The following is a 54381-nucleotide window of genomic DNA, read 5'->3' on the forward strand; positions in this document are numbered from 1 at the left end:
GCCCGTCTCGACGATGTCGGCGGTCCGTTCGGGGTTGTTCTGGATGAACTCCGTCGCGCGGACGTGCTGTTCGAGGAACTGGGTGGCCACGGTCGAGTCGCGGACGTCGTCGCTCATCAGCGTCACCGCGGCCGGCTGGCCGGGCATGACGTCGCCAGCGAGCCTGAACACCTGGACCGGCGCGTCGGCCGCTTCGGCCCGGGTCGGGACCGGTTCCATGATGGAGGACCCGTCGATCTCGCCGTTGGCGATGGCCTGGAAGACGGCGTTGGCCCCGTTGATCTCGACGATGTCGACCTGCGAGGTGTCGACCTCCGCTTGCTGGAGCCAGTAGCGCAGCAACACGTCGGGGACCGACCCCTGCGGGAAGGTCCCGAAACGGAACTTCCGGCCCTTCTCCTCGCGCCAGACCGAGAACGCGTCGGCCCCGTGGTCCTCCCACAGCGCCTGGAGGTCCTCGTGGGCCATGATTGCCATCGGTTCCTTGATGTTGGCCGCCGTGACCTTCGCCGGGATGCCCCGGTCGATGACGATCATCGAGGGGACGATGCCGAACATCGCCACGTCGAGTTCGCCGCCGCCGTAGGCCTGGACGATGGCCGGGCCGTCGGTGAACTCGCGGGCGTCGATGGTCGCGTCGACGTCGTCGAAGTACCCCTCCTGGTCCATCACGAAGTACTGGAGGTCCGGGAAGATGGGCATGTACGCGAGGGTCACCTCGTCGCTCCCGCCCAGCCCGAGACATCCGGTGAGACCCACCGTCGCGGTGGTACCGGCACCGGCCAGAAACGCGCGCCTCGAGACGCTTGCTGTGTTGTCTGCCATTGACTGGAGCTAGCGGTGGCGCCGTTTATCCGGACGGTCGGGGGCAAGGACTTCGACAATCGGGAACGACGCGGGGAGGGTGAACTGGTGGGTAATCCCCCCGTTCCGGCCACTCGAGGGCGTCTCGGCTCGAGCGGGCCGTCCCAGGTAGTGGACCTATTTGCCGGTAAACGCCACAATTCAAGTCAGAGGACCGACGAGATGCCGGTTTCAGGTTACGTCGAGGTTACCGGCCGTGACGGCGATTGCCGCCGTCACTCCTCGAGGGTCGTCGTGGTTCGCACGTCGGCCGCGGACCGGCCGACCTCGACGGTGTAGGTCCCCGGGTCGACGGTCCACCCGTCGTCGGGGTCGTACCGGGACCTGGAGAGGTCGGCGAGGTCGACGGCGACGGTCCGTGACTCGCCCGCGTCAAGTTCGACGGCGGCGGCCCCGGCGAACTCGCGGACCGGCCGGTCGACGCCCTCGACCTGTGGTGGACGGACGTAGGTCTGGACGACCTCCCGCCCGCGGCGGTCAGAGACGTTCTCGACGGTGACCGAGACCGTCTCGCCGTCGACCGACGCCGGGCCGTACTCGAAGGTCGCGTAGGAGTGGCCGTGACCGAACGGGTAGGTGGGCTCGGCGTCGGTGGCGTCGAAGTGGCGGTAGCCGACGAAGACGCCCTCGTCGTAGGTGGCCACGCCGTCGACGCCGGGGAACCGCCGTTCCTCGCTCGTGGGGTAGGCCGCCTCGGGGGCGAAGGTGACCGGGAGGCGCCCGCCGGGGTCGCTGTCGCCGTAGAGCACCGACGCGACGGCGTCGCCGTCGGCCTGTCCGGGGTACCAGGCCTCGAGGACGGCGGCGACGTCCTCGCGCCAGGGCGTCTCGACGGGACCGCCCGAGCGCGCGACGACGACGGTCCGGTCGTTCGCGGCGGCGACGGCCTCGACCAGTTCGTCCTGGCGGCCGGGGAGCGAAAGCGAGTCGCGGTCCCGCGCCTCCGTTGTCGTGTCCCGGACGAACACCACCGCGGCGTCGGCGGCCTCGGCGGCGGCGACGGCGTTCTCCAGCGACGGCTCCGTGTCCGGCGCCTCCGTCTCGGGTTCCTCGCGCCCGCCCTCGACGAACGGCAGGAGGTCGAACAGCGAGACGTCCTCGATCTCGGGGACGCCGCGGGCGACGGTCACCTCGCCGTCCGCCCGGGCCCGGACGCCCTCGACGGGGGTCACCGAGTGGAACGGCGTGGTCTCGGAGGACCCGCCGCCGCCGACCTTCGCCTCGTAGACGTGCGGGCCGACGACGGCGACGTCGGCCCCGTCGTCGAGCGGCAGGACGCCGTCGTTCTCGAGCAGGACCGTCCCGCGGGTTGCGACGCGCTTCGCGAGGTCGCGGTGTCGCTGGCTGTCGAGTTCCCCCTCGCCGCGCTCGCCGTCGAGGTGACCGGTCCGCGAGAACTGTCCGAGGACCCGCCGGACCATGTCGTCGAGACGCTCGGCGGGCACCTCGCCGGCCTCGATGGCCGCCGCCAGCGGGTCGCCGAACAGGCCGGCGTGGGTGGCGTCCGGGATGCCGTCGGGCCACTCGACGTCCGCGAGGTCCTCGTCGGGCGCGGCCGGGACGCCGGGCATCTCCATGTCGAGGCCCGCGTTCGCCGCGCCGACGGTGGTCTCCAGGCCGTACCAGTCCGAGACGACGTAGCCCGAAAAGTCCCACTCGCCTTTGAGCACGTCGCCCACGAGGCGCCCGTGGTCGCTCATGTGGGTCCCGTTGACCCGGTTGTAGGCGGTCATCACCGACCCCGCGCCGGCCTCGACGGCCGCCCGGAACGGCGGGAGGTAGAGTTCGCGCAGCGTCCGTTCGTCGACATCGGCGCTGACGGTCGTCCGGTGGGTCTCCTGGTTGTTGGCGACGTAGTGTTTCACGGTCGCGACAACGTCCTCGGACTCGATGCCCGAGACGAGCGACGAACCCACCGAACTCGCCAGCACGGGGTCCTCCGAGAGGTACTCGAAGTTCCGGCCACAGTGGGGCACCCGGACGACGTTCACGCCGGGCGCGAGCAGCGCGTCCTGGTCCAGCGCCGTCGCCTCGCGCGCCATCGCGGCGCCCTGCTCGCGAGCCAGGCCGGGATCGAACGTCGCTGCCGTCGCCAGCGAGGCCGGGAAGGCCGTCGCTCGCTTTCCTTCGGCGCGGATGCCCAGTGGTCCGTCGACGAGCCGGATGGGCGGAATCCCGAGCCGGTCGACGCCCGGCAGGTAGCCCGTCGCGGTGCCATCGGGGTCGACGGCCCCGTGGACGAGCGAGCGTTTCTCCGCGGGGGTGAGCGCCTGCACGGGGGCCTCGACCCCGTCCGTGTCAGTCATATCTCGACCGCCGACCCGCGCGGATATAGGCGTTGGGTACGCGTCGTTTATCCCCCCGCCCCACGACGGTATCGTATGACCGACGCCGGCACCATCCACCCGGAGACGACCGTCGGCCGGGTCGCACTCACCGTCGCCGACCTGGACGGGGTCGCCACCTTCTACGAGACGGTCGTCGGCCTCGTCGTCCACGACCGGACCGACGCGCGGGTCGTCCTCGGCGACGGGACGACGCCGCTGCTCGAACTCGTGGCCGCCCCGGACCGGCCCGAACGGGGCCGCGACGAGGCCGGCCTGTTCCACGTCGCCGTCCGCGTCCCCACGCGAGCGGCGCTCGGCGCGGCACTGGAGCGCGTCGAAGCCGGCGCGCGCCTCGACGGGGCGTCCGACCACCACGTCAGCGAGGCACTCTACCTCTCGGACCCGGAGGGCAACGGCGTCGAGATATACCGCGACCGGCCGCGTGACGAGTGGCCCGAGCGCCCCGACGGCCGGGTCCAGATGGACACGCTCCCCCTGTCGCTGGACGGGCTGCGCGCCGAGAGCGACGGCGGCGGCCGGGCCCCCGTGGGGACCGACGTCGGTCACGTCCATCTCGAGGTGACTGACCTCGAGGCTGCGCGCTCGTTCTACGTCGACACGCTCGGGCTGTCCCTCCGGCAGGAGATGCAGGGAGCGCTGTTCGTCGCCGCCGGCGACTACCACCACCACCTGGGCCTGAACTCCTGGCGACGACGGACCGCGCCACAGCGCGGGCGGGGGCTGGCGTGGTTCGAGCTCCGCGTTCCCGACGCGGCGGCCCTCACGGCGGTCAGGGAGCGACTCGAAGCGGCGGGCCTGGCGGTGGCAGATCGAGACGACGGCATCGCCGTGACGGCCCCGGACGCCGTCTCGCTTCGCCTCCGGGCGGTCGAGTGACCCACTCCCCTGGCACGGACCAGAGGAAACGACTCAAGAGCGTCGGGCCGGTACGGACGGTATGACCGCAACTGACAGCGACGTGTCCCCGGAGGCGAACTGAATGTCGGGTCCGCATCAGGATCAGCCCCTCGTCACGGCGGGGACGCCGCTGGCGGACGCCCGCGCCGCCGCGATTCTGGTCCACGGACGGGGCGCGACGGCCCGCAGCATCGTCCAGATGGGCACGGAGGTCCACCAGGACGGCCTGGCGTTGCTCGCCCCGCAGGCGGCCCGGAACACGTGGTATCCCCAGTCGTTCCTGGCGCCCGTCGAGCAGAACGAACCGGGCCGCTCGTCCGGCCTGCAGGCGATTCGGGACGCCCTCGAGGACGTCGAGGCGGCTGGCATCGACCCCGAGCGGGTGATGCTGCTCGGGTTCTCCCAGGGCGCCTGTCTCGCCAGCGAGTTCGTCGCGCGCAACCCGCGCCGCTACGGCGCGCTCGTGGTGCTGAGCGGTGGCCTCATCGGCGAGTCGGTCGACCCCGACGACTACGAGGGCGACCTCGAGGGGACGCCGGTGTTCGTCGGGTGTAGCGACGTCGACCCCCACATCCCGCTCGAGCGGGTGCAGGTAACGACCGAGGTGTTCGAGCGACTGGGCGTCGACGTCGACGAGCGCATCTACGAGGGAATGGGCCACGGCATCAATGAGGACGAGCTTGAGTACGTCGCGGAACTCGTCGTCGACCTGGTGGGCGGGGAGTGAGGCGCCGGGAACGGTCCACCCCGTCGACGTCACGGCAGGGGACCGGCCTGCCGTAGTAGTATATAACTGTTGGGGCGGTCGTGTGTGGGTACCGGCCCCTCACCGCGAGGTTTTGTCGCTGGCACGACCAGTAGGTGTATGGACACGAAACGCCGGACCTTCCTGCGCGCGCTCGGTGCCGCAGGCGTGGCCGGCCTCGCCGGCTGTACCGGAACCGGGGGCTCGGGGGGGCCCGCGGCCACCGAGACCGAGGGCGGCGGGACGGCAACGACGAGTGCCGGTGAGGCGACGACGATCAGCGCGGACGATGCCCGGCCGCCGACGGTCGACCGGCGCCTGTTCCTGGGCCACGACGTCGAGACGATTCGAAGCGAGATCACGAGCGGCGGCGTCCCGAAAGACGGCATCCCGGCCATCGACGACCCGCAGTTCGGGCCCGCCGAGGAGGCGGCGCTGGACCCGGGCGACCCGGTATTCGGGGCCGTCCGCGACGGCGAGGCGAAGGCCTACCCCCAGTCGATACTCGTCTGGCACGAGATCGTCAACGACGTGCTCGGCGGGGACCCGGTGGCGGTCACCTACTGTCCGCTGACCGGCACCGCCCAGGGCTTCGAGCGGGGACCGGTCGAGTTCGGGACGTCGGGCGACCTTGTCAACTCCAACCTGGTGATGTACGACCGCGGGACGGACAGCCGGTGGCCCCAGGTGACCGGCACCGCCGTCGAGGGCCCGCTGGTGGGCCAGTCGCTCCGGGAGTTCCGGGTCGTCTGGACCACCTGGGAGCACTGGCGGGCGGTCTACCCCGACACGGTGGTCCTGACCGACGAGACTGGCTTTTCGCGGCGCTACGGGTCGGACCCCTACGGCCAGTACAACCCGGAGCGGGGCTACTACGCCAACGACCGGACCATCTTCTCGCCGCTGGTGAGCGACGACCGAAATCGACCGAAGGACGTCGTCATCGGCACCCGGACGACGGAGGGCGCACTCTCGTTCGACAAGAAGTCGCTGCTGGACGAGCGCGTATTGGGCGGGGCCATCGGCGAGACGGAGTACGTCGCTGTCGCCGACCCGGCCCTCGAGACGGGCTACGTCTACGAGACCAGCGACGGCCTGACGGTCGCGGCCGCCGGCGACGGCTACCGCGTCGACGGCGAGACCTACGCCGCCGCCGAACTCCCGCTCGACCGGACGCTCGCGTTCGACGGCATGTGGTTCGCGTGGGCGGGCTTCTACCCGGAGAGCTTCCCTATGTCGAATGAGAGGTCCAAAGAGGGCCCGACCGTCGCCGACCGCACTGCGCGACTGCTGGGCAACACCGTCGTCGCCATCCGGGGCGCGCTGTCGCGCCGCGACGGACGGGGCGCGTTCCTCCTCGCCGCGGCGGTCTACGTGGTGGTCTACCTGTACGGCCTCTCGCACCCTGGGTACCGGCCCGTGGGGCTTCGAGCTCTCGGTCGTCGAGAACCCGCTGACGCGGGCGTTCCGCCCGGTCGGCCCCTTCCAGTGGGAGCCCGTCGGCCTGCTCGTCGTCGGCCCGGTCGAACTGCTCGTCGCGCCGCTGAACCTCGCGCTCGGGGGCATGCTGGCCGCCCTGGTCGGCCTGAACTTCGCCGTCTCGCTGGTCGCCTGGCGCGGACCGAAGGCCTGCCGCATCGGCCCGGGCGCTGGCGCGGCAGCCGGGATTCCGGGGCTGCTCTCGGGCGTGGTCTGCTGTGGGCCGACCATCCTGCTGATCGTCGGCGTCCAGGCGAGTGCCGGCGTCCTGACGGTGTTCCAGTGGCTCCTCCCCATCGCCGTCGTGGCCCTGCTGGGGACGCTGCTGTGGGTCGGGACGAACGTTCAACCGGAAGCCGTCTAGGCGCGTCGTCCGCGGGGTGTCACTCGACGTCCGCCAACGTGCCGAAGTCGTCGACGGGGACGACGGAGTAGTCGATGTTCAGCGTGTCTTTCGTCGCGCGGATCTTGCCCACGAACGACGAGATCTCCTCTAAGTCACCCTCGAGGACGAACAGTTCCATACAGCGGTGTTCCCCGACGTGGCTGTGGAAGTTCGAGGCGACGATGCCCTCGTGTTCGTGCCGGAGGTGCATCATCTTCTCCTCGACGCTCGTGGTCTCGTAGTCGAACAGGACGGTGACGATGCCCATCAGCTTCCGCCCCTCGAGGCGCTTGTCCTCGAACTCGCCCAGCAGGTTCCGGCTGGCCTCCCTGATGATCTCGCTGCGGCCGGTGTAGCCGTGTTCGTCGGCGAACTCGTCGATGCGCTCGAGCAACGATTCGGGCATCGAGACGCTGACAACGGTCATGTATTAACGGGAGGGGGTTGAACTATTAAGGATTATCGAACTCCGGTGGTCGCCGCGAGACGCCCCCTCGCCCTCCGGGGAAAGCTTATAATCGGATAGTCTGACCAGCTTCACAGTATGACTGCGAACGTCGTGACGGACGTCAACCGCCCGTACGTCCCGGGAGACGGGGCGAAACTGACCGCGGAGATAGAGGTCGACCCGGGCCGACGGGCGGGGCGTCCGACGCGACAGCTTGCGCTGTGTATCGACTCGAGCGGGTCGATGGCCGGCGACGACATCCAGCAGGCCCGCGACGGGGCCGAGTGGGTGTTCGGCCTGCTCGAGGACGACGACTACGTCGCCATCGTCACGTTCGACACCGAGGTCGAGACGGTGCTGGGCGCGACGCGCTGGGGCGACATCTCCCGTGACGAGGCCCTCGACCGCGTGGCGAACGTCACGGCGGGCGGCGGGACAGACATCTACCGCGGCCTGGTCGCGGCTCGCGACGCCTTGCACCACCTTCCGGCAGACGACCAGACCGCGCGGCGCATCCTCTTTCTGTCCGACGGGAAAGACCAGAGCCACGGCGAGGCCGAGTTCCAGACGCTGGCCCGTGCCATCGACGAGGACGGCATCCGCATCAGGTCGGCCGGCATCGGGTCGGACTACCGTAAAGAGACCATCCGGACGCTGGGCGAGACGGCCCGCGGCGAGTGGACCCACCTCGAGTCGGCCGGCGACATCGAGTCGTTCTTCGGCGACGCCGTCGAGGCAGCCGGGACCCTCGTCGCGCCCGACGCGTCGCTCGAACTGGACGTGGCCGACGGCGTCGAGGTCAGCGAGGTGTACCGCGCGGTGCCACAGACCCAGCAGGTCGACGTCGAGTGGGCGGGCAACGCGACGGAGATTCCGCTTCCGGACCTGCTGGAACGAGAGGCCCAGCGCGTCGTCCTGAAGATCCACGCGCCCCCTCGCGAGGTCGGACAGACGGTGACCCTCGCCGACGTGACGCTTTCGGCCCGCGGCGAGACAGCACACGGTGCCATCGAGGTGGCGTACACCGACGACCCCGAGCAACTCGCCGTCCACAACGAGGGCGTCGACATCGACCACCGACAGACGGTCATCAAGACCGAACTCGGCAAGGGCAACGTCGCCGAGGCCCAGACCCAGGTCGAGAAGATGACCAAGGTTCACGGCGCGGACACGCAGGCGGTCAAGTCCGCCGAGCGCGAGACCCGGATCGTCGCCGAGGGCGGCCGGGCCGAGGAGAGCGAGGCGACGAAGATCGTGACCGACGAGGGGCTCCAGCAGTGACCGGTCCCACCGCACGTCGACGACACCCGACGGCGGGTTCGGGCGAGTGTCGACGCCAGTGACCCATGACCTGGGAACCCGAGCCGGGCGACGTCATCGCGGACCGCTACGACCTCCAGGAGTTCCTGGGCAAGGGCGGGTTCGCGAAGGCCTACCGGGCCACGGACCGGGCGACGGGCGACAACGTCGTGCTGAAACACCCCAACTACACGGAGTCCCAGAACGACCCCGACGTCATCGAGGCGTACTTCCGGAAGGAGGCCGAGTCGCTCCTGAAGATTCGGGAGGCGGGTGGCCACGAGAACGTCATGGACCTCTACGACCAGGTGACCGAGCGCGACGTTCCCTTCCTGGTCGTCGAACTGGTCGCCGGCGGCATCGAACTCGACGAGGTCATCGACCGCCACGGCCCCATCGAGGACACCGACCAGGTCCGGCAAATCGGCATCGACCTCTCGGACGCGATGGGCTTCCTCCACGAACACGAGATCGTCTACCGCGACCTGAAACCCGAGAACGTGATGCTCACGTCAGACATCACGCCGACGCTCATCGACTTCAACACGGCGACGGGGTTCGACGCCGCTGGCGACCCGTCGACGGGCAACTCCGGGACGACCATCCTGGGGCCGTTCAAGCCCCGCGAGGTCGCCGAGGCCAGTCGGACCGACGTCCGCCAGGGGCCCTGGTCCGACGTCTACTCCATCGGGAAGATCCTCCTCTTTCTCCTGAAGGGGAGCGTCCCGAAGAAGGACGGTGTCGACCCGCGGGACTTCGGGGCCGACTGCGAGGACTACCTGGCCGAAATCGTCGAGCGGGCCACCCAGACGGACTACCGGGACCGCTACCGGAACGCGACGGTCCTGAAGGAGGTGCTCCAGACCCGCGACCCCGAACCGCCGGCGCGGGCCTCTGTCCGGTACGTCCAGGCCGACGAGCGGTTCACCGTCGAACCCGGCGACACCATCGGCCGGCAGGGGGCACGTGGCCCGTCGGCCTCCATCGCCATCGACGACCCGCAGGGCGAGTACATATCGTCGGTCCAGGTCCAGTTCGACACCGCGGACGGCGACTGGCACCTCCACGACCGGAGCCTCAACGGGACCTTCGTCCAGCAGGGACGGGGCTGGCAGCGGGTCCTCTGTGCGGCGGGGCGGGAACGCCTGCGAGACGAGGGCGAGGACCCCACCGACCGGCACGGGCGGGTCCCCCCGGAGTCGGTCCGCCTGCACGACGGCGACCTGGTGTCGCTCGTCCACCCCACCTACGGCGTCACGTTCGAGTTCCATCCGGAGACATGACCATGCGATACAGCACCAACTACGACATCGGCGAGCGGAAGCGCGGACGGGGAATCAACGAGGATAGCGTGGCTCTGACCGTCTTCGAGGAGGGGCACCGCGAGGGCTACCGCGAGGGGACCCGCGACGACGGGCGGCCGACGAACCGCTCGGCGGCGGCGTTCGTCCTCGCGGACGGGGCCGGCGGCCACGACGCGGGCGACGCGGCGTCCTACATCGCGACGACGAGCGTCGCCGAACGCCTGGCGCCGGTGGCGATACGCGCGGCCCGGCGCCACCCCGACCAGTTCGACGTGGACGTCGACCGGTCGGTTCTCCCCGACGCCCGCGGCGAGGAAGGCATCCAGGCCGCCGTCGAGGATGCCATCGTCGAGGCCCACCGGGACGTCATCCGGTACGCTGCGGCCGCCGGCACCCAGTCGTACACTACCGTCGTCGCCGGCGTCTACGCCGACGGCGCCCTCCACTACGGCTGGGTCGGCGACAGTCGGGCCTACGTCGTCAACGAGGCCCGCGAGACCATCGACCGGCTGACCCGGGACCACTCCGTGGTCCAGGACCGGGCGGACGGGGGCGAACTCGACGCCGTGGCGGCTCACGTCCACCCCGACGGCAACCAGATAACCCGCGCGCTGGGCGGGTCTGGCTACGAGGACCCCGCGGAGGCGTCTGTGGAGGTCGACACCCGGAGCGTCCGCCTGTACGCCGAAGACACCCTGGTGGTGACCAGCGACGGTCTCGTCGACGCCCAGACGGACGCCCCCGACCTGTACGACGAGTACGTCGCGTCCGGTCGGTCTGCGGCGGTCGCAGAGCGCGTCCGGGAGGCCGTCGTCACCGACGCCGAGATTCGGGACGTCGCGCTCGAGGCGACCACGCTCGACGCGGCCGCCCGCGAGTACGTCTCGCTGGCCAACGACCGGGGCGGCAAGGACAATGTCTCCGTCCTCCTGTTCGAGGACCCGGTGCTCCCGGCTACGCCCGAATCCGGCGGCCTGCCGGTCCGTGCCGTCGACTCCGACCTCGACGTCCGGGACCGGGACACCGTCGTCGTGACCGATAACTGAGGGGTATCGCGTGGGCAACTGTTTTTGCCCCCTGGGAGGTACCGACAGCCATGGCCGACACAGACGACGGAGACGCGGTCGAGTGCCCACTCTGCGGGCAGCCCTTCGACCCGACCGCCGCCGGGGGCTGGTGTACGAACCCCGACTGCGGTGAGTGGCAGTACGAGGGCGCGGCGGGCGACGGCGACGAGGCGAGTGAGGACGCCGCGCCGGCCGCCGACTCCGAGACCGGACCGACAGACGAACTGGGTACGGAGGCCGCCGACGCCGATTCCGCCGACGCCGACCCGGAGGCCGGACCCGCCGAGCCAGACCCGGCCTCCGGCGAGGCGAGCTGGGAAGACGTCGACCCCGCGCCCGAGGGAACAGCTTCGGCGCCCGAGGACGAAGACGACGAGTCCGACGTGGACGCCGCCGACGATCACGGGGACGAGACCCCGGCGACCGACGACGCGGACGCGTCGGAACCGGCCGGTGCCGAGTCCGCGTCGACGTCGGCGGAGACGGGCCCCTCGGACACGGACGACACTGGGGCGGACACCGACGCGGTCACGGCCGACACGCCCGCGACCATCGAGTGTCCCGACTGCGGGACCGAACTCGACGCGGACGCGAACTTCTGTATCGAGTGCGGTGCCGACGTCCAGGCCGTCGAACCCGGTGGGGACGACCTCACAAAGTGTCCGTCCTGTGGCACCGACCTCGAGGGCGACGAGCACTTCTGTGCGAACTGCGGCGAGGACCTCGAGGCCCACCGGGGCGGGTCCGGGGACGCCGAGGCGGACGTCGACGCCGTCGACGCACTCGCCGCGCAGTCGGCGGACGAGACGGCGGCCGTCCCGGACTCGCTCGTCCTCTCGGTGGCCGGTACCGACATCACCGTCGCGGACGGTGACAGGGTGGGCCGGGCGGTCCGGGCGGCGCTCGCCGACGCCGGCCGCCCCGAGGACGAGGCGGTCCGCATCCACCGCGAACACGTCCGGTTCGTCCGCGAGGCCGACGGGTTCTACCTCGTCGACCTGGGCGAGAACCCGACGACGCTCAACGGTCGCTCCCTGCGGAAGGGCGACCGGGAACCCGTCGGGCCCGGCGACGAGCTGGAGCTGTCCGGCGTGGCGACCATCACCATCGAGGCGCCGTGACCGGGATTTCACCCACACTTAAGCGCCCGCTGTAGAAACCACTGACCAATGTGGGGCGGCTCCCTGTCCGCTGAACTCCGCGACTCCGTCCGCCTGGTCGGCGCCGAGCGATGGTTCTTCGCCGGCGGCGTCCTGGGTACTGTCGTCTACGGCGGCTGGGTCCTCGGGACCGGAACGCTCGCCGACGCCGTCGCCCCGTCGCTCGCCGGGTCGACCCTGTTCTCGGTGGGGTCGGCCCCCGTCGATGCGCTGGCGGTGCTGGCGGCCGTCGGCTGGGTAGTCGTCCCGGCGCTCGTCGCGGCGGCGCTGCTCGACCGCGCGCTGAAGAACACGCGAGGGAATCTCGCGTCGCGCTACCGGTTCGACCACCCGAGCGCGCTGGTCGCGCCGTCCGGTCTCGTCGTGTTCGCGGTGGTGGCCGTCGGCGCCACGGCGGGGCCGTCCCCGCTGCTGGCCGCCGCCGGCGCCGTCGCCGCCGCGCACCTGTTCGTCAGGACGCTCGCCTACGGCTACCGGGTCTACACGTTCTCGGTGCCGCCGCTTCTCTCCCTGCTCTCGGTCCTCGCTGCGGCCAGTCTCGCCGTCGCGTGGCTGGTCCACGCGCCGGCGCTGGGAACGTTCACCGGGTCACTCGGGGACCGACTCGCCGCCACGGGCGTCGCGTCCGTCGCCGAGACGGTGGTCGCAGCCAGCGGCGTCGACGCCGGCACCGCTCGCTCGGCCGCCGTGATGGGACCCGCGGTGCTCGCGGCGGCCTACCTGGTGCCCCAGTCCGCCGTCGGCCTGGTCGTCGCGCTGCGCGCGCCGCTCGAGAATCCGCGACCGCGGCCGGGTCAGCGCTACCCGAGTGCGGGCCGTCGTACAGCGGCGCCATCGGCTGACGCCGGTGGCCCGGGCCGGGACGACGGGGCGGCCGAGACGGACGCGGACCCGGACGAATCCGCTCCGGCGGGAGCCGACACGGCCGACGATACCGACGACGCGCCGGCTGACTCCGACGAGTCCGGCGGGACCCGCGTGTTCACGCCGGACGAGCCGCTTCCGGAGGAGACGGCGGCGGCCGACGAGCCGACGCCCGACGGCACGACCGCAGACGAGTGGTTCGCCGACACCGCGGTGTACACCGACGACGCCGCGGGCGAGGGAACGTCCGACCGGTGCCCAGCGTGTCACGCGGACGTACCGGCCGATGGGTCGGCACGGTTCTGTCCGAACTGCGGCGAGCGCCTCGACTAGACGTCGAAGACGACGTAGGCGCGCCAGCCGTCGGCTCGGTCCTCCAGGGCCATCTCGGAGTAGGTCACCGCCTTCACCTCGCGGGCCTCGACGGCCGGCAGCGGGACGCCGCGTGCGCTCCCCTCGAGGTGCCACTCGTCGCCGTCGGCGCGCACCGTCGCCTCGTTGTCGACGGGGAGCACCGAGCGCACGTCGCGTTCGTAGATGAGCTGATCGAGGTAATCGAAGAGGAGCGCCTCGCCGGACTCCGCGGTGACCGTCACCGAGAAGCGCTCGCCCGCCGGGGGAACCTCCTCACACATCGCGGCCGCGAGGCCGTCGGCCACGGCGGCAAAGGTGGCACCGAGGCTCTCGCCGGTGGCTTCGACGGCCACGTCCGCGGTGTGCTCGCGGAGGTCGAACGGCATGGGAGACTCCTCGGCGACTACCGTCCGTCAGTACTGGACGTCGACGGTGTGGTGTTCGGGCCCCGAGTCGCTCACCGGGGCCGTCACCGTCAGGACGCCGTCCTCGTACACCGCCGAGATGTTCCCCTCCTCGATGGCCTTCGGCAGGCCGATGCTCCGGTGGACCACGCCGCTCCGGCCGGTCGCGTCGGCCTCGACGGCCTCGACGTGGAGGCGGCTGTCGTGCCATCGGACCTCGATATCGGCGGGGTCGTGGTCCGGCAGGTCGAACAGTACGACGTACGCATCGTCTTCGCGGTACAGCTCCACGCCTTTCCGGGGATGATGTGTCGTCACGTGTGTCACCTCGGGTGGCAGTTCGCCGGCCACGCTAATAACTTGTGTGCGCGCTTTTCACTGGTTGGAAACCGGGATGTCTCCCAGTTCGACTGTGTAGCCCGTCGAATCCGTCCCGCCGTCGGACGTGGCGGTGACGACGGTCACCGAGACACTGGCCGGGCGCTCGCCGGACGGGAGCATCCACGACCCGGTGACCTGGCCGGTCTCGCCGGGTTCGAGGTCCCCGGTCGTGCCCGTCCCCGCCACGGTCGCGCCGTTGTGGGCCGTGGCCGCACCGACCTGTACCTCGGCCGGCCGCTCCCCGTCGTTCGTGACGTTCAACGTCAGGAGGAACTGCCAGCCGTCGTCGGTGGTGAGCACGGACGCCCGCGAGATGTGGGCGGTGGGTTCGGCCTGTGTCAGCACCTCGTCGCCGGCGTGGGCCCCGGTCACCTCCGGGGTGGGCGTCTTGGCGCTCGCCGTCGCCGCGTCGCCGCCGTCACCGCCGGCGACGTAGTGGCTGAGCATCCCGCCGAAGGTGGCGACCTCGATGAGTATCGGGAGGCCGATGCCGATGACTATCAGGACTCGTATCAGCGTCGTCTGGTCGGGGCCGGAGACGTCGTCGAACATTGGTGAGCAGATGGGGGAAAACTGGTCGGGTCAGACCGGAATCGGCGGACTACCGGGCGCTGTGATGCCGTCGGCGAGCATGGCCGCGAGCGGCGGGCCGTAGGCGATGACGATGAGGACGAGCGCGATGGCCGTCCACAGTTTGTAGTTGTCGAGGATGCGCGGGCTGTGTTCCGGGCCGGACAGCGGGTCCGGGAACACGCTGTTGACGCGCAGGCGCCCGCCGCGGTGGGCGATCCAGGTCTCGGCCATCACGACGAGGAACAGCGCCGCGCCGACGAACAGGAGCGTCCCGCCGATGGCGATCTGCAGGCGCATCTCCCCGACCGTGCCAGCGACCCCCTCGAAGGAGAACTCGCTGTAGGTCGGCTCTGCGGTCCGGCGCGGGATGCCGGCCAGGCCAGCCCGGTGCATCGCGTTGGACATCAGCGCCATGCCGATGAACCAGATGTAGGGCTGGATGGCCGCAAGCCCCCGCCGCTGGAGCTTCTTGCCCGTGATCTGGGGCACCAGCCAGTAGCTGATGGCCATCGCCGTCAGCGCGAAGGCCGTGCCGACGGTGAGGTGGAAGTGGCCGGGCACCCACAGCGTGTTGTGGATGAGGTAGTTGATGTTCATCCCGGCGTTGATCATCCCGGAGAACCCGCCGGCGGCGAACATCAGGCCGGCCAGCGCACAGCCGGCGAAGGCCGGCTCGCCCCACGGCAGGTTGCGGAGCCAGCTGAAGTAGCCCTTCCCGCCGTTCTGTCGGGCCCCGTGTTCAAGCGAGGCGACGACGGTGAAGGCGGTCAAAAGCGAGGGCAACAGCAGGAACATCGTGTTCGTCATGGCGATGAACTTGAAGCCCTCGGGGATGCCGGGGTCGACGTACTGGTGGTGGAAGCCGACCGGGGTCGACAGCAGCAGGAACAGCACGAAGACCACGCGAGCCAGCGGGTCGCTGAACAGCCGGCCGCCGGCCAGCTTCGGCAGGATGGTGTACCACACGAGGTACGCCGGCATCAGCCAGAAGTACACGACCGGGTGACCGAAGTACCAGAACAGCGTCCGGGTCAGCAGCGGGTCGACGTTGCTGATGAGACCCAGCGACCACGGGATGAGAAAGACGACAACCTCGACGGCGACGCCGATGGTCGAGATGTACCACATCAGCATGGTCGTGATGACCATGAACGTCTTCAGCGGGATGCGCTCGCCGGCGTTCTCGGAACGCCAGTTCCACAGCGACTTGAAGTAGGCGTAGCCGGCGATCCACGAGCCGACGATGATGAGCGCGGCACCCAGGTAGAACGCCGGGTGGGCTTTCATCGGCGCGTAGAACGTGAACAGGACGTCGGCCTTCAGCGAGTGGCCGAGGATGGACGGCGCCCCGAAGAGGCCGCCCAGGATGGCCACGGCGGCCAGCACGGTGCCGACCAGCATCAGCCAGAAGGCACCCCACGCGGCCCGCTGGGGGAGCACGCGCTCGAGACTGTTGCTCACCGCCCACCCGAACAGGCCGGCGATGAAGAACGTCGTGAACACCAGCGCCAGCAGGACGCCGTGCCCGGTCAGGATGGTGTAGTAGTCCGCGGAACTGAATATCCGGAACGTACCGGTGCGGTGCAGCGCCTGGACGATGCCAAAGACGGCACCGAGCGCCAGGGCGATAAACGAGACGATGAACTGACTGCGGATGAGTTTCGAAGTCTTGGGGTACTCGTCGACGAAGACCATCAGTTGCTCACCTCCTGTGGTTCGTACTGGTCCTTCGGGACCACTTCGACGGACCCGCCCATCGTGTGGTGGGCGGCCCCGCAGTACTCGTGACATACCAGCCCGTAGGTCCCCGTCTCGTCGAAGACGGCGGTGACCTCGGCGACCTGTCCGGGGATGACCATCGTGTTGATGTTGGTCTCCGTGATGGAGAAGCCGTGGACCACGTCCGCGCTGGTGACCTTGAACGTCACGCGCGTGTCCGCGGGCACCCGGATGGGGGTGTCACCGCTGCCGGGCCGGAACTGGAACTGCTGGGCGACGACGTAGACGACGACCTGATCCTCGCTCGCCTGGACCACGCCGGGGTCGTCGAACTGTGTCCCGGTGTTGCCGTTCTGGACCGCCTGTGCACTGATCTGCCCTCCGGAGTCGTCGACCATCGAGATGCCGGCACCGACGGTGCCATAGGAGATGGTTGCTATGAAGCCGACGATGAGGAGTATCGCTGCGCCGAGCCAGACTTTCTCGAAGTTGTGAACCTGCATGTTATCACCCGATCACCGACACGCGGCCGAGGAACTCGACGAAGTACATGAACGCCCACAGGAGCGCGATGAGGACGAAGTAGAAGGCGACCAGTGCCGCCGTCCCCTTGGGGTCGTACTCGTCGTGTGGCAGCTCCACCGCCGGTTCGGTCTCTGCCGCTTCTTCGACCGGAACCGGCCCGGTCGCACGTTCCAGGTCGTCGTCGGTCCCCATCTGGGGCGGCCGTTCCCGGTAGCGGCGCCGCATCACCGCCGCGAACAGCAGCGGCGAGAAGAACGCCAGCAGGACGGACCCGCTCAGGAGCCACTGGGGCCCGGAGAGTTCGATGCTCCCGCGGCCACCGCCGCCACCTTCGCCGCCGCCCCCGCCCCCCTCGAGGGGGCCGCCGACGACGACGGCGCCTTTCATGCCCAGCGACTCGTGGGGGACACAGACGTACTGGTAGACGCCCATCTCCTCGAAGGTGTAGGAGTAGGTGGTCCCCGATTCCGCGACGGGGGACCCCGAATCGAGGGGTCCGTCGCCGTCCGAGACGACGTTGTGGCCACCCCCCTCGCCGGTCCACGTCCAGACGACTTCGGTGCCCGGCGAGACTCTGACCGCCGGCGGGTCGAAGGCGAACGCGCCGTTGTTCCCCTGGGCACCGACCGATATCTCGACGGTGTCCTGGCCGGTCCTGTCGACGGTGGTCCCGTCGAAGTTCGAGACGTCGTCGAAGAAGCCGCCGTAGTCGGGGTTGGCGGGCGGTCCCTGGGGCTGGCTACTGCCGCCACCGCCCGACCCGCCGGGACGGACGACGACGGCGCCTTTCATCCCGAGTGCCTCGTGGGGGACACAGACGTACTTGAAGATCCCCTCGGATTCGAAGGTGTAGGAGTAGGTGGTCCCCGACTCCGCGACGGGGGACCCCGAATCGAGGGGCCCGTCCCCGTCCGAGACGACGTTGTGACCGCCGCCCTTGCCGTTCCACGTCCAGACGACTTCCGTGCCCGGATTGACCATCACGGCCGGGGGGTCGAACGCGAAGTTACCGTTGTTCCCCTGGGCCCCGACGGTGATCTCGACGGTGTCCTGTCCGCGTTTGTCGACGGTTCCATCGAAGTTCGAGACGTCGTCGAACCAGCCACCGTAGTCGGGTTCTTCCTGTGCCGATGCTAGTCCTGCCGCACCGAGCGCGGTCGCGCCGGCCGCGCCTTGCATGAATTGTCTCCTTCTTAGTGACATCCACATCCCTCCACTGCAGGAGGCCGATCCGTCACTGTCGTCGCTCCAACGGTCTGTCGGCCCATATCCACCCGAACCAACGTCATCGACTAAAAAGCACCCAGTGTTTTCAGCGGATAGGAACGCCCCATCCATTTTTATAGACGGTCCGCCCAAGCGTTGTCCATGTCGATGTCGAACCCACGTATCGTGACGCTGCTTGCACTCGCCGGGCTGGCCCCGGTCGCCTACTATCTGCAGGGGACAGGCCGGACCATCGTCGCGCTCGCGCTCGTCAACGTCGTTCTCATCGCCGCGAGTCTCTACTGGATGACGGCGAAGGGCGCGTCGGAGGGTGCCCCGGCCTGAGATGGGCCCCGGGCTCCCGGTGGGGACAGGCGAGACAGCGGGCCTACTGGCCTTTGCCGGCCTCGGCCTCGTCGGCAGCGTCCACTGTCTCGGGATGTGCGGGCCGCTGGTCACCACCTACGCCGACAGACTCGACGACGGCGGCCCGGTCTCGACGCACGAGATCCGACAGCAGGCGCTTTTCAACGTCGGCCGCACGCTGAGTTACACCGCCGTCGGCGCGCTGCTCGGGGCGCTCGGGGCCGTCCTCTACGACATCGCCGGCCTCGCACAGATCGGTACTGCCGTACGCGGCGCCGTCGGTGTGCTCGTCGGCACGTTCATCGTCGCCGTCGGTCTCGGGTACCTGACCCGCGGGAGCGCCGTGGACCTGGCCGCCTCGGTCCCGGTCGTGGGGACCGGATTTCAGCGGGTCTCGGCGGCGCTCGTGGCGAGGATCGACGCCTGGGTCGACGGTCCGGGGATGGTGGCACTGGGGGCGATGCACGGCCTGCTCCCGTGTCCGCTGCTGTACCCGGCGTTCCTGTACGCCTTCGCGACGGGGTCTGTGGTGACCGGCGCCCTCTCGCTCGCGGCGCTGGGCCTGGGGACCATCCCGCTCGTGTTCGCCTACGGGACGGCCTTCGGGACGCTCTCGCCGACCCGCCGTTCGACACTCCACCGGGTGCTGGGCGCCGTCTTCGTCGTGCTCGCGCTCGTGCCCCTCGCGAACGGCCTGGCGGCCTTCGGCGTCTCGATCCCCAAGCCGCCGCTGCCGATGCCCTGGATGTGACGACCGATGGCCGACTGTACGCTCTGTGGCCTGCCGGTCGACGCCGCGGTCAGCGACGACGACGTCGAGGGGACCTTCTGCTGCCGGGGCTGTCTGGAGGTCGCACGGACCCTCGACGACCCGGCGACGGCGTCCGTCGCGGACGCCGACACCGGCACCGACCCCGACGACGCCGCGGGCGAGACGGCGTACCTCGCCGTCGACGGGATGCACTGTGCGACCTGCGAGACGTTCCTGGAGGCCCGCGCGACAGACCACGAGGGCGTGACCGGCGCAGCGGCCAGTTACCCGACGGGGACGATGAAAGTCACCTACGACCCCGCCGTCCTCGACAGCGAGGGGCTCCCGGACGTCGTCGCCGGCACCGGCTACGACGCCAGTCACCGCCACGACGAGGACGACGACGAGTACGAACTGGAGGGGCGTCTCATCGTCGGCGGTTTCTTCGGGATGATGACGATGCTCTGGTACGTCCTCTTTCTCTACCCGGCGTACCTGGGCGTCGACGGGTCGCTCCTGTTGCTGGACCCGGCCGGTCCGGCGGGCGACTACCTCCTGTGGAACATGGCCGTGATGACCGCCGTGGTCGTCGGCTACACCGGGTGGCCCCTGCTCCGGGGCGCCTACGTCAGTCTGCGGGCCGGCCGGCCGAACATGGACCTGCTGGTCGCGATGGCGGCGACGACGGCCTTCGGGTACAGCGTCCTCGCCGTGCTGCTGGGTCACACCGAGGTGTACTTCGACGTGGCGACGGTCATCGTCATGGCCGTCTCACTGGGCGATTACTACCAGGACCGGGTCCGGCGGGGCGCGCTCGAACGGTTGACCGAGTTCACGACCCAGCGGGCCGACACGGCCACCCGCCGGACGGACGGCGGGACGGAGACGGTCGACGTATCCGACCTCCGCCCCGGCGACGAAGTGGTCGTCCGGAGCGGCGACCGGATTCCGGTCGACGGCACCGTCGTCTCCGGCGACGGCGCGGCCGACGAGTCGCTCGTGACTGGGGAGTCCCGGACGGTCCGCAAGACGGCGGGCGACGAGGTGCTCGGCGGGTCGCTGCTGACTGAGGGCGGCGTCGTCGTCAGCGTCGGCCCCGACGCCGAGAGCACCATCGACCGCCTCACGACGCTGCTGTGGGACGTCCAGAGCGGCCGCGGGGGCGTCCAGCGGTTGGTCGACCGCATCGCCGCCGTGTTCGTCCCGCTGGTGGTCGTCCTCGCCGTCGTCGCCACGGGCGCCCACCTCCTGTTCGGCGCGGGGCCGACCGACGCACTGCTGACCGGCCTCGCGGTGCTGGTCGTCTCCTGTCCCTGCGCACTGGGGCTGGCGACGCCGCTCGCGACGGCCGCCGGCATCCGCCGGGCCTTCGACGCCGGCGTCGTCGTCACCGGCGAGTCGGTCTTCGAGACGGCCACCGACCTGGACGTCGTCGCCTTCGACAAGACGGGGACGCTGACGACCGGCGAGATGGAGCTGCTAGAGCGCGCCGACGAGCCGGTGATGCGCCGGGCGGCTGCCGTCGAGCAGTTCGCCGACCACCCGCTGGCCGCGGCCGTGACAGACGCCGTCGCCGTCCCCGACGCCGCCGTCGAGGCGTTCGAGAGTCACCCCGGCCGCGGCGTCAGCGCCGCCGTCGACGGCGAGCGGACGGTCGTCGGCACCGTCGACCTCGTGAAGTCGCTGGAACTGGCCGTCGACGACGACCTGCGAGACCGGTACGACCGTGCGCGCGAGGCGGGGCACGTCCCGGCGCTGGTGGCCTGGGGCGGCCGGGCCCGCGGCCTCGTCGTCGCCGGCGACCGGCCACGGGACGACTGGGAGACGACGGTCGACGCGCTGGCACGCGACCACGAGGTGGTCGTCGTCTCGGGCGACAGTCCCGACGCGACCGCCGCATTCGAATCGCATCCGGGCGTCGACGAGGTGTTCGCCGGGGTCCCGCCGGAGGCAAAGACCGAAGTCGTCCAGCGCCTCCAGTCCCGCGGGACGGTAGCGATGGTCGGCGACGGGAGCAACGACGCGCCGGCGCTGGGCACCGCCGACATCGGCGTCGCGATGGCCTCGGGTACCCAGCTGGCGGCCGACGCCGCGGACGCCGTCGTGACCACCGACGACCTGGCGGCCGTCCCCGAACTGCTGGACGTGACCGCGGCGACGCGGTCGCGGGTCCGCCAGAACCTCGCGTGGGCCTTCTGCTACAACGCCGTCGCGCTCCCGCTCGCGCTCCTCGGACTGCTGAACCCGCTGTTCGCGGCGGTGGCGATGACCGCGAGCAGTCTGCTCGTCGTCGGCAACTCCACGCGCTCGCTGGCCGGGCAGCCGTCGTCGGCAGGGCGGGAGTCGACCCCGGGTCCTGCTCGCCCGGTCCCGGAGAGCGACTGAGGCGACGGCCGGACACCGTCTGCCGGCAGGTCCTCGAGAACGCCACGGAGCACAACACCGGACCGGGCCCACAGGTGTGGGTGACCGTCGAGACGGGCGAGGACAGCGTCACCATCACCGTGGCGGACGACGGCCCCGGCATCGAGGAAAACGAACTCAGCATCATCGAAGAGGGGACCGAGACGCCGCTGCGACACGGCAGCGGGTTCGCGCTCGCGCTCATCGCCTGGGGGACCGACATCGCCGGCGGGTCGGTCAGTTTCGAGGCCAACGAGTCGACTGGGACGGTGGTCACCATCGACGCCCCGACGCTATCGGGGCCGGACCCGGCGACGGCGGCGTCGGCCGACGACGGCTGACGGGCCGCCTACTCCGTCCAGCGCGCGTCCGAGAGCGTCCGCTGGACGGCTTCCTCGCCGACGGCGTACGCGAGCGTCTCGAAGCCCGAGCGCTCGACCGGGTCCGAGGCGTTCGCGACCAGTCGGGAGACGATGAACTCCGGCGTCGACTTCCCGACGGTGCCAAAGCGGGGCTGGTAGTCGACCTGGAGCTCGAGGTCGGTGCTTAGGCCCTCGGCGAAGATGCCGTCGACGCGGGCGACGTCGGGCAACGGTTCGAGGTCCTCGGCCAGGTGGGTGACGAACACGCCCAGCGCGTCCCGGTCGACGGTCAGGGTCACCAGGCCGTGCAGCAGGTTCGCCGCCGACCCCGGTTCCGTGATAGCCTCGAACTCGTCGACCAGCATCAGGGTGCGGTCGCTGTCGGTCAGCGGCGGGACGACCGACCGCAGCGTGGACTCGAGAACGCCGGCGTTGAACGATGCGTGACGGCGGTGGAAGACGACGGTGTCGACGACCCCCACCTCGGCGGCCGTCGCGGGGACCGGGAGGCCCATCTGGGCGAGCAACTGGACCTGACAGAGCGTCTCCAGCAGCGTGGTCTTCCCGCCGGAGTTCGCCCCGGTCAGCACCGCGACCCGGTCGCCGGTCGGCGGGGCGTTCGCGCTCTCGACCGCAAGGTCGTGGTCGCCGACGGCGTAGGTCACCGGCTGGACGTCCTCGACGTCTGCGAGCGCGAGGTTGCGGGCCTCCCGGACCGCGATGGTCGAGCGGTCGTCGACGAACGTCGGGCGCACCAGGTCGAACGCCAGCGCGAACCGGGCCAGCGAGACCGAGAGCGCGATGTCCCCGACCGCCTCGACGGCGGCGTCGACGTCCTCGCGAGCGGCCGCGAGGTTCTCCTCCAGCCGGTCGGCCACCTCCGCCTCGCGGGCGTCCAGGTCACTGCGGAGCGCACTCCGCAGGTCGCGCAGGGCCGTCGCCACGAAGTCGCGGGCGTCCGTCGCCTCCCCGGGCATCGCGTCGCGGACGCTGGCCGCCTCCAGGCCCGTCTCGGCGACGACGTGGCGCACCAGCGCGTCCTGGAACTCGGCGGGCCGGCGGGCCTCCTCCTGGACGGCCTCGACGACGCTCGCCGACCCCGCCGCGAGGTCCTCGACCTGCCCCAGCTGCTCGCGGAGGCGGTCGAGTTCGTCGTCGGCCCCCTCGCCGACCCGGTCACCGCCGCCCGCGAGGCCGGCGAGTGCCGCCCGGGCGTCGGCGAGTGCGTCGCCGTCAACCTCGGCGAGCGGTTCGAAGACCCCCGCCTCGACGCCGGTCTCGCGCAGCCCCAGCGCCGTCTCGACGGCGGAAAGCTCGCCGCCCTCGGCGTCGTAGCCCTCGAAGGCGGCGATGATGGCCTCCCGATCGGCGTCCGGGAGGGCCGCCCAGGTGTCCCTGGCTTCGAGCACGTCGTCGAGCCGGCGCTCCATCTCCTCGCGCGTGGGAAGCGGTGTCAGCACGCGGATCCGGTCGGCGGCGTCCGCCGTGACGGCGTACTCCTCCGCGAGGTCCAGCAGTTCCTTGTAGACGTCGCGGGTGTCCCGGGTTGCGAGCAGATCCATCGACTCCGCCCCGGTGGCCCGCCGCAGAATCCGGGTCGCCCGCCCGCGCGAGAGTCCCGCTGCCGTCAGGGTCCGCGTGTCCGCCGACTCGATCGCCTCGATGGCCCGCTCGACGCCCAGTGCCTCACTCAGCAGGTCGGACGTCTTCGGCCCGATGCCCCAGTACTCCTCCAGTCGCATGGGCGTGGCGACGGGCGGGCCGCGTTTAGTCGTTTATGAACGACGCCTGACTCACCCCTGTCCGCCCCGGTTCGCCGACAGGGCCTGCCAGGGCACGCGCCCCTGTTCCACGATGTTCGCCGGTTCGAGCGCCGGGTCGGTGAGCGTCACCCGCGCGAGGCCCACCGGCCCCGCACGCGGCGGTGCCAGGTTGTCGGGGGTCGACGTCTCGAAGGGTGCCTCCTCCACGTCGCCGACGACGACGCGGAGTGTCATCCCGAACCCCTCGTGGGGCGAACAGAGGATGTCGTAGACGCCCTCCGTCTCGAAGGCGTGGAGCCAGGTGCTCGGCACCGGGGCGCTTGCCTCCTCTTCTTCCTCGTCGCCGTTCTCGCCGTCCTCGTCGTCCTCACCGGCTTCCTCATCTTCGTCGTCCTCGTCGGCTTCCCCATCTTCGCCGGGTTCCGCGGGCGGTTCTATCTGGTCGTCGGCGATGGTGTCGGCTCGCCACCCCTGCAGCGGCGAGGAGAAGGCGTCCACGCCGACCGGGACGCGCCGCCGCATCCCGAACGCCGGGTGGTACGACACAACGTTGTGGTCGGGCGTCGTGAAGACGAACTTCACCACGTCGCCGGGCTGGACGTGGAGCCCGGTGGGCTGGAAGAAGAAGTCCGCCGGCCGCTCTGGGTTCGTCGGCGGGCCGGAGATGAGCGTCCGGACCGTGTGGACAGTCCCCGAACCGTGGTCCATCTCACCTTCCGCTCCCTCGTCGTCGTCTTCCTGGGCCATCGCGGCCCCGCCGAGGACCGACACTGCCGCGCCCGCGCCGATGGTCTTCATCACGTCGCGCCGGTACGGGCCGTGTGTGTCTCTCGACATGGCGCGTAGGCCGTCGAGCGGGTGATCTATTGTTATATACTTGATATTTTTTGCGCGCCGACAGCGAAGCACCGATTACTCTCGTTCTGCACTCGCTTACCGGTCGACAACGCGCTCTTACCACCGAGACGTCGAAGTACGGTGGCATCTGGGGCGTTCCCACACCGACTGGCGCCCGCTTCGCTGCCGGCTGGAAAGTGGGGCTTTCGGCCCGCCGTGACGCCGGCGCATCACTCAAGCCCCTCGGGACGCAACCGGAAGTATGGCTCCACAGGGGTCCGACGACCAGGTCTGTGCCGACTGTGGCGAGGCGGTCGACCCGAACGCGGTGCGCTGTCCGGTGTGTGACAGGCCGCTGCTCGCGAACCTCGACCCTGCGGCCGTCACGGCCCGCCTGGACGCGACGGGCGGCGACCTGGAGACGGCGCCGCGCTGGGCCGTGCTGTTGACCGGACTGGCGCTGGGCATCGCCATCGCGCCGCTCGTGACTTACGCCGTCGTCATCACCGTCGGCGGCGTCCCCCTGCCCCTGCTGGCCACCCTCGCGCTTCTCGGCTGGCTGGTCCCCGCGGCGTACCTCGCCCGTCTCCCGAACCCGAGCGCCGCGCTCGCCCGTGGCCTCTACCTGGTGGTCGGCGGGGTCGTCGCCGTCCTGGCCGCCGTCGTCGTCGACGCCGGGCGCGGCCAGTCGACCGTCGAGTCGAACGTCCTCGTCCTCGGCGTCGTCGCGCTGGCGGTACCGGCCGTCCTCGCGCTGGTGCTCGCCCGGCGCGTCGCCGCCCGTGCGGCCCGACAGGCCCGGGGCGAACCAGGCCGGTTCCACGAACTCGCGGGGCGAGCGCCGAGCGACCGCGATCAGCCCGACGAACCCGACTCCTGACGGCTCGCCCGACTCAGCCCCAGAACGATTGCGTCCGGGCGTACTCTCGCTCCTGGCGGAGGATGTCTCGGTAGAACTCGTCCTCGTCCTCGCGCAGGCGGTTGATGATACGTGCGGCGTTGTGCGGCCCGACCCCGCGGGCCGCCAGCGCGACGACGGCCCGGCGCCCGTGGGACTGGACCAGCGACCCGGCGCGGTAGGCCCGCTCGGTCATCTTCTCCTGTTCCTCGTCGCGCTCGTCGGCCCGGACCGCCGACACCACCTCGTCGGCCCACGGGTTCAGCGCCGCGATGCGGGTCGACCCACACTCCGGGCACTCGGGCTGGTCGCGCACCCGCTTTACCTGCTGTGTGCGGTCCCACCCCTTGCAGTGGAGACAGCACAGCAGGACGCGGTCGTTCTGGATGCGCTCGCGGACCGTCTGGATGACGCTCGCGTCGGCGTTCTCCGGTGAGAGGAGCTCCCGGCCCGAGGAGCGCCCACCCAGGCCCACCGGCGTGCGCTCGGCGACCGTCTCGAGGGCGATGTCCCCAGACTGCAGCGCCGCGAGGATCTCCGCGGCCGCGTCGACGGCGAGGTCCTCGTGTTTGACCTCCCGGAGCGCCTCGTCGTACATCGGCGTGTCCGCCAGCGCCGCCAGCAGGCGGTCCCGGCCGAAGTCGGTCGACCCGCGCCCGCGCCACCGCTTCAGCGACCCGAACTTGGTGGCGACCTGTGCGAGCTTGAACTTCAGCGCGTCGGCGTTCTTCAGGCTCAGGTCGACCAGCGCCGGGAGGTGGTCGGGGTCGGTCTCCTCTATCACCTCGACGACGTCGCCGGCCGTGATGCGCCGCGGGACCTCCAGTTCGATGCGGTACGGGTCCACCTCCATCGCGACCGAGGATCCGGCCCGCTGGCCCAGCAGTGCCGAGAGGACGCGCCCGAGCGTCTCGTTTATCTTGTGGCCGTAACAGGCGTTGAGCACGACGTCCCGCCCGTGGAACTCGACGAGGACGGTCCCGTCGTCGGGGATGGGGGCCTCGTGTCGCGCCAGGTCGGCGAGCCCCGTCTCGATCGTCTCGGCGCCCGCGTCGTATCGCGTCGCGAGGTGGGTCGCGACCGACACCGCGTCGGCGCCGTCCTGTAACTGGCGGCCGGCGACCCGCCGAACCTCGCCGACCTCCTGCGCGACGGCCCGCGGGACCGGAATCTCCGAGCCGACCCACGACGGGACCTCGCCGGCGGGGTCCTCGATGGGCGAGACGGTGACCGTCTCCTCCTCCTCGTCGATGGTCGTGATGCGCCACATCTCCCCGCGCTGGACGAACACCTCGCCCGGCGTGGCGAAGTTGACGACGAAGCGCTCGTCGAGCGTCCCGACCTGCTTGCCGGAGGCGACGTCCTCGACGTCGTAGGTCGCCTCGTCGGGGATCATCGAGAGGTTCTGGTAGAAGTACTGCCAGGTGCCCCGGCGCTTCTCGAGGGTGTCCCGTTCCTCGTCCAGCCAGACGACGTTGTTCGCCGCGAGTTCCCTGACGACGTCCTTGAACGCCGCCTCCCGGAGGTCCCGGAACGGGTACGCGCGGGTCAGTATCTCGTAGGCTTCCATCGCCCGTATCTCCCCGGTGTCCATGACCAGGCCCGCGACCTGGTTGGCGACCGTGTCGAGGCTGCCGTCGTGTATCTCGGCGGGTTCGACCTCGCCCTCGCGGGCCTGCCGGGCGATGGCCAGCCCCTCCAGCGTGTCGTCGGCGTGGGTCGTCACGACGGTGCCCGAGGAGACCTGGTCGCTCCGGTGGCCCGCCCGCCCCACGCGCTGGACGAGCCGCGAGACCTGCCGTGGGCTCCCGTACTGGACGACGTGGTCGACGTGGCCGACGTCGATGCCCAGCTCCATCGACGACGTACACAGCAGCGCGTCGAGTTCGCCGGCCTTGAAGCGGTCCTCCACGTCGATGCGGGCCTCCTTCGAGAGCGACCCGTGGTGGACCCCCAGGTCCGTGCCCAGTTCCTTGAACCGCGAGCCAAGCGCCTCGGCGGTCTGGCGGGTGTTGACGAACAGGAGCACCGAGTCGTGGGCCGCTATCAGGTCGTCGATGTAGCGGACGTGACTGGCCGTCTCGGCGTCGGTGACGAGTTTCTTCGACAGCTGTTCGTCGCGCTCGGTCACCGCCGGGCGGACCACCTCGACGTCGAGACGGCTCCCGATGTCTATCTCGACGATGGCACACGCCGACCCGCCCGTGAGGAACTGGCCGACCGCCTTCGGGTCGCCGACCGTCGCCGAGAGACCGATCCGCTGGAACTCCCCGGCGAGTTCGGCCAGGCGTTCCAGACCGACGGTCATCTGTGCGCCGCGTTTCGACGCCGCGAGTTCGTGCACCTCGTCGACGACGACGTGCGAGACGTCCGAGAGCGCCGTCCGCAACTTCGACCCGGTGAGCATGGCCTGGAGCGTCTCCGGCGTCGTGACCAGCACGTCCGGCGGGTCGTCGGCCTGCTGCTGTCGCTGGTAGTCGGTCGTGTCGCCGTGGCGGACGTCGACCTCGAGGCCGAGCGTCTCGCCCCACCAGTCCAGCCGCTGTCGCATGTCCCGGTTGAGCGCCCGGAGCGGCGTGATGTAGAGCGCGCCGATGCCGAACCGTTCCTCGTCCCGTGCCAGCGCGTCGAGCACCGGCAGCATCGCCGTCTCGGTCTTGCCGGTCCCGGTCGGCGCGACGACGAGGGTGTCGCGCCCGCTCACCAGCGTCGGAATCGCGCGCCGCTGTGGCTCGGTCGGCGTCGAGAACCCCCGCTCCGAGAGGGCGGCCCGGACCTGCTCGCCCAGCGCGGTGAACGCCGCCTCGCCCCGCACGGCCCCGTCAGTCATCGGGGCCGACTAGCCGCCGCAACTGGTTAAACACGTTGTGTCGACGGCGGCGCCGTCGACGCGAGTACCCGCTACACGAGCTCCGTCGGTGCGGTCACTCGCGCCCGTCGCGCTCGTCGTCCGCGTTCCGCTCCTCGCTCTGGTCGTCGTGCTCGCCCGGGAGCCGCTCGCGGCGCTCCTCGGCGGTCACCTCCACGGCTGTCGCGGTCCGCTTTGCCTCCGCGGCCTCCTCGACGGCAGCGTCCGCCGTCTCCTTCGCCCCGGTCGTCCTGTCCCGCACCTCGGCTGCCTCCCCGACGTGCTCGCCCGTCTCCTCGATGTCCGCCGCGGCCCCCTCGACCGTCTCCGCGGCCCCCTCGACCTCTTCGGCCGTCTCCTCTAACTCCGCCGCGGTCTCCTCGAGTTGTTCCGCGGCGTGTTCGAGTTCGGACGCTACCTGAGCGACTTCGGTCGTCCCGCGCTGGTAGACTCGACCGAGCACCACGAACTCGACGATTCCCGAGAGCACGAGGACAGCCACCGCGACGGCCGTCGCGACCCCGAGCACCGACGCGGCCTCGCTCCCAAGGGTCACCAGTCCCCCCTGGGCGGCGACGTAGACCACCGCCAGGGCCGCAGCGAGGACGAACATCGCGCGGACGAACAGCCGGTAGGCCCGTGCTCGCTCCCCGAACAACAGCGCCTCGAACCGGCTCCCGAGCCGACCGAACGGCGAGTCGTCTGGCATACCCTGACTGGAGGCCATCTGTCTATATAAGCGTTGGTGGGTATGTCCCGCCACCGGTGGGACGCTGACGGGGCGACCACATGTTCAAGGGCGTCCGGTGTGCACGGATGGTCATGTATCTCGCCGACGAGGCCTGGCCGGACCTCGAATCGTACTTCGACACCGAGTCGCTCGCGCTCGTCCCCCTGGGGTCGACCGAACAGCACGGCCCGCACCTCCCCGAGGGGACCGACCACATCATCGCCGAGTCCTTCGCCAGGGCCGCCGCCGAGCGGACCGGCTACCTCTGTACGCCGACCGTCGCCGTCGGCGTCAGCCCCCACCACCGCCAGTTCCACGGCACGATGTGGGCCGACCCGGGCCCGTTCCGGGACTACGTCGAGAGCCTCACCCGCAACCTCGCGTACCACGGCATCGACCGCGTCGTCTACGTCAACGCTCACGGCGGCAACGTCGAACACCTCCGCGAGGTGGGACGCCGACTCCGCGACGACGGCACGATGTACGCCCTGGAGTGGATGTGGGACGAGAGCATCACCGACCGCATCGAGGCCGCCTTCGAGCACCCGGGGCCCCACGGTGGTCCGAAGGAGACGGCGCTCATCCAGCACCTGGCCGACGACCTCGTCCACGAGGACCGCCTGGAGCAGGCCCGGGACGGTGGCCTCCGGGAGTTCGACGACGGGACGGGGCGCGTCCACGGCGCCCGGACGTTCTACGACGCGATCGACAACACGGAAAACGGGGTTCTGGGCGACCAGACGGACGCCAGCGCCGATGTCGGCGCCGAGCTGTTCGATGCCGCACTCGACCACCTCTGTCGGCTCTGCTCGTGGCTGGACGACCAGCCGGCCGGGGCACTGCTCCCGGCCGACCACGTGTGAGACGGTACTGCTCGGGTGACAACCGGCGACAACCCGGACGTGGTCCCCCTGCCGGATCAGGGCCTCACTGGCGACTCTCGACCTGCTTGGAGAGGTCCAGCCGTACCGGGTGCCCGCGAGGAGAGGGCGTCCTGTTCGCCTCCGGCCGACGCTCGGGAACGGGCGTCTCGGTCATCGAGAACTGCGTGCCACACTTACAGGTCACGCTCCCGCCGTGGTCGATGGTGAGCCAGGTATCGCACTCGGCACAGTAAATCTCTGTTTTCTCGCGGGTCATCGAACGGGTATCGTCCGCCTACGAACGTCAGTATACGCTGCTTACCCCCCCCATTATCTGCGGCAAAATCTGAACTTCGCCACTTTTCGTCGCGATGTCTCGGCTATCTTTCGCGCCGGTCCCTCCACAGACACGCTCTCCGGATGCGTGCACAGCTGGTACGTGTTACCGACGAAACTCGCTCTTACTTAGGTCACCGCCAGCGCCCCGTCGGTCAGACTCGCTGGTAGGGGCCGAGTCGGGTCCCGTCGAGCAGGAACGCCTCGGCGCCGTCGAGTGCGGCCGGGAGGAACGGCGCGAGGAAGTCCTGTCCCTCGACGTTCACCCAGATCCCGCCCGAGCGGTCGTTGAACGCCGGAAAGACGACGAGGTCGACGTCGGCCCCGACGGGGGCGTCGAAGGGGTCCTGGCCGAGTGGCCCCCGGAGCCAGGCGCGCTCCTTGCGGACGCCACCGACCTCGTCCTCCAGGCGGACCACCGGGTGCTCGTGGCCCATGCACACCACGTCGGCCGCGAGGACGTCCGGCGACGGCCAGGTGTGGCCGTGGACGAACCCCACGTCGCCGAGTCGCACGCCGTGGGCCGGCGCCATCGTCACGTCCGCGCCGATGACGTCTAGCACCCCCTCCAGGTCGCCGTCGTGGTTGCCCTTCACCAGCGTCACGGGGACGGCGAGCGCGTCGAACAGCGCGGTCAGTTCGGCCCGTTCCTCGGCGAACGGGTCACCGATAGCGTACCCGAGGTCGCCCAGGACCACGACGCGGTCCGGGGCCGTCCGGTCGACGAGGCCCGTCAGGCGGCGCCGCCGGTCCTCGGCCGCCGACGCGAGTTCGACCCCCTCGTAGCGCAGGCCGGCCTCGATGCCGGCGTGGTAGTCGGCGACGACGAGCAGTCGCTCGCCGTCGGCTTCGACCGTCGCTGCGGGGACGTCGGGGAGCGGTTCGACCGCCATCGCCCGGACGTTGGCGGGCACGCGAGAAAAGCGCCGCGTCTCAGATCGGGGTCAGCTTGCCGTCTTCGGGTTCGTAGCAGCGACCGCCCATCAACGCGTCCTGGATGGCGGCCTCGACGGCCGCCGGGTCGGCGCCGTGGCGGTCGGCGACGGCCGCGACCAGGTCCTCCCGGTCGGCGCCGCTGCCGTCGTCGAGGTCCGACATCGCCTCCATCACGGCGTCCTCGAGGTCGACGTCGTCCGCGTCCACGGTCTCCGAACCCGCCGCGTCCGCGGGTGCATCGTCGGTCGCCGGGTCGTCTGCCGGCACGTCCTCGCCCCCCGACTCCGGCGTGGCGCTTTCGTCCGTCGCTACAGTCGAGTCCTCGGCCGATTCGGCCGCGCGTTCGACCTCCTCCGCGCTCGGCGTCTCGATGTCGGCCTCCCCGGGGTCGTCGACGTCCGTCCCGCTCTGGAACTCCGTCCCGAACTCGGATTCGATCTGCTCGCGTTCGTCCTCGTCGAGTTCGAACTCGGGTTCGAAGTCCCCCAGGTCGTCGTCGGTTGCCGGTTCGTCCCCGGTGGTCGACTCGCCGGCGACGCCTGTGTCGGTCTCGTTCGCGGTCCCCGCATCGTCCGTTCCGGTGGCCGATTCCGGCGCGGAGTCGTCGCCCGTCTCGGTCCCGGGACTTCTCGCTGCCGTCTCGACCGACTCGTCCGCCCCGCCCGCCGAGGCCGGTTCCGTGGCCGATTCGGACGCGGTGGCGGCGGGTTCGCCGGGCTCGGCGTCGTGCTCGCTGTCCGCCGTGGGAGTCTCGGCACTCGCCCTCTCGTCGGTGGTCGTCGTCTCGGTGCCCGTCGCTTCGACGGGACCGGTGTCGGCTGCCTCGGCCCGGTCGCTCGCTGTGGATTCGGCCGAGGTCGGTTCCTCCGGACTCGACGCCGGCTCTGCACTCGACTCGAGCGCCTCCGCGTCGCTGGTCGAGACGGTCACCGATTCACTGCCGTCGGCCGTCGGCGCGGCCGGCTCGGGCTCCAGGTCCGCCTCGCCGTCCGGTACCGATACCTCGACATCGGCGAGCAGCGGAATCGGGTCGTCAGTGCCGTCGTCGGGGCGCATCGACACGCCGCGGGCCTCGTCTCGCTCGCCGGTGACGACGCGGGCCGCGTCGAGCGCCGTCTCCCGGAGCGCCTGGAGGTACTCGCCCGTGGTGCCGTAGTGGTCGAGCGCCAGCGTGACGCCGGCGGCCTGGGCCTCGGTGTACCCGCTGTTCTCGAGGGCCGTCCGCAGCTGGCCGCCTGCGAGGCCGGTCTGCTTGGCGCTGGCCAGCAGGCCGACGCGCTCGACGGTCTGCTCGGCGGCCTGGACCACCCAGCGGTCACGCGTCTCGGCGTCGACCTCGCTGATGCTCTCCGGGCGAATCGAGGTGTACACCCGGTCGCTGTCGTCCGGTTCGAAGGTCCGTGCCTTGCCCGTCACCGCGACGAACAGCGGCGGCTCGGCCGACTCGAGGAACCCCAGCGCCTCGGGCTGGTACTGCCCGGCGTAGACGACGAAGGCGCCGGTCGAGTCGGCGACCCGCGCGCGGAGCACCTCCTGGTTGACGGACTCGACTTCGGTCAGCACCCCGACGGCGAACAGGCGGTTGACCCGCGCGCCGGTCGGCGTGACGACGTAGTTGGGGGCGCGCTCCTCGTCCGATTCGGAGTACGAGAAGTCGGCGTCGTCGAACTCCGTGGCGAACAGGCGGCAGGCGACCTCTCGCAGTCGCGGCTGGTCGTCGCCGTTCGCGCTCATGTGTCCACCTCCGCGAGGAAGGCCGCGGCACGTTCGGCCGGGTCCTCGGCGGCCGCCTCGAACGACGAGGCGTTGTGGTTGACGCCGTACTCGTCGATGGACAGCGACCCGCGGACGACGAACTCCCGACCCACGATGCGGTCGGCGATGCGGTCCGCGACGACGGACTTGTCCATCGCATCGCGTGCGTGGTCGCGCGCCTCGTCGATGTCACCGCCGTAGACGGTCGCCGTCAGGTCGGCGTCGAGGATGACCGTCGCGGTGGCCGTCCCGTCGTCGAGGATGGCCTTCGTCCGGAGGTCGTCCTCGCCCTCGACGGTGCCGTGGGTCCGACACTGGTCGTTCTGGATGACGCGACCACACTCCGGACAGCGCTCGATGAGGCCCGACCCGTCGCGCACCTCGATGACGTTCCCTCGCAGTTCGACGTCGAACAGCCCGCCGCTGTCGACGGCCTCGCGGATGGGCATCCGCGGGGCGCTGTCGGTGGCGTTCATCGGCGTCTCCAGCGCCGTGACCGTCGAGAACTCGGAGAGGTTGATCGCCGGTGCGCTGCGGAACTCGCGGACGAACGACTCCTCGATCCGGACCGACGCCCCCTCGCTGAGCTCGTCGTGGGGCTGCCAGTCGGTGAAGGGCGTCCTGGCGCTCTCGTCGCCGAGGACGCCGCTCAGGATGGTCGTCTCGCCGTCGCGGCCGTCGATGACCTTCTCCTCGCACTCCAGTACTTCGACCTCGACGTTGATGCCGCGGTCCCCGGGCGTGACCTCGCTCAGCTGCCGGTCGCCGCCGACGCGGGCGTCGACCGTGAGGTCGTCCTCGGGGACCGTCGCCCGCGTACCGTCGCCGAGGTTGAGCTCCGGCTGGCCCTCGTACTCGCGGAGGCTGACGTTCTCCAGCCTGAGCGTCTGCCCCGGCTCCAGGTCGCCCTCGAACCCGTCCCAGGCCGTATAGGAGATGGTCCCGGTCTCGTCGGCGAGTTTGCCCTCGCGGATGACGTGTTCCTCGTCGTTGTACTGGATGGTCCGGTGGCCGGCGGTCAACACGACCGCGGTGACGGTCACGTTCGAATCGCCGGGGGTCACGTCCGCGATGGGCTTGCGCTGCCCGGCGCCGTCGCTGCTTCCGGCCCCGCTCCCGTACTTCCGACGGACGCTCTGTTTGGCCTCGTCCATCGGTACCGAGTAGCTGACGAGTTTCTCTAAGTGCTGTGTGACCTCCTCTTTGTCGACGCCGAGGTCGGAGGCGAGTTCCTCGGCATGGTCTTCGAGAGACATCGAACGGTGGTTCGGCGGGGGCAGGGAAAAGGGTTTGCGAGGCTGTCTGGCCGTCGGTGGCGGTGGCTGGCGGCGCGGCCCACAACGGCAGCGACCCGACGAACTACTGTCGACCGACGTACCAGTTTCCCCTACGCTTATTTACCAGAATGGCATCGCTGTGCGTATGGGTCACACGTGCAACCCGGCCCGGGTCACCTGGGTGTGCACCGGAAGCGACGGCGATTCCAGCGACGGCAGACCGGACGGGCGCCGGGGGGACTGACGTGGCCGGAATCTTCGGATCGAAGCCGTCGGACGCTCACGTCATCTGGCGGACCGGCCGGGACGACGACGGCACGAAGAAGTTCGACTTCGAGTACCTGCGTCTCTGGGCCGCCCACTACGGGGTCGACTACGAGCAGTGGACGCGGACCGACCACGAGCGGAGCGACGAATCCCGGGCCCAGCACGCCTGCGTGTTCAACTGGTCGACGACCGGCGGCCAGGAGATAACCATCGGCGACTCGAACTGGTCGATGGGCCAGCAGCGCAAACCCCGGACGTTCGTCGAGATCGACGAGGCTGGCGTCGCTCGCATCCAGGGCTGGTCGACCGAGGCCATCCTCGACGTGGGCGAACTCGTCGTCGACGGGCCGACGTTCGACCTGAAGACGGTCGACGGGGCGGTCAAGACGCTGGACGCGACGGTCCTGGCGGACCCGCCCGACACCGACTCCGAGTGAGACCGGCCCGGGGGCGGCGGTGAACCGGCACCTTTGTGTGTGCCGTATGCGGATGGCCCACGTATGTCGCGAGGTGACGAGAACGAACAGAGTTCGGTGGAGGACTCGCTGGACATCGACGTCGGTGAGAGGCCGGACGGGGGCCCCGACATCGAGTTCTACGGTGGCACGCTGGTCAGCGGACTGCCGATAGGATTGTTCATCGTCTGGGCCATCGTCCAGAGCGGCCTGTTTGGCATCTCCGATACTACGGGACTGGTCGCGGGGATGTTGCTCGCGCTCATCGTCGGCATGTTCTTCGTGAAAGGCGACTGGAAGACCTACGCGAACACCATCTTCGAGGGGATGACCCAGCGGGTCGCGGCGACGGCCATCGTCGCCTGGCTGTGGGCCGGGATGTTCTCGGCGACCATCCAGGCCGGCGGGTTCGTCGGTGGCCTCGTCTGGGCGGCAAACGCGATCGACATCGGCGCGGCGCTGTTCCCCGCCGCGACGTTCGTCCTGGCCGCGCTGCTGGCGACGGGCATCGGCACCGGCTACGGGACCACCGTCGCCTTCACGACGCTCTTTTTCCCGGCGGGCATCCTCCTGGGGGCGAGCCCGGTGCTCGTCTTCGGGGCCATCCTCTCGGGGGCCGTCTTCGGCGACAACCTCGCGCCCGTCAGCGACACCACCATCGTCAGCGCCGTCACCCAGGACTCGGATATCGGCGGCGTCGTTGCCTCGCGGTTCAAGTACGCCATCCTCCCGGCCATCGTCGCGCTCGGGGCGTACGTCGTCGCCGGGTCCGTGATGCCGGGCATCGACGTCGCCGGCGACGCGCGACAGGTGTTCGTCGAGAGCGCCACCCCGGCCGGCTTGCTCCACCTGGTCTCGATGGGCGTCGTCATCGCCACGGCCGTCAGAGGCCGCCACATCGTCGAAGCCATCTCGTGGGGTCTGGTCGTCGCCGTAGCCGCGAACCTCGTCTTCGGCCTGGCGAGCATCCCCGAGATGCTCGTCTTCCGGGCCCCGGCGCGCTCGGGCGTCGCCCAGTCGCTCTCGTCGCTCCCAGTCGTGGAAATCGTCGACGCCAGCGCCTCGCCGAGTGTCGGCGGCAGCATCTACACCGGCGCGCAGGGGTTCTTCCCGCTCATCGTCCTCACCCTGCTCATCGTCGCCGGCGCGCGCATCATGATTCGCGGCGGCGGGTTCGCCGCCCTCCAGGACTGGCTGCTCGACCACGTCGCGACGACGGTCACGCGCGCCGAGACCACCATGGTCCTGGGGACGGCGACGGTCAACGCGATGATCACGATCAACACGGCCGCCGAGATCGCTATCGCGCCCTACGTCTCGACCATCGGCCGGCGGTTCAACCTCAACGGCTACCGCCGGGCGAACATCCTGGACGCCAACACCTCGGCGCTCGGCTACATCTTCCCGTGGGCCGGCGGCGTGCTGGTCGGTATCGCGGCCATGCAGGGCCTGCCCGACGCCTACCCGTGGTTCGAGACGTCGATGCTGGTCAACCCGGTCGCCGTCGTGCCCTACGTCTTCCACGGGTGGTTGCTCCTGGTGACCTTCCTGCTTGCCGCCTGGACCGGGTTCGGCCGCGAGTACGTCTCCGACCGCGAGTCCGAGGAGGTCGCGCGGGTATGAGTCTTCTCGAGAAGTACTTCGCCGGCTGGCGGTTCCGGTCGAAGACGCCGGACTTCGACCGGGGGAGCGAACTCGTCGCCTTCGTCACGCGCTCCGACGGCGAGACGAGCGTCGTCCGCATCGGTGACTCCCTGCTCACGCTGGACCGGCACGTCCCCGCGGACACGCGGGTTCGCCTCCGCGTCACCGAGTTCGACACCGCGTCCCACGAGGGGCGGGCCGAGCTGCTCGAGACGCTCGACACCGCTACCTTCTGAGACGCCCGGAACCGAAAGGCGGTTTTGAGACAGGGTGGTACGGTCCGGTATGCACGTCGTCGTCAACGCCGCGATGAGCGCCGACGGGAAGCTCTCCTCGCGGCGTCGCGAGCAGATCGCCATCTCCGGCCCCGAGGACTTCGACCGGGTCGACCAGCTGCGGGCCGACTGCGACGCCGTGATGGTGGGCGTCGGGACCGTCCTCGCCGACGATCCCTCGCTGACGGTGGAAGACGCCGACCGGCGGGCCGGGCGCCGCGAACGCGGCGACCCGTCGAACCCCGCTCGTATCGTCGCCGACTCCCACGTCCGGACGCCGCCCGAGGCGACGGTGCTGGACGGCCGGGCCGAGACCTACCTGCTGGTCAGCCGTGCCGCCCCGACCGACTTCGTCGAACAGATGGAGGAGGCGGGCGCGTACGTCCTCGCGGCGGGCGAGGACCGGGTCGACCTCACCACGGCGCTGGGCAAACTCGAGGGCGAGGGCATCGAGACGCTGCTGGTCGAGGGCGGCGGCGAGCTGATATTCGGTCTCGTAGAGGAGGGACTGGTCGACGAGCTCTCGGTGTTCGTGGGGCCGACACTCATCGGTGGCCGGGATGCGCCGACGCTGGCCGACGGCGACGGGTTCACCGAGGGGTTCCCGGAACTCGACCTCGAGAGCGTCCAGCGCCTCGACGACGGCGTCCTGCTGACCTGGTCGGTCTGAGGGTCACTCGAACACCGGAGGGTCGGCGAACCCGGTGGTACCCAATGGCCACAGCCGTGGCCATGCCGACCGATGTCGATGCCATCGACCGGGCCGGCAGGCGCGCGGCGTACCTCTCCGCGGAGTGATCCACCGACCCGGTGGTACCGCAGACCCAGGCGCTCTGCTACGTCGGGGTACAGCTCGAACGGATCGCAAACGCATTGGAGACCGACGGCGGGACTGACTCACGGCCCGTCGGGTGGCGATACGTGGCCGACTGCGCTGTCCGGGTGACCCCGCTCAGTGGTCGTGGCCGGTCAGCTCACCGAAGGTGGTCCCGAACCGCTCCTCGAACAGGTCGAGCGTCTGTTCCTCGAGGGCGGCGATCTCCGCGTCCGGTTCGCCCTGGGCGTGGTGGACCGCGCTGTGGATGCGCTGTGCGAGGCCGAACATCGCGAGGTCGCCGATGACCTGGGGGTCCGACTCGCCCGGTTCCTCCCGCAGGATCTCGAGGAGGTCGGCCGGGACCGTCAGCTCGTCTGTGGCGTCGTCCGTCTCGATCGTCAGCGTGACAGTGTCGCTTGCCATGGCCGTCGGTTCGCGGACCCGACGGAAGGGTCTGTCGGGTGCGAGGCCGGCGACCGGCGCCCGTCAGGCCGTGACCGGGTCGACCTCGGGGTCCGTCGCGACGGTCCCGTCTTCGATGCGGGCCCGCAACGCCTCGTTCATCTGTTCGAAGCCCTCGGTGACGTCCGCGGCATCGAGGAACAGGCCGACGAGGACGCCGGAGAACGACTCGCGGTGGTGGACTCGCGTGTGGTCGTCGTCGACGCGTTCCAGGCGGAACTCGTGGCGCCCGTCGAAGAGGCCGGGGACCAGCAGGTGGCCGAGCCACTCGAGGCGCTCGCCCGGCACTGCCGCCGTCACGCGCGGCTTGAAGGTCATGGTGCGACCGTCCGGCGGGTCGAGGCGGACGCGCAGTCGCTCGCCCTCGGCGACGGTCCCCGAGATTTCTCTGACGAACGGGTTCCAGTCGCCGTAGGATCCGAAGTCGGTCAGCACGTCCCAAACGGCCTCGGTCGGCGCCGCGATGTCGATACTCGTTTCGATGGTATTCATGTCGTCCAAGACGACCGCCGAGGAGATAAATCAGTAGTGAGAGCGATTCGCAGTGCGCGTCGGTCGGCGGGCAACCGGTCGTCAGTCGTCGGCCTGCGCCGCCGCTTCCGACTCCGCTCCAGCCTCGGTCGCCTCGAGGTCCTCGAGGTAGTCGTCGGCGTCGAGTGCGGCCTTCGAGCCGTCGCCGGCGGCGGTGACCGCCTGTTGGTAGTGGAAGTCGACGACGTCCCCGGCTGCGAAGATGCCCTCGACGTCCGTGGCCGTCTGTCCGGCGCCCTTGCCGCCCTTCGCGACGACGTAGCCCGTCTCGTCGAGTTCGACGCCGGTGTCCTCGAGGTACTCGGTGTTGGGCGTGTGGCCGATGGCGACGAACACCGCGCCGACGTCCAGCTCGTACTGCTCGGTCGCCGGGTCGTCGAGCTTCTCCGACGGGTAGCCCTCCGGGTTCTCGGCGAGGGTGACGTGGTCGACGCCCTCCTCGGCCGAGCCGTGGACCTCGAGCAGCTCCGTGTCGCGGAGGAGCTCGATCTCGCCCTCGTCGACCTTCGCCTGGACCTTGTCGATCCAGTAGTCCTCGGCGCGGAAGTTCTCGCGCCGGTGGGCGACGTACACCTTGTTCGCGAACTTCGTGAGGAAGTGGGCCTCCTCCATCGCGGCGTCGCCGCCGCCGACGACCAGCATGTCCTCGCCCCGGAAGAACGCGCCGTCGCAGGTCGCACACGTCGAGACGCCGTAGCCCATCAGCTCGTCCTCGCCGGGCACGCCCAGCGTCCGCGCGCTGGCTCCCGACGCGGCGATGAACGCGTCGGTCGTGTAGACGGTCCCGTCGCGCAGCTCGACGCGGAACGGGCGCTCGCTGTCGTCGATGTCGGTGACGATGCCGTGGTCGATCTCGGTACCGAACCGCTTGGCCTGTTCTTTCATCCGGTTGATGAGGTCCGGGCCGGAGAGCCCCTCGGGGAACCCCGGGTAGTTCTCGACTTCGCTCGTCAGGGTCAGCTGGCCGCCCGGTTCGTCGCCCTCGAGGACGAGCGGGTCGTTGTTGCTTCGCGCCGCGTAGATGGCGGCTGTCAGCCCTGCGATTCCCGACCCAGCGATGATGAGCCGTCGGTGGTCGACTTCCTCGGTCATAGGACTCAGTACTCTCTACGCCGGTAACTATTTTGCGCTGTCCTGTCGGCCCCACACACGGCCGCCGACACGCTTAGGCGCCGTCGCCCGTTCGCTGTGGGTATGGCTGCCGATCTCGAGGAGAAGACCGACCGCTACGAGGGACTGCTCGCCGAGGCGCTCGATGCCGCGGACGTCGCGCCACCGGAGGGAACGCCGATGCACGACGCCGCCCTCGAGTGTGTGGAGATGGCGGCCTCCTACCTCGAGGACGGTCGCCACTTCCGGGCCGACGACGACCCGGTCAACGCGCTCGCTGCCTTCTCCTACGGCCACGCCTGGCTCGACGCCGGCGCACGCATCGGTCTGTTCGACGTGCCGACAGAGGGCCACCTGTTCACGGTCTGAGCTGCTGTGGGCCGTCCGGCTCGGGTCGTCCGTTCCGGCGGCGGTGCCGGGACGGTGTCCGTCGAAACGGTTTCTGTCGTGCGGTTTGTTATCACGGGGAACGAAAGGTTTAAAAGTCTTTCTCCCTAACTACAGGTAAGAAGCCAACGGGGAGTACTTATTACCATTACGCCCCCGGCAGGATGTGAGTCCCCAATCATGAGTGAATCACCAGTACGCACCAACACGCAGGAAAAGCCCAACGAACAGGAGGTCGAACGCGAAGAGTCTGAGCGGATAGACGTCTGCCCGGAGTGTGGCGGCAACGTCCTCACGGACGCCGAGCACGGAGAGACAGTCTGCCAGGACTGCGGCCTCGTCGTCGAGGAAGACGAGATCGACCACGGACCCGAGTGGCGGGCCTTCGACTCCGCGGAGAAGGACCGCAAGTCTCGCGTCGGCGCGCCGACGACGAATATGATGCACGACAAGGGCCTGTCGACCAACATCGGTTGGCAGAACAAGGACGCCTACGGGCGGTCGCTCTCCAGCGAGCAGCGCCAGAAGATGCAGCGCCTGCGCACCTGGAACGAGCGGTTCCGCACGCGTGACTCCAAGGAGCGCAACCTCAAACAGGCGCTGGGCGAGATCGATCGCATGGCCTCCGCGCTGGGCCTGCCACAGAGCGTCCGTGAGACGGCCAGCGTCATCTACCGCCGGGCCCTCAGCGAGGACCTGCTCCCCGGCCGGTCTATCGAGGGCGTCGCGACGTCGGCGCTGTACGCCTCGGCCCGCATGGCGAGCAACCCCCGCTCGCTCGACGAGATGGCCGTCGTCTCCCGCGTCGACAAGATGGAACTGACCCGGACCTACCGCTACATCGTCCGGGAACTCGGTCTGGAGGTCAAGCCCGCCGACCCGGAGCACTACCTGCCTCGATTCATCTCGGAGCTAGACCTCAGCGACGAGTCCGAGCGCCAGGCACGTGACCTCATCGAGAACGCGCGGGAGGCCGGCCTGCTCTCCGGGAAGTCGCCCGTGGGCCTGGCCGCGGCGGCCGTCTACGCCGCCGCACTGCTGACAAACGAGAAGGTCACCCAGAGCGAGGTCAGCGAGGTGGCCAACATCTCCGAGGTCACCATCCGAAACCGGTACAAGGAGCTGCTCGAGGCCGAGAACGTCCCTGCGTGAGCAGGCCCCGCTCGGCGCGGCTGCTCGCCGCCGCCCACGTCGCGGGCCGCAGACGGCAAACCTTTATACGGAACCCAGTGTGTGTCATTATCAGACATGGAAGAAGCGTACGTCCGACTGCTGTGCCCCGAGTGCAAGAAGGACTGGGAGTCGACGCCCAGCCAACTGCCGCCCCACACTTCCACGTTCCACTGTCCCAACTGCCACGCGAGTCGTCGGTTGGCGGAGTTCACGCGGACAGACCGCGATCTCCAGACCCTGAAGGGGTTACAGTAACTACTCGCCCGTCGGCGTTCGCGCCCCACAGGCCTCACACCGCAGAATCTCGGCCCCCTGCTCCCGCTCGAGTCGCGTGTCCGGCAGGCCACACTCCGAACACAGGACGTACCCCTGGAGGTACGTGTCGATGGCTTCGCCGATCCGGTCACTCCCGAAGGACCCGGTGAGTCGCGCGCGCCCGCTCTCGTCGATGTGACCGCTGGTCCCCATCTCCGTCTGGAGGTGTTTCATCACGTGTTCGGGGTCCCTCTCGAGGCGGTCACAGACCTGCTGGAAGTTCTCGAACACAGTGACCTTGCCCTCCTGGCGGACCTCCGGGTCGGGCACCTCGAACCGGTCGTCCGTGCCGTCGATTTCCGGCGTCTCGTCGAGCGCCTTCTCGAGCTGGTCCTCGTAGTCCATACGTGCCGTACGGTCGCTGGCAGAAAAAGTTCTTTCAAACCGCCCGTGACGCGTCACCGTGGGTCTCAGTCCCACGCCACTCAGCCCGCCGTAGCGGGGCTGAGTGTAACGATTGATGATTCTAGTAGTGTGTTAACCTTCGTCAGAGTAGTACTATAAACTTCCAGTCGTTACACCTTGGTGACCATGAAAAAGCAGGAGCTCATCCATCTGCACGGCCTGCTTGCACAGGTACAGAATCACTACGAGGCGGAGACCGGGTCCGACGTAGACCACGACGAATACGCGACACTCGGCGTCAAGCCCACATCGATCCACAAGTCGAAGACGGACCACAAGGCAGCCGTCTTCGCCCTTGTCGACGGCATCACGTCGGAGATGACCGAGGACGTGAAAGAACCCGTTTCTGCCGCTGCGGACTGAATCCCTCTCTTTCCCCGCTGAAGAGACCTGTATAGCGAGAGTCTTCTCTCCCGACGTGGGCCCGCTCGGGCCGCGTCCGGCTCACTCGTCGATGAGCTCCTCGAACTCGGGCAGGACCTCGTCGGCCGACTCGTCGCCGGCGACATCGCCGGCCGCGACCGAGGACTCCGCCTCGTCTGCCTCGTCTTCCTCCGCTTTTGCCTCGTCTTCCTCCTCGACGATCTCCTCGATCTCGACGACGTCGAGCGGGATGCTCTCGAGTCGCTGGCCGATCTCCTTGCGCGCGATTCGGGCCGCGTGCTCGTCGCGTTCGACGTTGAACACCGTCATCTCCAGCTCGAGGGCGACCAGACTCTCGTCGGCAGCGATGAACGCCGGTTCGAGCGAGTCGCCACAGTGCGGGCAGTGGCGCTCGCTCATGTTTATCTCCACGTAGTTGAGATCCGGATTCAACATCTCACCCGTCTTCGAGATGGCGATGCGGACCGCCTCGTCCGGATTCGAGACGTCGTAGACGGGGACTGCCGCCTCAACGACAACTCTACAGTCCATACAGGTATGTTTGTTGTCCTATATTATGAAGGTTGGCCCGCGATCACACACGACAGCCACGGGGCCGGTCAGCGGACCCGCCAGAGGTCGTCTCCGGGGAGGAACCGGCCGAGTTCGGCCTCCTGGCGGTAGTCTGTCTCGAGTAGGGCCTGCAGGCTCTCGACGAGCGCCGCCTCGTCGTCGTCGCTCCACTCCGCCGGGTCCTTGATCGGGAAGACGAGCCACCCGCTGCCCTTGACCTCGGTGGCGTGGAGCGCCGCCATGTCGACGTCGTCGGCCGGCTCGGCGGTCATGTTCCTGAAGACGTACTTCGTCGCCCGTTCGCCGACCGGGAGCAGGACGTGGGACGTGATGGCCCGGACCTCGGTATCGAACATCGGTTCGTGGTCCGCGTAGTCGTCCTCGGTCGGCGTCCGGTCGCCACAGAGAAAGAGATACGAGAGATAGGTCTTCTCGACGGTCGGCGGCGTCCCGGCCGCCGCCAGCAGGCCGCCGTCCACGAGCGCCCGCTGGAGCCGGTCGGCGGCTGGCGTCCCGGTGAACGGAACCCCGGACTCGTTGCCCCCGTGGACGCCGGGGTGGTCGCCGACGACGTGGAAGTCGGCGTTCGCGTCGCCGTACCCGGGCACGAACGGCTCACACGGCGGCTCGAAGCCAAACGGGTTGTGCTGCGTTGCCGTGATGTTCTTCACGAGCGGAGGCAGGGCAGGGGCGGGCAAAACTCCGACGGATTCCGTTCGGGTAACGCTTTTCTCGGATGCCCACCACGGGACCGGTATGTTCTGGTCCTGGAGCCGTGATGTCGCGTGACCCACGACGAACGCGTCGAGGACCTCCGCGAGCGGAAGGCGGAGGCGGAACGCGGGGGCGGCGAGGAACGCATCGAGGCCCAGCACGAGAAGGGCAAGCTCACCGCCCGCGAGCGCATCGACTACTTCCTCGACGACGACACCTTCGTCGAGATAGACGCCCTGCGCGAGCACCGCTCGACCAATTTCGACATGGCCGAGAAGCACGCCCCCGGCGACGGCGTCGTCGTCGGGTACGGCGAGGTCAACGGCGAGCGCGTCTACGTCTTCGCCCACGACTTCACCGTCTTCGGCGGGTCGCTCGGCGAGGCCTTCGCCCAGAAGGTCTGTAAGGTGATGGACAAGGCCATCGAGAACGGCGCGCCGATAATCGGGCTCAACGACTCGGCGGGCGCGCGCATCCAGGAGGGCATCGACTCCCTGGCCGGCTACGCCGACATCTTCCATCGCAACCAGCAAGCCAGCGGCGTCGTCCCCCAGATATCGGCAATCATGGGGCCGTGTGCCGGTGGCGCGGTCTACTCCCCAGCGATTACGGACTTCGTCTACATGGTCGAGGAGACCAGCCACATGTTCATCACGGGCCCCGACGTCATCGAGACGGTCACCGGCGAGGAGGTGGGCTTCGACGAACTCGGCGGGGCCGAGACCCACGCCAGCGAGTCCGGGGTCGCCCACTTCACCGCGGCCGACGAGAAGGCCGCGATGGACGAGATCCGCTATCTCCTCTCGTATCTCCCCCAGAACAACGTCCAGGACCCACCGAGCGTCGACCCCTGGGACGACCCCGAGCGGCGGGACGAGAGCCTGATCGAGACGGTGCCCGACGCGCCACAGAAGCCCTACGACATCGTCGACGTCGTCGAGGGCGTCGTCGACGAGGACTCCTTCTTCGAGGTGGCCGAGGCCTTCGCCCGCAACATCGTCACCGGGTTCGCCCGGCTGGACGGCCACAGCGTCGGCGTCGTGGGCAACCAGCCCCGTGTCAACGCGGGGACGCTGGACATCGACGCCTCGCGGAAGGGGGCCTGGTTCGTCCGCTTCTGTGACGCGTTCAACATCCCCATCCTCACGTTCGTCGACGTCCCCGGGTTCATGCCCGGGAAGGATCAGGAGCGAAACGCCATCATCAACCACGGCGCGAAACTGCTGTACGCCTACTCCGAGGCGACGGTCCCGCTGCTTACGGTCATCACGCGCAAGGCCTACGGCGGGGCCTACGACGTCATGGCCTCGAAGCACATCGGCGCGGACATGAACTACGCGTGGCCGACCGCCGAGATCGCCGTGATGGGGCCGAAGGGCGCGGTGAACGTCCTCTACGACGACGAACTCGCCGACGCCGACGACGTCGAGGCCCGCCGCCAGCAGCTCATCGACGAGTACCGCGACGCCTTCGCGAACCCCTACATCGCCGCCAAGCGCGGGTTCGTCGACGACGTCATCGAACCGCAGGACACCAGGCCGCGACTCATCGAAGACCTCGACCTCCTTCGAGGGAAGCGAAAGGACCAGCCCGACCGGAAACACGGGAACATCCCATTGTAATCATGGCGACAGACACAGCACCCGACGCCGTCGACACCGACATCGTCGAAGCGATAGCCGACGCGCTCCCGGACGCCTCCACGGACGAGGCGGCTGCCATCGCCGTCGCCATCGGGGCACACGTGACCGACCAGCAGCGTGCCGCGGCCGCCGCTGCCGCCGCGAGCGACGAACCGACCTGGGCGGGCAAGGAGTGGCTCTTCTCGAACCGGGTCAGGGACACCCAGAAGCGTCACGTCGAGGTCCCGGCCGACGCCCCGACAGACCCCTGGAGTGCCGCCGGGCGCGTCGACCGGATGTAACCGCCGGGTCAGCGGCCCTGTTCTGCCAGTCGCTCCGCGAGGGTCCCTGCCTCCGTGCGAACCGTGAGTTCTTCGAGCCACGTCTCCGGAAGGCTCTCCGCGCCGTACCGGGCGCCGGCGACGGCCCCCGCGACGGCGCCGACGGTGTCGGTGTCGCCGCCGTTGTTGACTGCCGTGACGATCGCCTCCTCGGCCGAGTCCGCCAGCAGGGCGTGCCCGACGCCCGCCTCGAGCGTATCGACGACGTACCCGGTCACTGGGAGCATCGTCGGGTCCGTGGCCGCCTCAGCCTCCTGTACGGCGACGGCCACGTCGGTCGGTGCCTCCCCGTCCAGTCGGTCGAGCGCCGCCGACACAGGGCTGTCCTCTCCCCGGAGGTACCCGGCGACAACCAGATTCAGCGCCGCACAGCCGTGGGTGCAGCGGGGGTCCCAGTGGGTCAGGCGCGAGGAGGTCACGCTCGTCTCGACCAGCGTCGCCGGGTCGTCGGTGTAGCGTATCGCGAGCGGCGCACACCGCATCACGCTCCCGTTGCCGGCGTTGTGTCCCTCCGGGCTCTGCGTCCAGACGTGTTTTGCGGCCCGGTCCCAGGGTTCCCCGGTCGCGACGCGAGCGAGGGCCCGCCTCGTCATCCCCCCGATCCCCGTCGGGTCCCCCTCGAACCACGTCGCGAAGCGCCGGGCGGCGTCGTCCGCGTCGAAGCCGTCGGACTCGACGATGCTCCGGGCCAGACACAGCGCCAGTTCCGTGTCGTCGGTCACCGCGCCGGCCGGCAGGTTGTGGGCCCCGCGGGCCTGCATCTCCGTCAGGCGGCCGTGTTCGCTGGCGATGCGTGACCGGGGCCACCCTTCGACCGGCCGGCCCAGCGCATCGCCACAGGCCAGGCCGAGCAACGTCCCGCGAGCGCGTGCTGTATCGTCCATAGCAATCGTCTCTACACGAGAGACGAGGCAGCGGCGACATTACAGTTCCGCCTAGTTTTATGAGGTGAGTACCGGTAAGGAGGCATATGTTCGATAAGGTACTCGTCGCTAACCGCGGGGAGATCGCGGTACGGGTCATGCGTGCCTGCGCGGAGTTGGGAATCGGGACGGTCGCCGTCTACTCCGAGGCCGACAGGCACGCCGGCCACGTCAGGTTCGCCGACGAGGCGTACAACGTCGGCCCGGCACGCGCGGCGGACTCTTATCTGGACCAGGACGCCATCGTCGACGCCGCCAAGCAGGCCGGTGCCGACGCCATCCACCCTGGCTACGGGTTCCTGGCGGAGAACGCCGACTTCGCCCGCAAGGTCGAGGCGACCGACGGCCTCACCTGGATCGGGCCGACCGGTGACGCAATGGAGGCCCTCGGCGAGAAGACCAAGGCCCGGAAGATAATGCAGTCGGCGGACGTCCCTATCGTCCCGGGGACGACAGACCCCGTCGACGACCCCACGGAGGTCGAGGCGTTCGGCGACGAGCACGGGTTCCCGGTCGCCATCAAGGCCGAGGGCGGGGGCGGCGGCCGCGGGATGAAGATCGTCCAGGGTCCAGACGAGATCGAAGACCAGCTCGAATCCGCGAAACGCGAGGGCGAGGCCTACTTCTCGAACGACTCCGTCTATCTCGAACGCTTCCTGGAGAACCCGCGCCACATCGAGGTCCAGATCATCGCCGACCACGACGGCAACGTCCGACACCTGGGCGAACGCGACTGCTCGCTCCAGCGCCGCCACCAGAAGGTCATCGAGGAGGGACCGTCCCCGGCCCTGTCGGACGACCTCCGCGAGCAGATCGGCGAGGCCGCCCGCCGGGGCGTCCGCGAGGCGGACTACTACAACGCCGGCACCGTCGAGTTCCTCGTCGAGGAGGACCCCGACCGGGACCCGGGCGAGGTGCTCGGACCGGACACGAACTTCTACTTTCTCGAGGTCAACACCCGCATCCAGGTCGAGCACTGCGTCACCGAGGAGATCACGGGCATCGACATCGTCAAGTGGCAGATCCGGGTCGCCCAGGGCGAACCGCTCGCTTTCGCCCAGGACGACGTCGAGATCGACGGCCACGCGATGGAGTTTCGCATCAACGCCGAGAACGCCGCCAAGGACTTCGCCCCCGCAAACAGCGGGTCCCTTGAGACCTACGACCCGCCGGGCGGCATCGGCGTCCGGATGGACGACGCCCTGCGCCAGGGCGACGACCTCGTGACCGACTACGACTCGATGATAGCGAAACTCATCGTCCACGGGACCGACCGCGACGAGGTCATCTCCCGCGGCCGCCGCGCGCTCGGCGAGTTCGAGGTCGAGGGCTTCCCGACGGTCATCCCCTTCCACCGCCTGATGCTCACCGACGAGAAGTTCGTCGGCGGCACCCACACGACGAAGTACCTGGACAACCACCTCGAGAAGGCCCGTATCGAGGAAGCCCAGGCGAAGTGGGGCAGCGAGACCACTGCGGACGCCGACGACGAGGAGGTCGTCGAGCGCGAGTTCACCGTCGAGGTCAACGGCAAGCGCTTCGACGTCGAACTCGAGGAACGCGGTGCCCCGCCGATCAACGTCGGCGACGTCGACGCCGGCGGCGGCCAGCGCCCCGAACGCCCGGCCGCCGGCGGCGATGGCGGCGGGTCCAGCGCCTCCAGCGCCGAGGGCGAGCAGGTCACCGCCGAGATGCAGGGGACCATCCTCGAGGTCAACGTCGAGGAGGGCGACGAGGTGGAGGCCGGCGACGTCCTCTGTGTGCTCGAGGCGATGAAGATGGAAAACGACATCGTCACCGAGCGCAGCGGCACCATCAACGAGGTGGCCATCGGCGAGGGCGAGTCCGTCGACATGGGCGACCTGCTTTTCGTCATCGGCTAACTTTTTCCTTCGGGGGTGCCCTCGCGACGCCGTCGCTGCGGGCATCCCTTCGCAAAAAGTTAGGATAAAAAGCCGCGAGCGCCGGCCGGCGCTCGCGGTGAAACCGTGCCTCGCTCCGCTCGCCACGGTACGCTGACGGCCTCCGGCCGCTTTTTATCCCCGCCTGTCGAACGCTCGGGCATGAACGAGACGCGACACGCCGTGCTGGAGGCGCTGGCGGAGGGGCCGGTCTCCGGGCCGGCGCTGGCCGAGGAGCTTGCCGTCTCCCGCGCGGCGGTCTGGAAGCACGTCGAGGGGTTGCGCGAGAGCGGCTTCGACGTCGAGAGCGGGGACGACGGGTACCGGCTGGCGTCGGTCCCCGAGTTCGGGGGCGCGGCGGTCGAGTACGGCCTCGACGCCCCCTTTACGGTCGAGTACCACGACAGCATCCCGAGCACGAACGCTCGCGCGCGAGACCTGGCGGCCGACGGGGAGCGCGACGTGGTGGTGCTGGCCGACGAACAGACCGGCGGGCGCGGGCGACTCGACCGCGCGTGGTCCTCGCCCAGCGGCGGCATCTGGCTCTCGATTCTGTTCCGACCGGACGTCCCGATGGCCCACGCACCGGTGTTCACGCTCGCGGCGGCCGTCGCGGTCACCCGTGCGGCTCGCGAGACAGGCGTCGACGCCGGCATCAAGTGGCCCAACGACGTGCTCGTCGGTGATCGAAAGCTCGTCGGGATACTCACCGAGATGGAGGGCGAGGCCGACCGTATCTCCTGGATCGTCGTCGGCGTCGGCATCAACGCCAACGTCGACCCGGCGTCGCTCCCCAGCGAGGCCGCCCCGACGAGTCTCGAGGCCGAACGCGGAAGCCCGATCGACCGGCGCCGGTTCACCCAGCGCGTCCTGGAAGAGTTCGAGGACCTCCGGCGGTCGCCCGAGGCTATCGTCGACGCCTGGCGGGAGTACGCGACGACGCTGGGCCGACGAGTCCGTGTCGAGACGTCGGACGGGACCATCGAGGGTGAAGCCGTCGACGTCAGGTTCCCGGGGTCGCTCGTGGTCGAGACGGCGGACGGCCAGGTGACCGTCGCGGCCGGTGACTGCGACCACCTCCGACCGGCCTGACTGGGGAGGACGCTGGCACCTGCTAGTTCGCGGCCCTGACCGACGAGGGTGGCTCCTCGCGCTGCTCGCCCCGCCGGACCGGCACCGTCACGACCGGCACGTGTGACTGGCGGATGACCCGCTCGGCGACGCTGCCAAGCAGGAGTCTGTCGATGCCCCCGCGACCGTGGGTCCCCATCACGATGACGTCGCAGTCGGCCTCGTCGGCGTACCGGAGAATCTCTGTCGTCGGGTCGCCCTCGACCATGTGGCCCTCGACGCCGACGCTCCCCGCGTCGTAGGCCTCCAGCTCGTCGAGGGCCAGCTCGCCCTCTTCCCTGAGCATCTGGGTGACGCCCTCCCAGGAGTTGCCGACCGGCAGCGACGCGAACCGGCCGGTGTCGACGACGTAGAGTCCCTGGACCGTGGCGCCGTGGGTCGTCGCCAGCGAGACGGCGTGTTCGATGACGTACTCCATCTCTTCGGACCCGTCGGTCGGTAGCAGTATCCGGTCGTACATGCCATAGTGTAGACAGGGTAACAGCATAGGTGTTTGGTGCCTGTTAGCACAGTCGCCTACGACTCGGGCAGGACGACCCGTTTGACGTCGCTCGTCCCCGCGCGCCGGACGACGGCCCGGACGACGTTCTGGGCGCCGGCGAGGTTGTCGGACTCGCCGTCGAGCACGGTCAGCCGCGCCGGGCGCCCCGGTTCGACGACGCCGCAGTCCAGTCCCGCGAGTTTGGCCCCGTTGACCGTCGCCATCGCCAGCACCTCGCGGGCGGTCACGTCGTACAGCTTCGCGGTGAACTCCATCTCGCGGAACATCGACGGGCTGTTGAGGAAGACGTTGTCCGTCCCGAGTGCCACCGTCGTCCGCTCGTGGAGGTCCTCGACGGGCGGGAGGCCCACGTCGGTGACGAGGTTCGAGCGGGGACAGACCGCCACCGGCACCTCGCTGTCGGCGACCCGCGTGAGATGGAGGGGTTCGGCGTGGACCATGTGCACGAGGAAGTCGGGATCCAGGTCCAGTGCCGGGTTGATGTCGCTGCTGTCGACTTCGCCAGCGTGGATGCCGAACTGCTTCCCGGCCTCCCTCGTCGCCTGCCGCTCGCTGCCGAAGTCGGCGTCGTTGGCGCCGCTGGCGCCGAACCCGTCGGCGACGTCCAGCACGTCTACGGACTCGCGACCGAGGACGACGCGCTCGAGGCGCGAGTCCTCGAGCGCCGCGGCAAGCGCCCGGACGCCCTCGACGCCACCCTCGCGGAACTCGACGAACGCGCCGGTCCCGGACTGTTCCATGTACGCGAGACTGCGCGCCATCGCCGCCACCAGGTCGCTCCGGTCGGCCTCCCGTAGCAGGCGGTGTTTCAGTCCGTCGGGCGGGGCGACCAGCTCCTCGAGTGTCAGTCCCTCGCCGGCCTCCTTCGCGATGGAGTCGCCGACGTGGGTGTGGGCGTTGACGAACGCCGGGACGACGATGTCGTCGCTGTACACCTCGGCTTCTTCGATGGCGACGATACGGCCGTCCTCGACGACGACCCGTCCCTCGACTGGATCGAACGACCGGCCACGGAGGATGGTGCCTTCGAGTATCATAGCTAGTGGTCTCCCGTCGCTCAATTAAACTCGTCGAGGGTCGCGTGGATGCCCTGTCGTACGTCCCGAACGCGCGCGCCGTCCATGTCGAGACCGAGCTCGCGGACCGCGGCCTCGCCGACCCGCTCGCTGTCGGACTCGGGCGCGTAGACGCCGAGTCGCCACTGGTCGCGCTGGGCCGCCCGTATCGCGTTGACGAGCGTCGACTGCTCGCCGAGGCGGCGGACCTCGCCGTTGATCAGAACCCGGCTCGTCGACTCCTTCATCGCCGGTTCGGCGGGGACGTCGAGGATGACCGCGTCGGGGTCGACGTTGGCCGCCTCCGCGATGGCGTGTTCCCGGGCGCGGAGGTCCCGGTAGTCCGCGGTCAGCAGTCCGTCGGGGACCGCGGAGCGTTCGGCCCACACCGACCGCTTGTAGAGGTCGCGCTCGCCCAGGCGGCGTGCGTACTCCGCGGTCTCGTCACAGCGCCGGAGCCGAACCAGGAGGTCCTTGTCGTCCCAGCGCCGCAGGTCGTCGGCCGTCCAGTTGGTCGCCGCGAGCAGGCGGTCCGTCGCGCGCCGGAGCATCGACTTCGCGATGCGTGCGACGTGGTGCTGGTAGACGGTGGGGTTCATCAGCGCCCTGGCGAGCAACAGTGACTCCGCCGTCTGGACGTTCCCCTCGTCGAGCACCAGTTCCCCGTCGACGAAGCGCAGTTCGCGGATGAGACGCTCGTGGTCGATGGTGCCGTACGGGACGCCCGTGTGGTGGGCGTCGCGCACGAGGTAATCCATCCGGTCGACGTCGAGTTCCCCGGAGACCAGCTGGCCGAGTTCGCCGTCGCCGGCGACCAGGGCCGCGACCCGGTCCGGGTTGAGGCCGTGGTCGGTCAGGACTCGGGCGACGGCCCCACGGTCCAGCAGCTCCCGGACGTCGTCGTGGTACTTCCCGGTCTCGCGGTGGACGACGGCCTCGACGTTGTGGCTGTACGGCGAGTGACCGACGTCGTGGAGCAGCGCCGCCGCACGGACGCGCTCGGCCTGTTGACCCTGGATGCCCAGCTCGGAGAGGGCCCTGTCGGCGAGGTGGTAGACCCCCAGCGAGTGCTCGAACCGCGTGTGGTTGGCTGACGGGTAGACGAGCGTCACCGTCCCCAGTTGCGTGACGTGGCGCAACCGCTGGACGGGCGGCGTCTCCAGGAGGTCCTCGGCGACGCCCTCGACCGCGATGTGGTCGTGGACGCTGTCCTTGATGGTGGTCATCTGTTCGCGCTACGGTGGCCGGTCTCAAAACGATACTGACGGCTACAGTCGCGCCACCGACGCGAGCAGGGCCGTGAGGTCCCCGGGGTCGGCGTTGCCGACCTCGATGGCGTCGCGTGGCTCACGGCCCATCTCCCTGACCGTCTCGACGGCGCGGTCCGGTCCGTAGTCGCGGTTGTACACGAGCCACGCGGCCAGTACCTGTCCGGTCCGGCCGATGCCGGCCAGGCAGTGGACGACCGTGCGCTCCTCGGCGTCCCTCGCGTCCGCGAGGAAGGGCAGAATCTCCCCGTGTAACCGCTCCTCGGACACGAGGTGGTGGTCCGGGACCGGCGCGTGACATACCTTCGACTCGCCGAAGACAGACTCGTAGCGGTCGACGTTCAGGCCGGTGGCGTCGAGTTGCCGACCGGAGAGGAGACAGCAGACGCGCTCGATACCCTGATCCTGCACGTAGTCGAGCCAGTCGTTCAGTGCCACCTCGTGGCCGGCGGCCGTGTGCCAGCCGGGTGCACAGGACCCGAAAACGTAGTCCTCGTCGGGCGCGGCGGGTGCGAACCGGTGTGGGTTCAGGCCCTGCATGACAGCGGGTATACAAGGGCTATCAGTCGACCGACTTGAATCTGTTCGCTCAGTTCTCAGGACTGATTCTCCAGTGTCGCGTCGGGTCCACCCTCGACTCCCGGACAGGGCCACGTTTATACAATCGGTTCCCCCACGTCGGCGTATGGTGACGTTCCTCGCCGGCGGGACGGGCACGCCGAAACTCCTCGCCGGCGCCGACGACGTGTTCCCGCCAGCCGAGACGACAGTCGTCGCCAACACCGGCGACGACGTCGAGCTCGGCGGCCACCTGGTCTGTCCGGACCTGGACACGGTCCTCTTCCTGGAGGGCGGCGTCCTCGACCGGGAGACGTGGTGGGGCATCGCCGACGACACGGCCGAGACACACGACGAGCTTCACCGACTCGCCGACGCCGCGGGCCTGGCCGGGGGGCCACAGTATCTGCCGGACGAGCGACAGACCGACGGTCGCGACGTCGCCGCGTGGCGCCGGTTCTCCGGCGTCGCCGAGTTCATGCACATCGGCGACCGCGACCGCGCGGTCCACGTGACCCGTACCTCCCTGCTCGATTCGGGCCACTCGCTGACCGAGGCCACCAGCCGGCTCGCCGACGCCTTCGGCCTCGAGCGGACGCTCCTGCCGATGAGCGACGACCCCGTCGCGACCATCGTCCACACCGACGACGGCCCGATGCACTTCCAGGAGTGGTGGGTCGGCCGCGACGGCGACCCGGCGGTTCGCGACGTCGAGTTCAGGGGTGCGGCGACGGCCACGCCGACCGACGCGGTCCGGACTGCACTCGAGGCACCCGTCGTCGTCGGTCCGTCGAACCCGGTCACCTCCATCGGGCCGATGGTCGCCGTCGACGGCATCGAGCGCGCGCTCGCCGACACGCCGGTCGTAGCCGTCTCGCCGTTCGTCGAGGACGAGGTGTTCTCCGGGCCGGCCGCCACGCTGATGGCCGGGACCGGCCTGGAACCGAGCACGGCGGGCGTCGCCGAGGCGTATCCCTTCGCCGACGCGTTCGTCCTTGACGAGGCAGACGGGACGGACCTCGGCCGGCCCGTCGTCCGGACCGACACGACGCTGGACACCGACGCCGACGCCGCACGGGTGGCCCGAGCCGTCGAGACGGCGCTCGGGGAGGTGGCCTGATGTTCCGCCCCCGCCTCGCGCTGGCGAGTCTCAGCGGCGAGGCCGACGCCGACTGGGCCCGCGACGGGGCCGCACACGTCGGGTGTGCGTTCCTCGGCGGTGTCTCGCTGGACGAGCCGACGCGCGCGGCCGCCCGTCGGCTCGTCGACAGGGACCGCTCGGAGTTCCTCCCGACGGACCCCGTCGCCTTCGTGGACGCCCAGCTCGGGGCGCTGGTCGACGTCCCGATCCGTCCCGCGTTCAACGTTCGGACCACGTCGCTGGCGGCGACCGAGCGCGCCGCGCAGGTCTGTGCCGACCACGACGCGATGCTCGAAGTGAA

Annotated in this window: 56 protein-coding genes (2 of these 56 running past the window's edge); 28 read left to right on the plus strand and 28 right to left on the minus strand. The window is 69.8% G+C overall.

All coding sequences use genetic code 11. The features are described 5' to 3' along the window. A protein-coding gene (locus P1K88_RS08795) for an ABC transporter substrate-binding protein (RefSeq protein ID WP_276414079.1) crosses the window boundary here: on the minus strand, positions 1 to 825 show its 5' portion. It extends 186 nt beyond the left edge of the window; 825 of the gene's 1011 nt are visible here — the first part of the coding sequence; the start codon lies at positions 823 to 825; the stop codon falls past the left edge of the window. Between the two features lie 254 nt (positions 826 to 1079). After that, the gene (locus P1K88_RS08800; protein WP_276414080.1) at positions 1080 to 3170 is read right to left on the minus strand and encodes a beta-glucosidase family protein; all 2091 of its coding nucleotides are present in this window, start codon (positions 3168 to 3170) and stop codon (positions 1080 to 1082) included. A gap of 75 nt (positions 3171 to 3245) precedes the next feature. Between P1K88_RS08800 and P1K88_RS08805 the strand changes: the two genes are divergently transcribed. From P1K88_RS08805 to P1K88_RS08815, 3 genes are all read left to right on the plus strand, one after another. Continuing rightward, positions 3246 to 4088 (plus strand): VOC family protein, encoded by an 843-nt coding sequence (locus P1K88_RS08805; protein ID WP_276414081.1) that lies wholly within the window; start codon positions 3246 to 3248, stop codon positions 4086 to 4088. Positions 4089 to 4191: 103 nt separating this feature from the next. Next, the gene (locus tag P1K88_RS08810; RefSeq protein WP_276414082.1) at positions 4192 to 4836 is read left to right on the plus strand and encodes an alpha/beta hydrolase; all 645 of its coding nucleotides are present in this window, start codon (positions 4192 to 4194) and stop codon (positions 4834 to 4836) included. A gap of 138 nt (positions 4837 to 4974) precedes the next feature. Continuing rightward, on the plus strand, positions 4975 to 6768 hold the full coding sequence (locus P1K88_RS08815) for a DUF3179 domain-containing protein (protein WP_276414083.1): 1794 nt from the start codon (positions 4975 to 4977) through the stop codon (positions 6766 to 6768). On the opposite strand, the gene P1K88_RS08820 is transcribed toward P1K88_RS08815, so the two are convergent. Continuing rightward, the gene (locus P1K88_RS08820; RefSeq protein WP_276414084.1) at positions 6717 to 7145 is read right to left on the minus strand and encodes a CopG family ribbon-helix-helix protein; all 429 of its coding nucleotides are present in this window, start codon (positions 7143 to 7145) and stop codon (positions 6717 to 6719) included. The genes P1K88_RS08815 and P1K88_RS08820 overlap by 52 nt on opposite strands. A 117-nt stretch (positions 7146 to 7262) precedes the next feature. Between P1K88_RS08820 and P1K88_RS08825 the strand changes: the two genes are divergently transcribed. From P1K88_RS08825 to P1K88_RS08845, 5 genes are all read left to right on the plus strand, one after another. After that, positions 7263 to 8447: a vWA domain-containing protein gene (locus P1K88_RS08825; RefSeq protein WP_276414085.1), complete on the plus strand. Its 1185-nt coding sequence runs from the start codon at positions 7263 to 7265 to the stop codon at positions 8445 to 8447. A gap of 65 nt (positions 8448 to 8512) precedes the next feature. After that, a complete protein-coding gene (locus tag P1K88_RS08830; RefSeq protein WP_276414086.1) occupies positions 8513 to 9748 on the plus strand; it encodes a protein kinase domain-containing protein in 1236 nt (411 codons plus the stop codon). A 2-nt stretch (positions 9749 to 9750) separates the two neighbouring features. Further along, entirely contained in the window at positions 9751 to 10815 is a 1065-nt protein-coding gene (locus tag P1K88_RS08835; RefSeq protein WP_276414133.1) for a PP2C family protein-serine/threonine phosphatase, read from the plus strand. Between the two features lie 50 nt (positions 10816 to 10865). Continuing rightward, positions 10866 to 11957 (plus strand): zinc-ribbon domain-containing protein, encoded by a 1092-nt coding sequence (locus tag P1K88_RS08840; RefSeq protein ID WP_276414087.1) that lies wholly within the window; start codon positions 10866 to 10868, stop codon positions 11955 to 11957. Positions 11958 to 12005: 48 nt separating this feature from the next. Further along, positions 12006 to 13193: a zinc ribbon domain-containing protein gene (locus P1K88_RS08845; RefSeq protein ID WP_276414088.1), complete on the plus strand. Its 1188-nt coding sequence runs from the start codon at positions 12006 to 12008 to the stop codon at positions 13191 to 13193. Here P1K88_RS08845 and P1K88_RS08850 read toward each other — a convergent pair. Genes P1K88_RS08850 through P1K88_RS08875 form a run of 6 tightly spaced genes read right to left on the minus strand, consistent with a single transcriptional unit; the run spans position 13190 to position 18019 of the window. Further along, the gene (locus tag P1K88_RS08850) at positions 13190 to 13600 is read right to left on the minus strand and encodes an archease (RefSeq protein WP_276414089.1); all 411 of its coding nucleotides are present in this window, start codon (positions 13598 to 13600) and stop codon (positions 13190 to 13192) included. The two genes, P1K88_RS08845 and P1K88_RS08850, sit on opposite strands and share 4 nt — an antisense overlap. A gap of 27 nt (positions 13601 to 13627) precedes the next feature. Next, the gene (locus tag P1K88_RS08855) at positions 13628 to 13945 is read right to left on the minus strand and encodes an Hsp20/alpha crystallin family protein (protein ID WP_276414090.1); all 318 of its coding nucleotides are present in this window, start codon (positions 13943 to 13945) and stop codon (positions 13628 to 13630) included. A gap of 48 nt (positions 13946 to 13993) precedes the next feature. Then, complete coding sequence (locus P1K88_RS08860) at positions 13994 to 14551, minus strand: hypothetical protein (RefSeq protein ID WP_276414091.1); 558 nt, start codon at positions 14549 to 14551, stop codon at positions 13994 to 13996. Positions 14552 to 14581: 30 nt separating this feature from the next. After that, positions 14582 to 16267: a b(o/a)3-type cytochrome-c oxidase subunit 1 gene (locus P1K88_RS08865; protein WP_276414092.1), complete on the minus strand. Its 1686-nt coding sequence runs from the start codon at positions 16265 to 16267 to the stop codon at positions 14582 to 14584. After that, positions 16267 to 16794: a cupredoxin domain-containing protein gene (locus P1K88_RS08870; protein WP_276414093.1), complete on the minus strand. Its 528-nt coding sequence runs from the start codon at positions 16792 to 16794 to the stop codon at positions 16267 to 16269. Before P1K88_RS08870 ends, P1K88_RS08865 begins: the two co-directional genes overlap by 1 nt. 4 nt (positions 16795 to 16798) lie before the next feature. Next, a complete protein-coding gene (locus tag P1K88_RS08875; protein WP_336407603.1) occupies positions 16799 to 18019 on the minus strand; it encodes a halocyanin domain-containing protein in 1221 nt (406 codons plus the stop codon). Positions 18020 to 18184: 165 nt separating this feature from the next. Between P1K88_RS08875 and P1K88_RS08880 the strand changes: the two genes are divergently transcribed. From P1K88_RS08880 to P1K88_RS08895, 4 genes are read left to right on the plus strand one after another with little or no spacing between them, the layout of a single operon-like run. Continuing rightward, on the plus strand, positions 18185 to 18367 hold the full coding sequence (locus tag P1K88_RS08880; RefSeq protein WP_276277025.1) for a DUF8131 family protein: 183 nt from the start codon (positions 18185 to 18187) through the stop codon (positions 18365 to 18367). 1 nt (position 18368) lies between these two features. Then, a complete protein-coding gene (locus P1K88_RS08885) occupies positions 18369 to 19139 on the plus strand; it encodes a sulfite exporter TauE/SafE family protein (protein ID WP_276414095.1) in 771 nt (256 codons plus the stop codon). 6 nt (positions 19140 to 19145) lie between these two features. Next, positions 19146 to 21524 (plus strand): heavy metal translocating P-type ATPase, encoded by a 2379-nt coding sequence (locus P1K88_RS08890; RefSeq protein WP_276414096.1) that lies wholly within the window; start codon positions 19146 to 19148, stop codon positions 21522 to 21524. Beyond that, positions 21521 to 21883, plus strand: coding sequence for a sensor histidine kinase (locus tag P1K88_RS08895; RefSeq protein ID WP_276414134.1), 363 nt, complete (start codon positions 21521 to 21523; stop codon positions 21881 to 21883). The genes P1K88_RS08890 and P1K88_RS08895 overlap by 4 nt, the downstream gene beginning before the upstream one ends. Positions 21884 to 21891: 8 nt before the next feature. On the opposite strand, the gene P1K88_RS08900 is transcribed toward P1K88_RS08895, so the two are convergent. Beyond that, on the minus strand, positions 21892 to 23646 hold the full coding sequence (locus tag P1K88_RS08900) for a MutS-related protein (protein WP_276414097.1): 1755 nt from the start codon (positions 23644 to 23646) through the stop codon (positions 21892 to 21894). A gap of 51 nt (positions 23647 to 23697) precedes the next feature. Further along, complete coding sequence (locus P1K88_RS08905) at positions 23698 to 24504, minus strand: plastocyanin/azurin family copper-binding protein (protein ID WP_276414098.1); 807 nt, start codon at positions 24502 to 24504, stop codon at positions 23698 to 23700. 262 nt (positions 24505 to 24766) lie between these two features. On the opposite strand from P1K88_RS08905, the gene P1K88_RS08910 reads away from it, so the two are divergent. Next, positions 24767 to 25384, plus strand: coding sequence for a zinc ribbon domain-containing protein (locus P1K88_RS08910; protein WP_276414099.1), 618 nt, complete (start codon positions 24767 to 24769; stop codon positions 25382 to 25384). Positions 25385 to 25397: 13 nt separating this feature from the next. Here the strand turns inward: P1K88_RS08910 and P1K88_RS08915 are convergent, their stop codons facing one another. After that, positions 25398 to 28232 carry a DEAD/DEAH box helicase gene (locus P1K88_RS08915; RefSeq protein ID WP_276414100.1) on the minus strand — a complete coding sequence of 945 codons (2835 nt, stop codon included), beginning with the start codon at positions 28230 to 28232 and terminating at the stop codon, positions 25398 to 25400. A 94-nt stretch (positions 28233 to 28326) separates the two neighbouring features. Then, positions 28327 to 28959: a hypothetical protein gene (locus P1K88_RS08920; RefSeq protein WP_276409837.1), complete on the minus strand. Its 633-nt coding sequence runs from the start codon at positions 28957 to 28959 to the stop codon at positions 28327 to 28329. 113 nt (positions 28960 to 29072) lie between these two features. Between P1K88_RS08920 and P1K88_RS08925 the strand changes: the two genes are divergently transcribed. Further along, entirely contained in the window at positions 29073 to 29843 is a 771-nt protein-coding gene (locus tag P1K88_RS08925) for a creatininase family protein (protein ID WP_276414135.1), read from the plus strand. Between the two features lie 64 nt (positions 29844 to 29907). Here the strand turns inward: P1K88_RS08925 and P1K88_RS08930 are convergent, their stop codons facing one another. The 4 genes from P1K88_RS08930 to P1K88_RS08945 all read right to left on the minus strand — a co-directional run bounded on the left by P1K88_RS08930 (position 29908) and on the right by P1K88_RS08945 (position 34126). Then, positions 29908 to 30120 (minus strand): hypothetical protein, encoded by a 213-nt coding sequence (locus P1K88_RS08930; protein ID WP_276409838.1) that lies wholly within the window; start codon positions 30118 to 30120, stop codon positions 29908 to 29910. 214 nt (positions 30121 to 30334) lie between these two features. Further along, the gene (locus P1K88_RS08935) at positions 30335 to 31072 is read right to left on the minus strand and encodes a metallophosphoesterase (protein ID WP_276409839.1); all 738 of its coding nucleotides are present in this window, start codon (positions 31070 to 31072) and stop codon (positions 30335 to 30337) included. Between the two features lie 40 nt (positions 31073 to 31112). Next, the gene (locus P1K88_RS08940) at positions 31113 to 32849 is read right to left on the minus strand and encodes a hypothetical protein (protein WP_276409840.1); all 1737 of its coding nucleotides are present in this window, start codon (positions 32847 to 32849) and stop codon (positions 31113 to 31115) included. Continuing rightward, positions 32846 to 34126: a Single-stranded DNA binding protein gene (locus P1K88_RS08945; RefSeq protein ID WP_276409841.1), complete on the minus strand. Its 1281-nt coding sequence runs from the start codon at positions 34124 to 34126 to the stop codon at positions 32846 to 32848. Before P1K88_RS08945 ends, P1K88_RS08940 begins: the two co-directional genes overlap by 4 nt. 266 nt (positions 34127 to 34392) lie before the next feature. Here P1K88_RS08945 and P1K88_RS08950 point away from each other — a divergent pair, with 266 nt between their 5' ends. The 4 genes from P1K88_RS08950 (at position 34393) to P1K88_RS08965 (ending at position 37458) form a co-directional block, all read left to right on the plus strand. Further along, positions 34393 to 34851: a hypothetical protein gene (locus P1K88_RS08950; protein ID WP_276409842.1), complete on the plus strand. Its 459-nt coding sequence runs from the start codon at positions 34393 to 34395 to the stop codon at positions 34849 to 34851. Between the two features lie 63 nt (positions 34852 to 34914). Next, positions 34915 to 36492: a Na+/H+ antiporter NhaC family protein gene (locus tag P1K88_RS08955; RefSeq protein ID WP_276409843.1), complete on the plus strand. Its 1578-nt coding sequence runs from the start codon at positions 34915 to 34917 to the stop codon at positions 36490 to 36492. Beyond that, on the plus strand, positions 36489 to 36749 hold the full coding sequence (locus P1K88_RS08960; protein ID WP_276409844.1) for a DUF7513 family protein: 261 nt from the start codon (positions 36489 to 36491) through the stop codon (positions 36747 to 36749). Before P1K88_RS08955 ends, P1K88_RS08960 begins: the two co-directional genes overlap by 4 nt. A 49-nt stretch (positions 36750 to 36798) precedes the next feature. Further along, positions 36799 to 37458, plus strand: coding sequence for a 2,5-diamino-6-(ribosylamino)-4(3H)-pyrimidinone 5'-phosphate reductase (locus P1K88_RS08965; protein ID WP_276409845.1), 660 nt, complete (start codon positions 36799 to 36801; stop codon positions 37456 to 37458). A 282-nt stretch (positions 37459 to 37740) separates the two neighbouring features. Here P1K88_RS08965 and P1K88_RS08970 read toward each other — a convergent pair whose 3' ends face one another. The 3 genes from P1K88_RS08970 to P1K88_RS08980 form a co-directional block, all read right to left on the minus strand. Beyond that, complete coding sequence (locus tag P1K88_RS08970; RefSeq protein ID WP_276409846.1) at positions 37741 to 38028, minus strand: DUF7545 family protein; 288 nt, start codon at positions 38026 to 38028, stop codon at positions 37741 to 37743. A 63-nt stretch (positions 38029 to 38091) separates the two neighbouring features. Next, positions 38092 to 38559 (minus strand): SRPBCC domain-containing protein, encoded by a 468-nt coding sequence (locus P1K88_RS08975; RefSeq protein WP_276409847.1) that lies wholly within the window; start codon positions 38557 to 38559, stop codon positions 38092 to 38094. Positions 38560 to 38640: 81 nt separating this feature from the next. Then, positions 38641 to 39690 carry an NAD(P)/FAD-dependent oxidoreductase gene (locus P1K88_RS08980; protein WP_276409848.1) on the minus strand — a complete coding sequence of 350 codons (1050 nt, stop codon included), beginning with the start codon at positions 39688 to 39690 and terminating at the stop codon, positions 38641 to 38643. Between the two features lie 102 nt (positions 39691 to 39792). On the opposite strand from P1K88_RS08980, the gene P1K88_RS08985 reads away from it, so the two are divergent. The 3 genes from P1K88_RS08985 to P1K88_RS08995 all read left to right on the plus strand — a co-directional run bounded on the left by P1K88_RS08985 (position 39793) and on the right by P1K88_RS08995 (position 41523). Continuing rightward, complete coding sequence (locus tag P1K88_RS08985) at positions 39793 to 40077, plus strand: DUF357 domain-containing protein (protein WP_276409849.1); 285 nt, start codon at positions 39793 to 39795, stop codon at positions 40075 to 40077. A 198-nt stretch (positions 40078 to 40275) separates the two neighbouring features. After that, entirely contained in the window at positions 40276 to 41247 is a 972-nt protein-coding gene (locus P1K88_RS08990) for a transcription initiation factor IIB (protein WP_276409850.1), read from the plus strand. Positions 41248 to 41343: 96 nt separating this feature from the next. Next, the gene (locus P1K88_RS08995) at positions 41344 to 41523 is read left to right on the plus strand and encodes a DUF7836 family putative zinc-binding protein (protein ID WP_276409851.1); all 180 of its coding nucleotides are present in this window, start codon (positions 41344 to 41346) and stop codon (positions 41521 to 41523) included. On the opposite strand, the gene P1K88_RS09000 is transcribed toward P1K88_RS08995, so the two are convergent. Next, positions 41524 to 41928 (minus strand): translation initiation factor IF-2 subunit beta, encoded by a 405-nt coding sequence (locus P1K88_RS09000; protein WP_276409852.1) that lies wholly within the window; start codon positions 41926 to 41928, stop codon positions 41524 to 41526. It lies immediately after the preceding gene. Positions 41929 to 42114: 186 nt separating this feature from the next. Here P1K88_RS09000 and P1K88_RS09005 point away from each other — a divergent pair, with 186 nt between their 5' ends. After that, complete coding sequence (locus P1K88_RS09005; RefSeq protein ID WP_276409853.1) at positions 42115 to 42351, plus strand: UPF0058 family protein; 237 nt, start codon at positions 42115 to 42117, stop codon at positions 42349 to 42351. Positions 42352 to 42432: 81 nt separating this feature from the next. On the opposite strand, the gene P1K88_RS09010 is transcribed toward P1K88_RS09005, so the two are convergent. Continuing rightward, complete coding sequence (locus P1K88_RS09010) at positions 42433 to 42903, minus strand: DUF555 domain-containing protein (RefSeq protein WP_276409854.1); 471 nt, start codon at positions 42901 to 42903, stop codon at positions 42433 to 42435. 68 nt (positions 42904 to 42971) lie between these two features. Continuing rightward, a complete protein-coding gene (locus tag P1K88_RS09015; RefSeq protein ID WP_276409855.1) occupies positions 42972 to 43595 on the minus strand; it encodes a uracil-DNA glycosylase family protein in 624 nt (207 codons plus the stop codon). A gap of 114 nt (positions 43596 to 43709) precedes the next feature. Between P1K88_RS09015 and P1K88_RS09020 the strand changes: the two genes are divergently transcribed. After that, positions 43710 to 45260, plus strand: coding sequence for an acyl-CoA carboxylase subunit beta (locus P1K88_RS09020; protein ID WP_276409856.1), 1551 nt, complete (start codon positions 43710 to 43712; stop codon positions 45258 to 45260). Between the two features lie 2 nt (positions 45261 to 45262). After that, positions 45263 to 45562 (plus strand): DUF8022 family protein, encoded by a 300-nt coding sequence (locus tag P1K88_RS09025; RefSeq protein ID WP_276409857.1) that lies wholly within the window; start codon positions 45263 to 45265, stop codon positions 45560 to 45562. Positions 45563 to 45570: 8 nt separating this feature from the next. On the opposite strand, the gene P1K88_RS09030 is transcribed toward P1K88_RS09025, so the two are convergent. Further along, positions 45571 to 46485 (minus strand): ADP-ribosylglycohydrolase family protein, encoded by a 915-nt coding sequence (locus P1K88_RS09030; RefSeq protein ID WP_276409858.1) that lies wholly within the window; start codon positions 46483 to 46485, stop codon positions 45571 to 45573. Positions 46486 to 46571: 86 nt separating this feature from the next. Here P1K88_RS09030 and P1K88_RS09035 point away from each other — a divergent pair, with 86 nt between their 5' ends. Then, positions 46572 to 48407: an acetyl-CoA carboxylase biotin carboxylase subunit gene (locus tag P1K88_RS09035; protein WP_276409859.1), complete on the plus strand. Its 1836-nt coding sequence runs from the start codon at positions 46572 to 46574 to the stop codon at positions 48405 to 48407. A 180-nt stretch (positions 48408 to 48587) separates the two neighbouring features. Continuing rightward, entirely contained in the window at positions 48588 to 49517 is a 930-nt protein-coding gene (locus P1K88_RS09040) for a biotin--[acetyl-CoA-carboxylase] ligase (RefSeq protein WP_276409860.1), read from the plus strand. A 22-nt stretch (positions 49518 to 49539) separates the two neighbouring features. On the opposite strand, the gene P1K88_RS09045 is transcribed toward P1K88_RS09040, so the two are convergent. From P1K88_RS09045 to P1K88_RS09060, 4 genes are read right to left on the minus strand one after another with little or no spacing between them, the layout of a single operon-like run. Continuing rightward, positions 49540 to 50016, minus strand: a complete 477-nt coding sequence (locus P1K88_RS09045) for a universal stress protein (protein WP_276409861.1) — start codon at positions 50014 to 50016, stop codon at positions 49540 to 49542. A gap of 56 nt (positions 50017 to 50072) precedes the next feature. After that, positions 50073 to 51095 (minus strand): amidohydrolase family protein, encoded by a 1023-nt coding sequence (locus tag P1K88_RS09050; protein WP_276409862.1) that lies wholly within the window; start codon positions 51093 to 51095, stop codon positions 50073 to 50075. A 20-nt stretch (positions 51096 to 51115) separates the two neighbouring features. Then, positions 51116 to 52339 (minus strand): HD domain-containing protein, encoded by a 1224-nt coding sequence (locus P1K88_RS09055; RefSeq protein WP_276409863.1) that lies wholly within the window; start codon positions 52337 to 52339, stop codon positions 51116 to 51118. A 42-nt stretch (positions 52340 to 52381) separates the two neighbouring features. Beyond that, positions 52382 to 52921 carry a protein-tyrosine phosphatase family protein gene (locus tag P1K88_RS09060; protein WP_276409864.1) on the minus strand — a complete coding sequence of 180 codons (540 nt, stop codon included), beginning with the start codon at positions 52919 to 52921 and terminating at the stop codon, positions 52382 to 52384. A 145-nt stretch (positions 52922 to 53066) separates the two neighbouring features. Between P1K88_RS09060 and cofD the strand changes: the two genes are divergently transcribed. Both cofD and P1K88_RS09070 read left to right on the plus strand, forming a co-directional pair. After that, positions 53067 to 54059 carry a 2-phospho-L-lactate transferase gene (gene cofD, locus P1K88_RS09065; protein ID WP_276409865.1) on the plus strand — a complete coding sequence of 331 codons (993 nt, stop codon included), beginning with the start codon at positions 53067 to 53069 and terminating at the stop codon, positions 54057 to 54059. Beyond that, positions 54059 to 54381 carry the 5' portion of a tRNA-dihydrouridine synthase gene (locus tag P1K88_RS09070; protein ID WP_276409866.1) on the plus strand. Its footprint extends 424 nt past the window's final position, so only the first 323 of its 747 coding nucleotides appear in the window; it begins with the start codon at positions 54059 to 54061; its stop codon lies off the right edge, out of view. Before cofD ends, P1K88_RS09070 begins: the two co-directional genes overlap by 1 nt.

Origin of the sequence: Haloarcula halobia, from assembly GCF_029338255.1 — an archaeon.
In the GTDB taxonomy this organism is placed as follows: Archaea; Halobacteriota; Halobacteria; order Halobacteriales; family Haloarculaceae; genus Haloarcula; species Haloarcula halobia.

Excerpts from the sequence above, each read along its gene's own strand:
- P1K88_RS08800 (WP_276414080.1), bottom strand. The coding sequence starts at position 3,170 with ATGACTGACACGGACGGGGTCGAGGCCCCCGTGCAGGCGCTCACCCCC.
- P1K88_RS08805 (WP_276414081.1), top strand. The coding sequence starts at position 3,246 with ATGACCGACGCCGGCACCATCCACCCGGAGACGACCGTCGGCCGGGTC.
- P1K88_RS08810 (WP_276414082.1), top strand. The coding sequence starts at position 4,192 with ATGTCGGGTCCGCATCAGGATCAGCCCCTCGTCACGGCGGGGACGCCG.
- P1K88_RS08815 (WP_276414083.1), top strand. The coding sequence starts at position 4,975 with ATGGACACGAAACGCCGGACCTTCCTGCGCGCGCTCGGTGCCGCAGGC.
- P1K88_RS08820 (WP_276414084.1), bottom strand. The coding sequence starts at position 7,145 with ATGACCGTTGTCAGCGTCTCGATGCCCGAATCGTTGCTCGAGCGCATC.
- P1K88_RS08825 (WP_276414085.1), top strand. The coding sequence starts at position 7,263 with ATGACTGCGAACGTCGTGACGGACGTCAACCGCCCGTACGTCCCGGGA.
- P1K88_RS08830 (WP_276414086.1), top strand. The coding sequence starts at position 8,513 with ATGACCTGGGAACCCGAGCCGGGCGACGTCATCGCGGACCGCTACGAC.
- P1K88_RS08835 (WP_276414133.1), top strand. The coding sequence starts at position 9,751 with ATGCGATACAGCACCAACTACGACATCGGCGAGCGGAAGCGCGGACGG.
- P1K88_RS08840 (WP_276414087.1), top strand. The coding sequence starts at position 10,866 with ATGGCCGACACAGACGACGGAGACGCGGTCGAGTGCCCACTCTGCGGG.
- P1K88_RS08845 (WP_276414088.1), top strand. The coding sequence starts at position 12,006 with ATGTGGGGCGGCTCCCTGTCCGCTGAACTCCGCGACTCCGTCCGCCTG.
- P1K88_RS08850 (WP_276414089.1), bottom strand. The coding sequence starts at position 13,600 with ATGCCGTTCGACCTCCGCGAGCACACCGCGGACGTGGCCGTCGAAGCC.
- P1K88_RS08860 (WP_276414091.1), bottom strand. The coding sequence starts at position 14,551 with ATGTTCGACGACGTCTCCGGCCCCGACCAGACGACGCTGATACGAGTC.
- P1K88_RS08865 (WP_276414092.1), bottom strand. The coding sequence starts at position 16,267 with ATGGTCTTCGTCGACGAGTACCCCAAGACTTCGAAACTCATCCGCAGT.
- P1K88_RS08870 (WP_276414093.1), bottom strand. The coding sequence starts at position 16,794 with ATGCAGGTTCACAACTTCGAGAAAGTCTGGCTCGGCGCAGCGATACTC.
- P1K88_RS08875 (WP_336407603.1), bottom strand. The coding sequence starts at position 18,019 with ATGTCACTAAGAAGGAGACAATTCATGCAAGGCGCGGCCGGCGCGACC.
- P1K88_RS08880 (WP_276277025.1), top strand. The coding sequence starts at position 18,185 with ATGTCGATGTCGAACCCACGTATCGTGACGCTGCTTGCACTCGCCGGG.
- P1K88_RS08885 (WP_276414095.1), top strand. The coding sequence starts at position 18,369 with ATGGGCCCCGGGCTCCCGGTGGGGACAGGCGAGACAGCGGGCCTACTG.
- P1K88_RS08890 (WP_276414096.1), top strand. The coding sequence starts at position 19,146 with ATGGCCGACTGTACGCTCTGTGGCCTGCCGGTCGACGCCGCGGTCAGC.
- P1K88_RS08900 (WP_276414097.1), bottom strand. The coding sequence starts at position 23,646 with ATGCGACTGGAGGAGTACTGGGGCATCGGGCCGAAGACGTCCGACCTG.
- P1K88_RS08905 (WP_276414098.1), bottom strand. The coding sequence starts at position 24,504 with ATGTCGAGAGACACACACGGCCCGTACCGGCGCGACGTGATGAAGACC.
- P1K88_RS08910 (WP_276414099.1), top strand. The coding sequence starts at position 24,767 with ATGGCTCCACAGGGGTCCGACGACCAGGTCTGTGCCGACTGTGGCGAG.
- P1K88_RS08915 (WP_276414100.1), bottom strand. The coding sequence starts at position 28,232 with ATGACTGACGGGGCCGTGCGGGGCGAGGCGGCGTTCACCGCGCTGGGC.
- P1K88_RS08920 (WP_276409837.1), bottom strand. The coding sequence starts at position 28,959 with ATGCCAGACGACTCGCCGTTCGGTCGGCTCGGGAGCCGGTTCGAGGCG.
- P1K88_RS08925 (WP_276414135.1), top strand. The coding sequence starts at position 29,073 with ATGTATCTCGCCGACGAGGCCTGGCCGGACCTCGAATCGTACTTCGAC.
- P1K88_RS08930 (WP_276409838.1), bottom strand. The coding sequence starts at position 30,120 with ATGACCCGCGAGAAAACAGAGATTTACTGTGCCGAGTGCGATACCTGG.
- P1K88_RS08935 (WP_276409839.1), bottom strand. The coding sequence starts at position 31,072 with ATGGCGGTCGAACCGCTCCCCGACGTCCCCGCAGCGACGGTCGAAGCC.
- P1K88_RS08940 (WP_276409840.1), bottom strand. The coding sequence starts at position 32,849 with ATGAGCGCGAACGGCGACGACCAGCCGCGACTGCGAGAGGTCGCCTGC.
- P1K88_RS08945 (WP_276409841.1), bottom strand. The coding sequence starts at position 34,126 with ATGTCTCTCGAAGACCATGCCGAGGAACTCGCCTCCGACCTCGGCGTC.
- P1K88_RS08955 (WP_276409843.1), top strand. The coding sequence starts at position 34,915 with ATGTCGCGAGGTGACGAGAACGAACAGAGTTCGGTGGAGGACTCGCTG.
- P1K88_RS08960 (WP_276409844.1), top strand. The coding sequence starts at position 36,489 with ATGAGTCTTCTCGAGAAGTACTTCGCCGGCTGGCGGTTCCGGTCGAAG.
- P1K88_RS08965 (WP_276409845.1), top strand. The coding sequence starts at position 36,799 with ATGCACGTCGTCGTCAACGCCGCGATGAGCGCCGACGGGAAGCTCTCC.
- P1K88_RS08970 (WP_276409846.1), bottom strand. The coding sequence starts at position 38,028 with ATGGCAAGCGACACTGTCACGCTGACGATCGAGACGGACGACGCCACA.
- P1K88_RS08975 (WP_276409847.1), bottom strand. The coding sequence starts at position 38,559 with ATGAATACCATCGAAACGAGTATCGACATCGCGGCGCCGACCGAGGCC.
- P1K88_RS08980 (WP_276409848.1), bottom strand. The coding sequence starts at position 39,690 with ATGACCGAGGAAGTCGACCACCGACGGCTCATCATCGCTGGGTCGGGA.
- P1K88_RS08985 (WP_276409849.1), top strand. The coding sequence starts at position 39,793 with ATGGCTGCCGATCTCGAGGAGAAGACCGACCGCTACGAGGGACTGCTC.
- P1K88_RS08990 (WP_276409850.1), top strand. The coding sequence starts at position 40,276 with ATGAGTGAATCACCAGTACGCACCAACACGCAGGAAAAGCCCAACGAA.
- P1K88_RS08995 (WP_276409851.1), top strand. The coding sequence starts at position 41,344 with ATGGAAGAAGCGTACGTCCGACTGCTGTGCCCCGAGTGCAAGAAGGAC.
- P1K88_RS09000 (WP_276409852.1), bottom strand. The coding sequence starts at position 41,928 with ATGGACTACGAGGACCAGCTCGAGAAGGCGCTCGACGAGACGCCGGAA.
- P1K88_RS09005 (WP_276409853.1), top strand. The coding sequence starts at position 42,115 with ATGAAAAAGCAGGAGCTCATCCATCTGCACGGCCTGCTTGCACAGGTA.
- P1K88_RS09010 (WP_276409854.1), bottom strand. The coding sequence starts at position 42,903 with ATGGACTGTAGAGTTGTCGTTGAGGCGGCAGTCCCCGTCTACGACGTC.
- P1K88_RS09025 (WP_276409857.1), top strand. The coding sequence starts at position 45,263 with ATGGCGACAGACACAGCACCCGACGCCGTCGACACCGACATCGTCGAA.
- P1K88_RS09030 (WP_276409858.1), bottom strand. The coding sequence starts at position 46,485 with ATGGACGATACAGCACGCGCTCGCGGGACGTTGCTCGGCCTGGCCTGT.
- P1K88_RS09035 (WP_276409859.1), top strand. The coding sequence starts at position 46,572 with ATGTTCGATAAGGTACTCGTCGCTAACCGCGGGGAGATCGCGGTACGG.
- P1K88_RS09040 (WP_276409860.1), top strand. The coding sequence starts at position 48,588 with ATGAACGAGACGCGACACGCCGTGCTGGAGGCGCTGGCGGAGGGGCCG.
- P1K88_RS09045 (WP_276409861.1), bottom strand. The coding sequence starts at position 50,016 with ATGTACGACCGGATACTGCTACCGACCGACGGGTCCGAAGAGATGGAG.
- P1K88_RS09050 (WP_276409862.1), bottom strand. The coding sequence starts at position 51,095 with ATGATACTCGAAGGCACCATCCTCCGTGGCCGGTCGTTCGATCCAGTC.
- P1K88_RS09055 (WP_276409863.1), bottom strand. The coding sequence starts at position 52,339 with ATGACCACCATCAAGGACAGCGTCCACGACCACATCGCGGTCGAGGGC.
- P1K88_RS09060 (WP_276409864.1), bottom strand. The coding sequence starts at position 52,921 with ATGCAGGGCCTGAACCCACACCGGTTCGCACCCGCCGCGCCCGACGAG.
- cofD (WP_276409865.1), top strand. The coding sequence starts at position 53,067 with ATGGTGACGTTCCTCGCCGGCGGGACGGGCACGCCGAAACTCCTCGCC.